This window comes from Stenotrophomonas terrae (assembly GCF_001431465.1).
GTDB classification, from domain to species: domain Bacteria; phylum Pseudomonadota; class Gammaproteobacteria; order Xanthomonadales; family Xanthomonadaceae; genus Stenotrophomonas; species Stenotrophomonas terrae.
This window is the reverse complement of sequence record NZ_LDJJ01000028.1, coordinates 56,746-113,403: the sequence shown is the minus strand read 5'-3', so window position 1 is coordinate 113,403 and position 56,658 is coordinate 56,746. Positions and strand designations below refer to the sequence as shown.

Sequence of the window (56,658 nt, the reverse complement as noted above, 5' to 3'; positions counted from 1 at the left end):
AAGCCGCCATATACCTTGAACTGGTAGAAGACATCCATCACCACGCCCAGCAACAACACCCGCGTGACCGCAGTGACGCCCTCGCGGAAGGATCGGATGCGCTCGTCATGCGAGGAGGACATCAGCCCTGCCATATACGGCGAGCGCCCGAGCTTGGCATCCTTGATGCCGTCATGCAGGGCAGCAATGAAGGCCATGGTTGGCTGCAGGAAAAAGCGGAACGTCATCGGCCCATCGGTTCTTCCGAACAGATCGCTGGCGAACCGATGCAGATACTCCAGGAAGCCATCCACGTGCCGCACTCCTTCGACTGAGTGCGCAGCATGGTCGCGACGACTGGCACGCACAATCACGATTACTACTGACGGCGGCCCAGTATTTTTACTGCAGGCTTGGCATCGGCCGATCACTAAGCTTGTTCTCCATGCCAGACGGTGGCGAGGAGCTCGCATACGATGACATCCGACGACTTGTCGCTGATGCGTGGCGGCCTGGTCTACCGGGCCATGCACTGGCTTGGCCTGCTACGCAGCCGTCTGGCCTTGCCGCCGCTGATAGCCGGAGTATTGGTCACGTTGGCATGCCTGCCCTTGCTACTGGCCTGTGCGTGGGAAGGCAGCCTGCTACCGGGCCGGGTGACCATGCCGTTGCTCGCCGACACCTCGTTCTACGCACGCTTTGCCTTGGCCCTGCCCTTGCTGGTGCTGGCTGCAGCGCCAGCCGACTGTCTACTGCGCAGCGCGGTCCGCCAGCTCAACCGTGCCGGTTTGGTCCCCGCCAATCAGCATGCTGCCTTCGACACGCTGGTGGCGCGCGCCCGCGCCCTTCGCGACTCGCATATCCCGGAGTGGCTGTGTCTGCTGGTGGCGCTGGCGCCGGCTTTGCTGAGCCCACCGGTGGTAACCGAGCTGACTCACATCAGCGGCTGGCACGCCCACGCCGATGGCAGCGCATCGGCTGCGGCGTGGTGGGCCTGGTGGGTATCACTGCCACTGTTTCGGCTGGTCGGCCTGATGTGGATATGGCGCTTCCTGATCTGGACCGTGCTGCTGTGGCGCTTGACCCGGCTTGACCTTGACCTGCGTCCGCCGCACCCGGACGGTGCAGGCGGGATCGGCTTTCTCGGCTTCGCACAACAACGTTTCTCGGCACTGTCGCTGGCCGGCGGCATCGTGCTCTCGGGCAGCTGCATCAATCACTTCGTCTATGCCGGCCAGACCCTGGGCAATGTGCACTATCTGCTGGCGGCCTATATTGTTGGCTCGGCGATACTGCTGCTTGCACCGCTAGCCCTGCTTTCGCCGGCATTGATACGTGCCAAGCGCCATGCCCTGCTCAAGTACAGCGCACTTGGCCACCGCGCCATCCGCAGCTTCGATCTGTACTGGAAACGCGGCCAACCGGACGAGGATGCGCCCAGCCTGCTGGACAGCCCGCAGCCATCGGCCCTGGCCGACTTCGCCAGCGTCTACGCCAGCCTGGCGCGGATGTCGCTGGTCCCCATCTGCCGCGGCAATGTGCTGTGGATGCTGTTCAGTGCAGCAGTACCGCTGCTGCCCCTGGTGTTCTTCGCCATGTCGGTGGACAGCCTTGTAAGCAAGCTGGCCTCGATACTTTTCTGAGTCTCGCTGAACAGCCAAGCAGCGCAGATCAAGCCTGGCCAATGCGCATGCGCTTGACGATTGATGCCGACATGAACGACCTTCCGGCGAGCACCTCGCGCACGCCCAGCAGCAGCTCCTCGCCGGCATCGGCCTTCAGTACATAGCCGCAGCGGCGATGGCACATCGCCCGCTGCACCAGTGCCGGATCGTCATGCATGGTGATGAACACGACATGCTTGATCACCCCTTCGACCAGCAGCAGCTCTGCCGCTGCCAGCCCGTCCAGGCCGGGCATGGTGATATCGGTCACAACGACATCCGGCTTCAGCTCGCGCGCCATCGACAGCAGCGAGTACCCGTCTTCGACCCAGCCAACCACCTCGAACTCCACGGCAAGCAACATCTGCAGCGGCCGGGCCACCGCCATGCTGTCTTCTGCCAGCAGTACCCGTATGGACTTCATTGTCATCACCGACGCAACCGTCGTCGGTACGATGTTGGGCTGCGCCCCGGCTTGTCGCCACAGGAAAAAAACCCGCGCTGCGCAAGTAAAATTACTTGCTTCGCTCAAGCCAGCTGCTGCAGATCGTCGCGGAACGCCTTTATCAAGCCGAGTTGATGCGCCCGGCGCACCAGCTCCAGGGTTCCGTGCACGCCCATCAGCTGCATGATTGCGTACTTGTGCGACTCAACCGTGCGTACTGACACCCCAAGCTCATAGGCAATCTGCTTGGAGCGCAGGCCCTGCGCTACCCAGTCGAGGATGCGCCGCTGTTTGTCGGTGAGCGTGTAACGTTCGCCGCGCCCACTGGAGGTCAAGGCCATCGCCGCCAGCCCCGAGGCCAGATACACCCGCCCCGCCAGCACCTCATCAATTGCATGCAGCAGTTCGTCTCCTGCTGCGGACTTGAGTACATAGCCACCGGCGCCGGCGCGCAGCGCCTCGCTTACGATGGCGCAGCTGTGATGCATGGACAGGAAAACGAAGGGCGTTGTGATGCCCTCGGCCCGCAGCATGCGCATGGCGTCGATCCCTGTCATGTCCTCCATGCTGATGTCGGTGACAATGATGTCGATGCCGCCGGCGCGCGCCGCCTGCAGCAATTGCTCGCCGGAAAGCACCAGTTGCACCTCATCAAATCGATCCCGCAACAGGCGCACGACCCCCTCGCCCACCATCGCGTGATCATCGGCAACCAGCACCCGCAAACACGAGCGGGCACCTTGCACTGCGCATGTTTCCATTCGTGCACCTCCACCAGGCAGCGGAAAGCGGGAAGCAAAGAACACCGCATAGAGCACCCAAGCCCCTCTATCTAGGCCGCCTGCTGTTAACGCAGCGTGTAGTCAATGCGACATTTTTGCTTTGTTGACGGAAATATGGGTGTCGCTCGGCCGCTCACCGAATAGTTGCCTGTACTCGCTGGCGAAACGGCCCAGGTGCGAGAATCCCGCGCGCAATGCAACCTCGGTTACACATGCGCGCGGCTCATCCAGCAGCAATTGCCGCGCCTGATTCAGCCGCGCTACCTGATGCCAGCGCTTTGGCGTCATCCCATACACATCGTGGAACACCCGCTCGAGCTGGCGCTCGCTCATCGACAGCGCGCAGCCCAGCGCACGGCTGCTGTACTGCAGGGCGTCCTGGCTGCACAGAAACGCTTCCGCCCGCTGCAAGAAGCGCTCGCGCTGCTCAAGCCTACCCAAATGGCGGCTGCTCTCGTGGCTGCCTGCCGCGCCTTCCAAGGCATCGACGAAGGCATCCAGCAGCAGCTCGCCGAGCATGCTTGCTTCGGCCATCGAGGTAGCTGGGCTCCAGCGCGCAGCCTGCTGCAGCACGAACTGCACGCACATCTTCAACTTCAGGTTGTCATCGGCGGTACGCGGACACAGCCGCCAACCATGCTGCGGCAACGGTAGTTCGCGCTGCAACCGGGCAAAAACCGCTGCCTGCAAGCTGCTGCGCGGAATGCGCAGTACCACCCATTGCCACAGCGGGGAAACCGATCTCACCGCGACCTCGCGGTCTTCGGAAAATACCATCAACTGCCCTTCCCTGACCCGCTGGCCGTTGAGCCACATGGGCTCACCGCAATGGCTGGCCAGCGCCAGGCCCATCATGTCCGGGGCAAACATGCCCTTGGCCAGCACCGGCTGTGTATAGGTGCCGCGGTCCAGGCTGAAACCCGGAAATACCAAGCGCTGCGCCCGAGCCCTGAAGTAGCCCGGCCCCAGCAAACGCTGCTCGAAGCGCGCGTCCTTGACCACCCCAAGCAGCGCCTCCGGATCGAATCCGTCTATGTCCAGGCAGCCGTAATGCATGCCATGGGCCGAAAGAAACGTGGTGTCCATCGCTCACCTGTCGGAAAGTGGATAGCGGTTTGGATCCATTGCGCCTTACAACAGCCGGTGAAACGGGGGCGGGATCCGTGCTCCCATCGCCGTTCGCGAGGTAACCGGCCTTCCAAACGGCGGGTTAGCTTGTGCGATGCAGCGGTGGCGCCGTGTGAAGATGGAGCTGCTTGCATGGGTGTGCGTAGCATTTTCGTGCAGTTGTCACAGATGGAGTCACACCGCGCCACCACTCGGTTCGCGGGAATGGCTGCCGTTGCCGCAGCCGCCCAGCTGGTATCCGTGGAGCCGTGGATTTCGCCACGTGGGGGCCACGCGCTGTGGCTACCCGGCGCCGCACTGATGTGCACCTTGCTATGGCGCCCCTATGTCGAATGGGCCGCCTGCTTCGGTGGCGCCTTGTTGGGTTGCGTCGGAATACTCGCGCTGCGGGGCGCTACCGCAACCGAGGCCACCGCGCTGATTCTCGGCCTGTTGCTGCTGGTGACGGCCGCGACCTTGTTGATCCGCCAATTCGGCCTGCTGGATACGGTGAACGTGGACTTTCCACAGGTCGCCACTTTCTGGGTGATTGCGGTGCTGGCACTGCCACTGAGCAGCACCGGCTGGACGCTGCTGGTGCTGCGCAGCACTCCGCTGCCGGACTTCGCGGGCGCGTGGCATAACCTGCTGCTGGCCAACGCCTTGCCGTACCTGCTGATCGTGCCGACCTTCATCGCCCTGGTGCGCATGCATCGACGCACTCGCAACCACCGCTCCCTGTCCAGGTTGCACGCTTTCCTGGCGCTGATGCTGCTGCTTCTGTTGTGGACCGCGTGGATGCTGCCCTGGGCCTCGCCGATGGCCGAGCCCCTGTTGATGCTGGCCTCCACCCTGTTGCTGGCCTGGCTGCTGCTGGTATTGGGACCGGCCGGGGCCTTCCTGGCGTTGTCGTGCTCCACCGTGTTGTGCATGGCCATCAGCATCCATGGTTGGGGACCCTTGGCATCCGGGGACGGCGAACGGACCACGCTCGCGGTGCAGCTATGGGCGTTTGGCGATGGCATCACGCTGCTACTGCTCAGCGTGCTGGTGGAGCAGCGTCAGAGCGCACGCAACTCCTTGCAGGCAGCAAGCACGCGGCTGGCGGACATGACCGCGCAGATGCTCAGGGTGCAGGAGGAGGAGCGCACCCGTATCGCGCGCGACCTGCATGACGACATCAACCAGTCGCTGGCGGCGATCTCCATCCAGCTCAGTTCGCTGAAGCGTGCCGCACCTGCGCTGGCACGTGAGCAGATGGAGCAGCTGCAGGAGCAGGTGCTGGAGGTATCCAGCGACGTGCGCCGTCTTTCGCATGACCTGCATCCAAGCCTGTTGCGCTACACCAGCCTGTCCAGTGCGCTGCGCAGCCTGTGCAGCGGCTCCTGCAGGCATGCCAGTAACCGCGTGCATTGCGACATCAATGACGAACAGATCCTCGATGAGCAGCAGAAGCTCAATCTCTTTCGCATCACCCAGGAGGCAATCCACAACGTCAACCAGCACGCGCATGCACGCAATGCCTGGGTGCGCCTGCAGTTTGCCGGTGGCCAGGGTCTGCTTGAGATCGAGGATGATGGCATCGGCATTGACCAGGCCCATGTGGATATGCACCGTGGCCTTGGCATGATCAGCATCGAGGAACGCGCGCGCCTGCTCGGCGGAAGCTCGCATCTGCAAGCTGCCGGCGACAGCGGCACCTTGTTGTCGATCGTGTTTCCGGTGCGGCGACCTGCACGCGCTGATTCCTCCACCAGCGAATCTACCTAGCACGGCCCAGTAGATTTACCGGAGCCTGCGTTGCCCCTGCCTCGCACAATGGCCACCTGGCCGTCATCCCGAGTCAACGGCGCGCGCGGGACCCACTCATGCTCCAACCCCTGCATACGCATCGCGCGCTTCGCCTGCCGGCTGACAAGCTCACGGTGATGATGCGCTGCTGGCAATCCGTGCTCGGCGTGCTGATTGTGTTGCTGCTATGCAACCCGGCAAGGGCGCAGCAAGCGGATGCTACCGATGTGGATGCCCCGGTACCGCAGCAGGCGCAAGCCACGCCTTGCGTTGGCCTGGTGCTGGGCGGTGGCGGCGCGCGCGGTGCGGCACATATCGGTGTGCTGCAGGTGATGGAACGCGAGCGCATTCCCGTCTGCCAGATAGCTGGCACCAGCATGGGTGCGATTGTTGGCGGGCTATACGCCAGCGGCTACACCACCGACGAACTGCAGCGCCTGATCGAGACCCTGGACTGGGCCGATCTGTTCGTGGACGACGCGCCTCGCATCGATCGGCCGATGCGCCGCAAGGATGCCGACTTTCGTTACCTGTTGAACCTTGAGCTTGGCCTGCGCGACGGCAAGGTGGTGATGCCCGGTGGCCTGGTGCAGGGGCAGAAGCTGCTGCTGTTGCTGCGACGACTGACGCTGTCCAGCTGGGATGTGGATGATTTCAGCAAACTGCCAATTCCGTTCCGCGCGGTGGCTGCCGATATCGGCAGCGGCCAGCGGGTGGTGCTGCAGCAGGGCGACCTGGCATTGGCAATCCGCTCCAGCATGTCGGTTCCGGGCGCCTTCGCCCCCTTGCGGGTGGATGGGCACCTGCTGGTCGATGGCGGCATGGTCGACAACGTGCCGATCGATGTAGTACGCGACATGGGCGCAGGTCAGCTGATCGTGGTCGACGTGGGCTCGCCACTGCATCCAGAGGCAGCACTGACCAACCCGGTGGCGATCATGGACCAGATGATCGGCGCGCTGATGATGGAGAAGACCCAGCGCCAGCTTGCAACGCTTGGCAGCAATGACGTACTGATCCGTCCAGAGCTTGGTGACCTGAGCGCGGCGCAGTTCGACCGCGGCAAGGAGGCGATCGCCGCAGGCGTGGCCGCAGCCGAAGCAGCCTTGCCACAGCTGCGCCAGCATGCCGTGGACGAAGCCCGCTACGCGGCCTTTCGCCAGCAACAACACAGGCCTGCGTTCGACCCCGGGCTGGTGAGCTTTCTGGATGTGCTGCCGGTCAACTCCAGCGCGGCCAGTGCACGTGTACAACGTACCCTGCAGGCCGAGGTAGGAAGGCCGTTGGAGGTGGATCGCCTGCAGCAGGAATTGGGCGTCGCCTACAGTGCCAATCGCTTCCAGCAGCTCGACTACCGGCTGGTGGAACGCGATGGCGAACGCGGGCTGCAGATCGTAGCTACCGAACGGCCTTGGTCGGTTTTCGGAAAGTTTGGATTCCAGCTCAACGACAACTTCGCCGGCCGCAACAGCTACATGATTTCCAGCGAGCTGACCGTCGCCGACATCAACCACTGGGGTGCTGAATGGCTGACCGTGCTGCATGCCGGTCATATCAGCGGTCTGTACACGGAGTTCCACCAGCCTGTGGGCGATGGCAGGTTCTACCTGCAGCCGAGCCTGCAGGCCGAGGCCGAAACCTTGCCGCTATGGGCCTCCGACCAGCAGATAGCCGAATACCGGATCAAACGACGCAGCCTCGGCATGAGCATGGGCTATAGCCCTAGGCCAACCTTCGCCATCAGCACCGGCATCGTGCGCGGACGCGACAGCAGCGACGAGCTGGTCGGCAGTCCGCTGGATTTCAACCGCGACAAGCAGGACTTCGCTGCCGTTGTCGTCAACGCCACCTGGGACTCGCTGGACAGCATCAACTTCCCGACCCGCGGGTGGCGCTTCAATGCCGACTACGAGATGTACCGGCAGCAACTGGGCGCGGATGTGGAGGGCGATGTGCTGCGCCTGAGCGGCGACTGGGCGCACGCCTGGGGCCGCTACCATCTATTGCTGGGTGCACAGCTGAGCAGCGCGCTGGACGATGACCACTTCTTCCGCGCACAGAGCTTTCTTGGCGGCTTCCTGAACCTGTCCGGCTACGACGAACACGCCTTGTTCGGCAACCAGGCCGCGCTGCTGAAGGCGGTGGTGTATCGCCGTACCGGAGATACGACGCGGCTGTTCTCATTGCCCTTGTACCTGGGCGCAAGCCTGGAAACAGGCAATGTGTGGCTGACCCGGGCCGCGGTGGATGCGGACAACCTGGTCTTGGCTGGCAGCCTGTTTGCCGGGGTGGATACGCCGTTGGGGCCGATGTTTCTTGCCTACGGTTACAACGACAACGGCCAGGCCTCGTGGTACCTCACCTTTGGCTCGCTGCTGCGGCCGATGGGCAGATGACGCTCTACGACCGTTATGCCCTGCGCGATTGCGACAGGTAGTTTTACTGCTGGTTACCCGGTTTTTTTTCCGATTCCCGCCGCCCGCCCGACTTGTAGGCTTGTATCGGATAACCCGGAGCCCTGCTATGGACGCGAAGAAACCGAACATTCTGTTCATCATGGCCGACGACATCGGCTGGTTCAATGCAAGCTGCTACAACGACGGAATCATGGGGTACCGCACCCCGAACATTGATCGCATCGCCAGGGAAGGCGCCAAGTTTACCGATTTCTACGGCCAGCAGAGCTGCACCGCCGGCCGTGCAGCTTTCATCACCGGCCAGTCGCCGATCCGCACCGGCCTGACCAAGGTCGGCATGCCCGGGGCCACGCTGGGGCTGGGCGGCGAAGACCCCACCGTTGCCAATGTGTTGAAAAGCTATGGCTATGCGACAGGCCAGTTCGGCAAGAACCATCTCGGCGACCGCAACGAACACCTGCCAACGGTGCATGGGTTTGACGAATTCTTTGGCAACCTCTACCACCTCAATGCCGAAGAAGAGCCCGAGTACGAGAACTACCCGAAGGATCCGGCGTTCCGCAAACGCTTCGGTCCGCGCGGCGTGCTCAAGTGCAAGGCAAGCGACAAGGACGACGCCACCGTCGATGCGCAGTTCGGCAAGGTCGGCAAACAGGTCATAGAGAATACCGGCCCGCTCACCCGCAAGCGCATGGAAACCGTGGACGAGGAATTCCTTGGCGCCGCGCTGGATTTCATCGACCGCAACAACAAGGACAAAAAGCCTTGGTTCTGTTACTTCAACCCGACCCGCATGCATGTGTTCACCCATCTCAAGCCCGCCTCCAAAGGCAGGACCGGATTGGGGCTATACCCGGACGGCATGGTTGAACTCGACGGCTATGTGGGTGAGTTGCTGAATAAGCTCGACGACCTGGGCATCACCGAGAACACCATGGTGGTGTTCACCACCGACAATGGTGCCGAGGTGCTGTCCTGGCCGGACGGTGGTGCGACGCCTTTCCGAGGCGAGAAAGATACCAACTGGGAGGGTGGCTGGCGCATTCCCTGCGTGTGGAAGTGGCCGGGCGTCATCGAACCGGGGCGCGTCATCAACGACATTGCCTCCCTGCAGGACTTCATTCCCACATTTGCCGCTGCCAACGGTGATGGCGATCTGGTCAAGAACCTGAGGAAGGGGCACAAGCTAGGCGCACAGACGTTCAAGGTGCATATGGACGGCGAGAACCTGTTGCCGTTCCTGCGCGGTAAAGACGCCGAATCGCCGCGCCAGGCATTCATCTACTGGAGCGACGATGGCGAATGCATGGCCGTTCGCATGGGCCGCTACAAGGTGGTGTTTCTGGAGCAGACCGAGACGGGAATTGAAGTCTGGCGCACCCATCTACGGCCCATGCGCATTCCGAAATTCTTCGATCTGCGTTCGGACCCGTTCGAACGCGGCGAGGAGAGCTTCAAATACAACGACTGGTTTGTCGAGCAGAATTTCCTGCTCTACTCCGCACCGCCCTTGCTGATGAAGTGGTTGGAGAGCTTCAAGGAATTTCCGCCCAGGGCGAAATCCGCAAGCTTCACCATAGACCGGGTTGTAGAGTCTTTGATGCCAAAGTCCTGACGGTAAAGCCTGCCCTGCGGACCTGGGCAGAACCAAGGGACAACAACCAAGCCCACAACGCTGCGCAGGCAACGCATCTTGCCTGCGCAGCGCAAGCTTGAAACTCGGCCAGTCAATCTGGTTGTGGACGCCTGCGCCGCGCTGATGATCTACGTTGAGCTGCCCGGCAATGACCACGGCTCGCCTCCCGCCTTCCCCATGCAAGAGAGCGCTCATGAAAGAACATCCGTGGTTCTGGGTCCTCAGCTTGCTCCTCGTTCCGCTGCTGGCGGCCTTGGTGGTCAGCGTGGTGGTGCGGCATCGCGGGCTATCTGCCAACGCGGTACTGACCTGGTTCGTACTGGTGTGCTGGTGCGCCGCAGTGGGGGTCATCCTGTCCCAGGTCAGCTGAGGCCGGCGGCCATACAGCCCTTGCTTGACTGCATCAGGTTTTTCCCAATACTCCGCTGATGCTGAGCCAACACTTCCTGTTCTTCTTCGCCATGCTCGGTGCCTTCAACGGCCTGATCGCCGCATCGGTGCTGTGGTGGCGCGCCAGGGGCGAGCCAAGCCAGCGCTGGTTGGCCCTGCTGATCCTGATGGTAGGGGTGCGCACCGGGAAATCGGTGGCCTTCCATTTCTGGCCGGACATCCCAAGGATCGTCCTGCAGCTTGGCCTGACCGCCTGCTTCCTGATCGGCCCCTGCCTGTTCTTCCTGCTGCGCTCCTGCCAAGCCAACAGCGGCGGGCTCAGCCACATCGACCGCTGGCACATCGCCGGCGTGCTGGCGATCACCCTGCTGGTGAATGTATTGCTGCCCTACTCCGGTCATGTCGACCTGTGGCGGTGGACCATCACCCCGGCCATCCAGTATGTCTGGCTTGGCTATCTGCTGCTTGCGAGCGCGCAGTTGCTGCGGCATCGCAGCACGCTCATGGGCACGCCTTCAGGCCGGTTGCTGCTGGGAGCAGTGATTGGTGTCTGGCTGATCTGGCTAGCCTATTTCACCTCCGGTTACACCTCCTATATCGTCGGGGCGCTGTCTTTCACCTTTGTGCTGACGGCAAGTGTGCTGGTGTATCTGCGCCTGCGTGCTGGCCAGGCACCGATCGAGCCCTACCAGGACCGACGCATCTCCGACGCCGAGGCAACCCCGCAGCTGCAGGCACTGGAAGACCTGATGGACCGTGAGCGGCTGCATCTGGATCCGGCATTGACCCTGCCCCGCCTCGCCCGCCGCCTCGGCATTCCGCAGACGCGCTTGTCACAGCTGCTCAACGACAACAAACAGACCTCCTTCAAAAGCTATTTGGCGCAGCTGCGGGTGGTGGAGGCCAAGGCATTGCTGCAGCAGCTGCCAGCCAAGCCTCTGGAACGGGTGGCCGAGGAGGCCGGCTTCCAATCAATGTCCACCTTCCACAGCGCGTTCAAAAAGCTCGAAGGGATTACCCCCGCGGCATTCCGCGCAGCCAGCAGCAACTCCGGGAATCGATTCCAACACTCCTGAATTACACCTCAAGACATTGATCTGAAAGGGATCACCTAGTCTGCTGGCTCCGCCTCACGAGCCAGCATCGATGTCCATCTCCCGTTTGATCCCCGCCCTGTTGATGGTGCTGCTGGCCTTGTCCAGCGGCGTCGGCAGCGCCCATGCCAGCCCGCTACCCAAGATCGAGCCAGGGCTGAGCAGCAGCACAGCCACAGCAACCAGCACCTCAAACCCGACCTACGCCAGCTCGACAACAGCGGCCGACGGCCAGCCCGGCCGCATCCTGTTCGTCGTGGCCAGCAGCAAGGTCCATGGCGAGTCCACCCTGCCAGCCAGTGTCAGCTTTGGCGAGGTGGTCAACGCCTGGGACACCTTCCAGGCAGCTGGCCACCCGGTGGACTTTGTCTCGCCCGATGGCGGCGCGGTGCCGATCCTGGATACCTATGTCAGCCAGGACATGGCGCCCCGCCTGCAGGACAGCCGCGTCATGAGCGGCCTGCGCAATACCATGAGCCCGGACCAGGTCGACCCCGGACGATATCGCGCCGTGTACTACGTCGGTGGCAGCAACGCCATGTATGGCGTAGCCGAGGATCGCCGACTGCAGGACATCGCCACGCACGTCTACGAACGCAACACAGGGGTGATATCGGCGGTCTGCCACGGCACGGCGGGGATCGTGAATCTGCGCCTTTCCAGCGGCCAGAGTCTGCTGGCGGGCAAGCGCATCACCGGCTTCCCCGAGGAGCACGAAGACCAGACCGCAAGCTACTTCAAGCAGTTCCCGTTCCTGATCGGCAAAACCGTGCAGGAGCGCGGCGGAACCTTCCGTGCGATCGACAGCGAAGCGCCCTACCTAGAGATCGACGGGCGCGTGATGACGGGCCAGAACTACGCGTCGGCGGCCCCCTTGGCCCAGGCGGTGGTCGATCTACTGCGTACCCAGCCCGGCGCGGCATCGGCCGGCAGCAGCGCATCAGACTGAACCACAGCAATGGCATCTACTGCCGTTTTACGTATCCAACCTCCTCATGAAACACCCAAAGGACAGCAATGAAGCCCACCATCCAATCGCTCGCTCTCACAGCAATGCTGTGCTTCCTCCCCACATTGGCAACCGCACAGAACAGCAATCGCGCTGCCGTCGAACAGACCATGCAGCAGTTGATGCGTGGCTTCGAGGCAGGCGACTCCGCCCTGATCTTCGAAGCTTTCAGGAAAGACGGCATCGTCGTTGGCCACTCGGCAACGACAGGCAAGCTGGTTACCTTGACCGCCGAAGAGTGGGCCGAAGGCTTTCCCGGCAAGCCCGCTGCCGATGAGGACCAGCGCCATCGCAGCTACGAGATCCTGGACGTCACCGATGAAGTGGCGATGGTCAAAGTGCGCCTGGACTACCCCGGCTGGGATGGGGTGGACTACCTGGCGTTGCTGAAGATCGACGGCAGGTGGCAGATAGTCAGCAAGTCGTGGGGCGGCAAACGCAAGCCGGCGGCTACGTAGACAGCTCGCTGGTCCACAAGCTGAAACAGCGCGTCCAGCGGACACTGGGCGCGCTGCCAATCCCAGCAAAACCTGTTTCGTGCATGCAGCCAGGTGAAGCTTCGCGCGGGCGGGGTGCCGACGGCGCTTATCGATGCCGGTGGTCAGCTGCCGCTGGGCAGACCCAGGGCCTGCACCAGGTCTGGCTTCTGCGAGGCAAACGTGCCGAAGAAAACCTGCCCGTCGACCAAGGTTATCGGTGCAATACGTAGCCCCGTGCGGGCCTTCGCTTCCGCGCTGATCGCCGGATCTGTAAGGTCGCGTTCCTCATATGCAATCCCCAGCCGGTTGAGCCAGTCCTTCAACATTCGGCAATCCGGACAGGTCGGCGTTGTATAGAGGGTTACCTGCGGATGAAATGTACTGCTCAAGGTCGTTTCCTCGCTGTCGTTGTCCGGGTTTGTCCAGCCGGGATTGCCGGATCCGGCGGCACCCTCGCCCGGCGGTGGTTGCCATGAGCATGCGGATTACCACCGTGACAAGGTCAAGCCGATGGCGGCATTGTCTTCAGCACCGGGCAAGCGAGCGCTTGCCGGGCGAACCGATCCCACGCGTGCGACAGATCCCGAAAACCCGATACCCCGCTGGCATCTCGGTTGACAGCAATGCTTGCTGCCACCCCAACGCTAGAGCGCAGCCTGCTCACCCTGCGTTTCGTGCTGCAGCCATGCAATGAACGACGCTATCGCCGGGTTTTCATCCGCACCTGGCAGGGTCACGGCATAGTAGGCAAACGCCGTTGGCCAGGGCCGATCCAGGGCGACCGACAGCCGCCCGCTGGCGATTTCCGCCTGCACATAGACATCGCGCAGCAACGCAATTCCCTGTCCCGCCTCTGCCGCGCGTATCAGCAACACATCGTCATCGAAAGCGGGCCCGCGCTCGAAGCGCGCATCATCCGCCATTCCCAATGCCTTGAACCAGAGCCGCCAATCGCTGCGGTCGGAGTCCTGCAGCAGCGGATACTTCAGACAATCTTTCGGGGTGCGGATGCGCGGTCCATCGGCCAGCAAGCGCGGGCATGCAACCGGCAGGAACACCGGGGAAGCCAGGTGACGCGAAACCAGCCCCGGGTAGTGGCCAAGACCATGGCGGATGGCAACGTCAACGCGGTCACGGCGCAGATCGACCAGGGCCGAGGAAGCCTCCACGCGTATCTCGATATCCGGATGCACTGCGGTAAAACCACCTAATCGCGGCACCAGCCACGACGCCGCGAAGCTTGGCACCGTACTGATCGTCAGGGTCTGCCGACCATTGATCGCCCCCAGCACTGCCATGCTGTCCTCAATGGTGTCGAAGGCACGAAGCAAGGCCGGGTACACCTGCGCACCGGCTGGGCTCAGCGAAACACCCTGACGCGTGCGGACGAACAGGCGTACGCCGGTGCGCTCCGTCAATAATTTCAACTGCTGGCTGATGGCACCCGGACTGACCCCCATCACCTCGGCGGCGGCCTTGAGACTTCCATGTCGGCCCGTCTCGACGAACGCGCGCAATGCCAGCAATGGAAGGACTGCTCCCATGAGTGATTTCCTGAGCTTTCGGTCTGAAAAAGTCGCGTTGGCAGCGCCATCGCAGGGCAAGCATGGCGCATTGCCACAAGTAAGAAAAGCTGATTAGCCAAAGCCAGCTCGAAGCCGCAGGAGCGAAGCGGAGAGCCACGCGGCCGGCACTATGCATACAGCGCAACGCCTTTTCCAGCATCAATGCCAAAACCGCAATAGTTTATCGGGCCAACCCCACTGCAATGGTTCGGGCAGAAGGCAAACCAGAACGTTAGGAATTCTAACCTTATGCCCCAGTAAAGATCGTTTTTCCACGCTCGCACTGCGGCCTAGACTGCGCGCATTCCCGGCTCCACGACGCCGCACGCAAAACGCCGCCGACGCAGTGCACCACCCAAGGACGAAAGAGAGCCGGGATCACGGACATACCTTCCCCGCATCCCGACAAGGAGCCCTCGTGCCCCAACCAACGCTACACCTCTATACCGACAGCTCGCCAAACGGGTTCAAGGTCTCCATCGCCCTGGAAGAACTTGGCCTGCCCTATCAGCTGCACCACGTCCGCATCGATGCAGGCGAGCACAAGCTGCCTGCGTTCCAAAAATTGCACCCACATGCGCGCATCCCGGTGCTGGTCGATGAAGCCAACGGCATCACCCTCTTCGAGTCGGCGGCAATCCTGCTCTACCTTGTCGAGCGCAGCGGTCGCTTGCTGCCGCAGGAACCAGTACCGCGCTGGGAAGCCATCACCTGGCTCATGTTCCATGCCGCAAGTGTCGGGCCGATCCTCGGCCAACGCGTGCACTTCGAGATGTTCGCCGATACGCCGCAACCGGCGGCAATCGAGCGCTATCGCCGCTTGAGCAACGAATTTTTCGCCACCCTCGACCGGCGCTTGGCGGACCGTTCCTGGCTGGCCGGAGAGACCTACAGCATCGCCGACATTGCCGGTTTCGGCTGGACCCACATCGCCCGCGTCATCGACCTGGACTTCAGTGCCTACCCGCATCTGACCGAATGGCATACGCGCGTTTCACAGCGGCCGGCCGTGCAGCGCGGCGTACTGATACCCGAACCCGCCACCGGCCCATGAACGAGACCCTGATGAACGCTTCAAATGAAACACCTGCAGCACACGCAGGAGCATCCGCGCCGGCTTTCGCGCACCACCGGGGTTACCAGCGCATGTTCCGCGAGGGCAGCCTGAGCCTGGGTATCTTTTTGCCCCTGCGCTTCTACCGCGGCGATATGACGGTGCTTGCAGGCCAGGCTGCTCGTGTCAGTCAACTTGATCGAGCCGGCCTTGCAGCAGTATGGGTGCGCGATGTTCCATTGTTCGACCCCTTGTTCGGCGACGCCGGCCAGACATTCGACCCTTTCACCTATCTGGCATTCCTTGCCGCACAAACCGAAAACATCGCACTGGCCACCGGCAGCGCGATCTTCTCGCTGCGGCATCCGATTGACCTGGCAAAGTCGGCAGCCACGATTGACCAGTTGTCCGGTGGACGGCTGGTGATGGGCATCGCCTCCGGCGACAGGCCGGTGGAATTTCCGGCATACGGCCTGGATCACGCACAGCGCGCCGAACGTTTCGCTGAATCAGTCCGCTATGTGCGCCAGCTGATGCAGCCCGGCGCACTGAACATCAACTCGTCGCTTGGCACGGCGCAAGGGGTGGAACTACTTCCCAAACCGGCTGCCGGCAGACTGCCGCTGCTGGTCACCGGCAGTTCCCGACAATCGCTGCAGTGGGTGGCAGAGCACGCCGATGGCTGGCTGACCTACCCGGACGCGACCCATCATCCCACCGGCCCGAAGCGCTTGGGCGAGAAGATCCGCGCTTGGCGCGCACTCATCCCTGACGCTGGCTTCCGGCCCCATGTCACCAATGAGTGGCTGGACCTGGTCGACGACCCCAATCATCCGCGAACATCGATAGACGGTGGCTACACCTTGCGGACAGGGCGCAACGGCCTGATCGACCTGCTGGGCGAGTGGCAGCAGGCTGGCGTCAACCATGCCGCGCTGGGAATCCAGTTCTCCGCGCGTCCTGCCGATGAAGTCCTGCAGGAGCTGGCCGAGTACGTGCTGCCACTGTTCCCCTCGCACGCAGCGCCCACATCAACAACACCGCGCTGGTAGCAGCTGCCGGAATCGCGTACCTGCTTGCAGGCACGCGATTCTGGGCCAGCCGATTCTCCTGCTCAGGCAGACAAGCTGGCGTTGTCGATCACGAAGCGATACTTCACGTCGCCCTTGAGCATCCGCTCGTAGGCGTCGTTGATCTCACTGGCGGTGATCAGTTCGATGTCCGCCACGAGATGGTGCTTTGCGCAGAAATCCAGCATCTCCTGGGTTTCCGGAATGCCGCCGATCATCGACCCGGCCAGGGTGCGGCGCTTGGTGATCATGTTGAACACATTCGGCGAGGGATGCGGGGTTGCCGGCGCACCAACCAGCACCATCGCGCCGTCGCGCTTGAGCAGCGCCAGGAAGGCATCCAGATCATGCGGTGCGGCCACGGTATTGACGATCAGGTCGAAGCGCTTGCCCTGCTCAGCCATGGCTGCTGCATCACGCGACACCACCACTTCGTCGGCACCTAGGGCGAGTGCTGCTTCGCGCTTGGATTCGGAGGTGGTGAATGCAACCACGTGTGCGCCCATCGCGTGGGCCAGCTTGATGCCCATATGGCCCAAACCACCGATACCGACCACGCCCACTGTCTTGCCCGGGCCGGCATTCCAATGCCGCAGCGGCGAATAGGTGGTGATACCGGCGCATAGCAGCGGTGCGACCGCGGCAAGCTGTTGCTCGGGATGGCCGATACGCAGCACATAGCGCTCGTGCACCACGATCTCCTGCGAATAGCCGCCCAGCGTCCAGCCCGGCGCATCTTCGGTTGCCCCGTTATAGGTACCGACCATGCCGTCGCAATAGTTCTCCAGCCCTTCGTCGCAATCCTCGCACTGCTTGCAGCTGTCAACGATGCAACCAATGCCGACCAGATCGCCAGGCTTGAAGCCGCTTACATGGGCGCCCACCGCCGCCACCTTGCCGACGATTTCATGACCGGGGACGCAGGGGTACTGGGTACCGGCCCACTCGGCACGCACCTGGTGCAGGTCCGAGTGGCAGACGCCGCAATAGGCGATATCGATCTGCACGTCGTGCGCGCCGGGCGTGCGGCGGGTGATATCCATCGACTCCAGCGGCTTGTCGGCGGCATGCGCGCCGTAGGCTTTGACAGACATGGGAACTCCAGCGGTGTTGGGGGAAAGCGCCATTGTCCATCGGAGGCACTGGATTGATAAGGTAATCAATACTTCTAGCCATTATTAGCTGTACTAATCAATCGAGCGTGCCACACTGCGCCCATGGCCCGCCGCAACCTCAACGACCTGCTCGCCTTTGTCAGCGTTGCCCGCGAGGGCAATTTCACCCGTGCAGGCGCGCTGCTGGGGGTCTCGCAGTCCGCGCTCAGCCAGGCCATCAAGGCGCTGGAGGAACGCCTGCAGATCCGTCTGCTGACCCGCACCACCCGCAGCGTGTCGCCGACCCCGGCTGGCGAGCGCCTGCTCAACGCCATCGGCACCCGCTTTGATGAGATAGAAGCCGAGCTCGATGCCCTCACCGAGATGCGTGACACCCCTGCCGGCACCCTGCGGCTGACCTGCGGCGACCATTCGCTGCAGACCATCCTGCTGCCGCTGATGCACCGCTACCCGGACATCCACATCGAGTTCGATGTCAGCTATGCACTGCGGGACATCGTCGCCGACCGCTTCGACGCCGGCGTACGCCTTGGCGAAAGCATCGACAAGGACATGATCGCCTTGCCGATCAGCCCGAAAGTCCGCATGGCCGCCGTCGCCTCCCCCGCCTATCTGGAGCAGCATCCGGCGCCCAAGGCCCCCGCCGACCTGACCCGTCACAAGTGCATCAATATCCGCCTCACCAGCTCGGCCGGCTTGTATGTCTGGGAATTCGAGCGCAATGGCAGGCAGGTCAACGTGCGGGTTGAAAGCCAGGCGGTATTCAACACCTCGCCGCCCATCGTGCAGGCTGCGCTGGATGGCTTGGGCATTGCCTTTCTGCCGGAGGGCGAGTTCGCGCCGCATATCGAGCAGGGCCGGTTGGTGCGCGTGCTGCAGAACTGGTGCCCGCCCTTTCCCGGCTACCACCTGTACTACCCCAGCCGCCGCCAACACTCGGCGGCGTTTGCGCTGGTGGTGGATGCGCTGCGGATCTGAGTGACGGCGCTCGCAACATCCAGGCTTCAACCGAGGCTGCCACCGCTGTACGAACGGTCGCTCAAAGCAACACTGTCGCTACACGCGCATGGCCGCCACAACAGTCTCAATGAATCAATCCAGCCGGATCGGCGCCCGCAACCGCGCGTTCAAACGGTCCACCAGCCACAGCAGGCCACCACGCCAGAAGCCATGAATTCTGGCCTGATGACTGCGGTACAACATGATGTGACTGAACTGGGCGAGCCGGCCGCGTATGGTGCCGCCCTTGAATATGCCGAACTTCCCCAGCGAGCCAAAGGCGTCATAGTCAGCCAGTGAGACCAGCGCGCCGAAGTCGCGATAGGCGAAATCAGGGATTTTTTCGCCGCTCAAATGCCTGCGCAGGTTGCGCACCAGATACTGCGCCTGTTGATGTGCCACCTGTGCGGTAGGCGGCAATGGCCGCTCGCCACCTGGCAAGGTCAGCGCCGCGCAATCCCCTACCGCGTAGATGGCCGGGTCCAAGGTGGTTTGCAGCGTCGGCAGCACCAGCAACTGGTTGTTGTGGTTGGTTTCCAGCCCATCCATCTCAGCCAGGAAGCTGGGTGCCTTCACCCCCGCCGCCCACACGCGCAACGCGGCCGGCAGGACGCCACTATCCAGCACAAGACCCTCGGCGTTGGCCGCTTTTACCTGTGTCCCGAGCATCACCCTGACTCCCAGGCTCTGCAATCGAACGCTGGTTGCAACAGAAATGTCCCGTGGAAATGCAGGCAGCAGCCGCGGGCCCGCCTCGATCAGATGAATTTGAATATTGGCAGCCAAGCCTCTCGCGCCATAGCCTTCAGCCACATCCACCAGCTGCACCAGCTCGGCAGCCAGCTCAACGCCGGTGGCGCCGCCGCCGACTATGGCAATGGATAGTGGCTCGCCATGCGCAAAAGACTGCAGCACGCGGATCCGTAGCTCGTGGTTGAAGGCATCGGCCTGTACCCGCGAGTCGATCTTGAAGCAATGGCTGGCAACACCAGGGGTACGGAAGTCATTGGCCTGGCTGCCTACGGCAACGACGAGTGCGTCGTAGCTCGCGCGCCGTGCAGGCACCAGCACGCGCCCATCGGCACTGCGTATCTCGGCCAGCACCACCTCGCGTCGGCCGCGGTCCACCCCGCACAGCTCCCCGGGTTGGTAGCTGAACCCGGCTTGCCGCGCCTGTGCCAGATAGGTGGTCTGCTGCTGCGATATATCCCGCGTGCCCGCTGCGATGGTATGCAACATGGGCTTCCAGACATGGGCGACGTCACTGTCGATCAGCGTCACCGATGCTGCGCCTGGCCAGTCACGCCTACGCCGCGCGAGCGAGGTTGCAATCTCGATCCCGGCAACGCCGCCGCCTACCACCACAATCCGTTGTTGCGTCTGCATCACTTCACTCACAGAAATTTCGTCTCCCTGCCAACAGGGCAAATGTGCGAGATGAACCTGGAACCTCAGTGTTCGAAGTCGGTGATAACGACGCGGGCAATCGAACCATCCTTCAACGCCTCGAAACCTTCGTCTATCTGCGACAAGGCGATCCGCCTGGACACCAGGTACTGCAGCGGGAAGCGTCCGGCCAGCGCCATCTGCGCGTATAACGGAATGTCGCGTTTGAGGTTCGAATTGCCCATGTAAACCGTCTCGATGCGGTTCTGGTTCAGCTGCAACCCCAGGGTGTGGAGTTCGACACTGGTCGTCCCCGCACCGATGCCTATCAGATACAGGCCACCGCCCTTGGACAGCATCTGCAGGCCTTGTTCGATCACTGCACGAACGCCCACAAGGTCGAACACATAGTCCGCGCCCTCCGGCAGCAAGGCCCTCACCGCATGCACCGGCTCAAGCTGGCGGGAGTTGATCACATCGGTCGCACCGAAGATCCTGGCGAACTCAAGCTTGCCATCCGACACATCGATGGCGAGGATTCTCGATGCGCCTGCAAGTACGGCGCCGGCGATGGTGCTGAGCCCAACGCCGCCCGCACCGATCACCACGACGGTCTGGCCATATTGGACGTTGGCGGTATTGAGCACCGCGCCGGCACCGGTGAGCACCCCGCAGCCCAGCAAAGCAGCTTGTTCGAACGGCAGGGCCTTGGGAACAACCGCAACCTGGTTCTCATGCGTCAGCACCTGCGCGGCAAACCCACCCAACCCGTAACCCTGGTTGACCACACGGCCATCGCCCGCATGCAGACGTGCAGGCTCGCTTTCAGCACGCAATGTCGCTTCTGGATGCAGGCAGCTGTGGGTATGCCCGGACAGGCACTGTGTGCATTTGCCACAGAACTGGATCAGGCTCGCGACGACATGGTCGCCCAGCTCGATTCCGGTTACGTCCTCACCCATGGCAATCACCACCCCGGCCACCTCATGCCCCAACACCACCGGCGGTGGCTGACCAATCCCGGCGGTGGCCAAGGTCAGGTCGCTATGGCACAGCCCGGATGCTTTGACATCGATAAGCACTTCCCGCTCGAGTGGTTGCGCCAGAGCAAGCTCCTCAACGGCAAAGCCACCTCCAAATGCGTTGACAACGGATGCTTTCATGAAAGAGAAACTCCATAGGGAAACACTGGCGCACCCAACGCGGGCCGCAGCGCATCTGTGTGTTCGGCAATAGAGGAACAGCTTGCCTATTCAATGCAGGCACCTGCGCTGCCGGAACACCGCAACATTCACCGACTGCGGCAGCCGAACAACGCCGGGTACAGCACCAATGGATATGCAGCGCAGCAGCCGCAGTCTCCCCACCTCGCCTAGAGACTAGGTCCGTTTGTGTCGGTGCGGGTAGACGGATATCGGCAGATTCTTGCCCGATTGTGTCAGCGCGAGAGAGGTGCGGTGGCGCACGCCGACTCAGTCCGATGCTGCAACAGGGCCTGGCTGCAATACGCTTTCGCGCGACGCCACGGCATCGCGCGACGGCGGCGCGCCAAACATCCGCCTGTACTCACGGCTGAACTGGGAAGGGCTTTCATAGCCCACAGCAAAAGCGACGCTCGCGGCACTGTGCTGCTGTGCGGTCAATCGCCGACGTGCTTCCTGTAGACGCAGGCGCTTTTGATACTGCAACGGACTCATGCCGGTGACTGCTTTGAAGTGCCTATGCAGCGAAGACAAGCTCATGCCGACATCCCGTGCCAGCACCTCAATGCGTATCGGTAACACATAGTCCCGACGGATATGGCTGATGGCGCGGCTGATCCTGGACAAGCGGCTGTCCGACAACGCCAGCTGGCGCAACATTGCGCCGTGCTCGCCCGCCAACAGCCGGTACAGAATCTCGCGTTCGAACAACGGTGCCAGCATGGCGATATCACCCCGCTGGCCCAGCAGCCGCACCAGTCGCGTCAGCGCGTCCAGCAGGTCTGGACCCAACACCCCCACGGCCATGCCGGCCGAAGGCGCAAGATCGAACACCTGCTCGCCCATGTCCAACAGCACCGACGCCAGCATCACTGGCTCCAGACTCAGCGCAACCGCGAGGAATGGACGCGCCAAGCTGGCCTCCCGGACCTCACCGGTCAAGGGCAGATCCACCGACGTCAGTGCATAGCGTGCAGCTGGCAGCTCGAACGGCTCGTCACCCAGCTTCATTTGCACACGGCCTTGTGCCACCACCAGCAGCCATGCCGCGTAGACGGACTCCGACGCCGCACTGACATTGTTCGAGCGCATCAAGGCCATGCGCGGAATATCTGTATGGGTAAAACCGGCCTCGCTGTACCGTTCGATTGCGTCCTGCAGGTCAATCAGCGAGCTCATTCGGAAAGCTTAAACAGCATCAGCGAAAATGAAATGACCCAAACGCACATTCGCCGTTGACTACAGTTTTCTTGTTGACTATTCCTTGCCACGGAAGCCGCTATTGCAGCACCTCGCGCTGCCACCGATGACAAACACCAGCAACCGACAGAAAGCCAATCGCTCCGTATCGCCAACGGCCACCCTCAGGGCGGGCCAGGGCTGCAGCACCATGGTGCACAGCCACGCAGCCGTCGCTTGGGAGCGCGCAGACAGGCACTCAATGGAACTGTCCTGCGCCGTATCAGCACTTGCCACCCGCTCAAGCTGGCGAGCGCTGATTCCGGCACGCGGAAACCCACGCGTGCCCGCAGCGCCAGCCCGCGCGCCGCCTGCTTGAATTACTTCAACGCCGACTTTCCTTTGCTGTGATGCCGGCGGACCAGCTCTTCCAGATAGATATCCAGCGCTGCCCTGGCGTCTTCCGACGTCTCTTTATGTTTCAGGGCCCAGCTCAAGCGGTCCATCAATACCGGGTCACGGCAGTCGTCCAGGCTACTCTCATCCCATTGCCTTGCCTTCCGGTAGCGCTTGGCCCTTTCCGCCTGAGACAAAGGCGTCGCGTAAAGACGCGGCCTTCCCCGACGCTTTGGTTCCGCGGGTTCCAGTTCTGCGCTGCCGCCATCATCAGCCATCGTCATTTCCTTGCCAGACAACGGCCAATAATAAAGTGATACATCACTTTATGCTCGCTCAAACTGCATTTACTCGGCAGCCATCACGATCGTCCGCGATAAGCGGCTCATAACGCCTGCAAATCCGGCTCGGGGATAGCCACTTCCTGATCCAAGCCGGGCACGGCCAACCACCGCCGGATCTGCATCGGTCCGCCGTTCCGGATTCGCCTGCGGTGCGGCGCAAACCCGTTGGCCGCGGCATGGCGCATACAAACCGGTCGTCCTTCATTACGCCACACACAGCGCGCAAATCCGGCCAGCTATCGCACCAGCGTCGGACTTGTCCTACGAAAGCGACGCACTGATTAAGACGCCAAGTGCTTACTTTGCTGGCACTACACAAATAAAGTAAGGGAAAGCGCCCAACAAGCTTTCGTTTCCTCTCTCCAACCCTGCACGCTGCAGCGCTACAGCCTCCTCTCTACAGGCCTCTCCCGTTCAACCATCGAAGCCGATCCGTCATGAAGCCACTCACTCTCCGCATCATTCTCGCGGACGATCATTCCGCCGTGCGTGCCGGCCTTCAGTACGTTCTGACCTCGGCCAGCACGGTTTCGGTAACCGGATCCGTGCGTAACTCGACCGAGCTGATGGATGTACTGGGGCACAGCCCCTGCGACGTCCTTATTTCCGACTACTCCATGCCGGGTGGGCGCTACGGCGATGGCATCGCACTGTTCAAACTAATCAAGAAGCGTTACCCGTCAATCAAGATCGTTGTACTCACGATGTTGGAGAATCCGGGCATCGTGCATTCGTTGCTGACCTTGGGTATTTCCTGCATCTTGAGCAAATCAGATTCGTTGAATCATCTCTTGCCCGCCATACACGGCGCATATGCCAACGGCCGCTATCTATCACCGACGATCACCGATATAGCCGGTGCGGTGGCCTCGGGCAGTTCCGGCGTGCAGACACTCACCACCCGTGAGCTGGAAGTCATCCGCTTCTTTGTCTCCGGCCTGACCGTCAACGAGATTGCCGAGCGATTGAGCCGCAGCAAGAAGACGATCAGCACACAAAAAGGCGCGGCAATGTTGAAACTTGGGCTCAAGCGCGATGTGGACTTGCTGCGCTACGGTATAGAGTCTGGCCTGGCTGACGCCGAAGCAGGCCCCTCCTTCGCCAGAGCGTTATAGCCTACGACCCGCTGCCGCAGCAGTCCAAGCTGCAAGCGGCAAGGTCGTGTTGCAGCGTTTCAGCCGCTGGATAACGGCCAGCCGGTACAGAACAAGCTTCGTTTCTGAAATCCGCAACACCGGCCGAGGCAGATCCATGCCTGCCAAATTGGGACCGGTCCTATGGCCGCTCCTGAGCGCTTGACACAACATGAGCAGAATTTCTTGTGCGGCGCCATCCTGGCGCTCGCACGCGTGCTTTGCTTATGAGCTGCGGCCGAGAACACACATGATGGACAAAAAAACCGCGGACGTCAGGCGACTGCTAATAGATTTCGCTCGTCTCTCGACCCTTCAGAAGAACCAGTTTCTGGAGACACTCAATCTCTTCATGTACGCATCGCCGCAACGGCGGCGGAAAATCATGATGCAGTGGGAATCAGGAAAGACGGGCCTGGACATCAATTAGCACGATTGCCCGCAACCGGCAGCTGCAACGGCTGCGGTTGCGTGCTCACGCGCGGAATCAGCGCAAACCACTCAGGTTCCGCTTGGTTCGGGTGCAGCCGGCACACCACCCGATGAGGTAACCAGTCCATTTTCCATGGCGTAACGCAGCAGATCAACGTCCTTCTCGATGGACAGTTTTTCCATCGCATTGGCTTTCTGTGTGCTGATCGTCTTCTTGCTTCGGTGCAGCCGCTCGGCAATCTCGTTGACGGTCAGACCCGATGCGTACAGACGTACGACCTCTGACTCACGGATGCTGAGCACCCCCGCGGGGTTGCGGCTGCGCCGGTTCAACTCGATGCCCTGCACGACCTTCTCGATCGTGGGCGAATAGTACTTGCCGCCACTGTGCGCGGCGTGCACTGCGGGTACCAGGTGCGTCAACGCGTCGGACTTGCTGACGATACACATGACACCCTGGGTCAACAGCGTGTGCAGTACCGCTGGGTTGTCCAACATCGTAAGCACGACCAGTTTCACCTGCGGGTAGCGCCTGGCAATCATCCCGAAAAGCGCGATGCCATCACCAAAGTCCCCCGCCGGCATGGCGTAGTCTGAGACAACCACGTCGCAGGCGACACTGTTGAGCAATGCCATCAATTCCGTCGAGTCGGCAGCGGTGCCGACAAGTTCAATCGTGTCTATGGATGACAGCTCGTACTTGACCCCTGCAATCATGCCCGGGTGATCGTCAGCCAAAATCACCTTGATCTTGAACCCATTCATGATGACGCTTCTCCCAGAAGTACGACGGCAGCTGGTCAATCCCAGCCGAGGAAGCCCCCTCCTTTCCGCAGATTACTTCAGGACAGAATCCATGTCACATAGGTTTTCAAGGTAGGCGCATGTAGGCCAAGACGACTGCCCCGCAGCTGCCCCGACAGCCTTCACTCACCATCTGGACGCCCTGCTCCTGCACGTGCCCGGCACCTGCTCTCGGGATGACTGCGCGCTACCGCGCGCCGTGTCACAAAAGATGCCGATGGGCACCGTAATCATCGCGGCAGGCAGCCCACAGGAGCATCATTGGCTCCCATCGTCCGGATCGCACTCAAGCTCCCCTGCTCCTCCAACCCAGGGTCCGCGTTCATTGCGCAGGAAGCGCAAAACCCGCGACCAGGTGGCCGCGGGTGGCTGAAACGTAGTCAGGATCACATCAGAAGGCCGATGCCGAATCGCTTTGAGATGCTGCACATCCGTGCGCATCTCAAACCACCAGAGCTGCTTGTCGATCAGAGCTGCTGGGCCACGTAGTTCACATAGTCTGCCTTGGGCATCGCACGCCCATGCAGATAGCCCTGCGTGGTGTGGCAGCCCAGGCTGCGCACCATGTCCAGGTCCCGATAGGTCTCAACACCTTCCACCACCACTGTTGCCACCATCTGCCGCGCCATCGCAATGGTGCTGGCCAGCAGGCAGCGGGCATGCGCGTGCTCGCGCGCCTCCACCAGCATGCTGCGGTTGATCTTCAATTCATTGAACGGCACCTGCAGCAGCCGGTCCAGCGAGGAGTCGCCGCTGCCGAAGTCATCGATGGCGCAGTTGAAACCGCGCAGACGCAGCTGCGTGACCGCACCGGCCAGCGCCGGGTTGCACAACTCGCCGCCGTCCTCGGTGATTTCTATCACCACCCTGCCCGGATCGACACCGGCATGATAGGCATGGTCAGCAACGCTCTGCGCCCAATGCACGCCAGTAGCCACGCGTGCCGGCACATTGACCGCGGTCAGCAGCGAAGAGCCCGCGCCTTCGGCGGCGATGCTGTCGAACGCGCAAGACAGCATGTAATCGGTGAAAGCGACCAGCAAGTCGGCGCGCTCGAACGCAGGCAGAAACTGTGCGGGCGCCAACACCGCGCCATCCGGCCGATGCCAGCGCGCCAGCACCTCGGCCCCGCGCAGCAGCCCGGTGATCGCGCAATGCTGGGGCTGGAAGTACGCCTGGATCTGCTGCTCCAGCAGCGCCCCGCGCAGCTCTTCAGTTGAGAACTCCTGCGCTGCCGGCGCTGCCGAAGCTGCGGGGGCATCCACCACCATCCCCGCCGACGCAGCGACGATGGCCTTGATCTGATCGGGCTTCAAAGGCTTGCGCAGCGCCGCGACCACGTTCAGCCCGCGATGGGCTGCGTAAGCCGAGGCAGCGTTCAAGATGCGGCTGGGCTGGCTGCTTACCAACGCCAGACGCGCTGACCGGCAGCGCTCCGCCAACAGATCGATCACCTGCAGGCCGGTGAGGTCGACGATATCCAGATCAAGGATGACCAGGTCCCAGCTACGGTCCCTCAGCGCGCCCACGGCGCGGTCGCCATCCAGCGCGGAAACAACTTCAGACACACCTGATTGACGCAGCACTTTGGCCGTCGGAAGATGCTGCAACTCGTTGCTGTCGACGACCAGCGCGTTCTGGATCATCCGGGTTTCCGATCGTGGCGATACAAATTTCGCAAGAGCGTTCATGGGCGATGTCTCCACGCCGGGAGCGGCGGTATCAGGGAAGGTTGTGTTTCCAATGGAGTCATTGTTCCAGCGCGGCCGCCGCCGCTACATCAGCCAAGTCCGAATAATCACTTCACATGCTTCGGACACGACCGTGACACAAGGCTTTTCACCACATCAACCGGTAGTACCGACTAGTGAGTGGAATCTCAAATGGTCTCCGATACGGGTACCGCAACAGGCGATGCAGCACACCACGGCGCTGGCCGCACGAATGCACTGAAGCTGCTGAGCCGGCACCAGCGCGGCCTGCTTTACGGCGGCGGCGTCATCACCACGCTCATCCTGGCTGCGGTCACGGCGGTGGTCATCCATTCGCAGATCAGGGATTTCATCGCCGAACGGTACGCCGACCAGACCAGCCGTCGTATCGCATTGCAGACCACGCTTGCCGTGCGCGAGGGCGCTTTGCGGATCACCACCGCCCAGGAGGAATACGCCTGGGAGTCGCGACAGAAGCCTGACCCGGATCTGCTGCGCAGGTTCACCGACAGCAACGGCCGGATGACGCTCCAGCGCTCGGCGAATTCGCCACATGTACTTGTGCTTGCTGATCTGGACGCCAATCCCCCCGCCGCGTATGCCCCCTATCTCAAACTTGCCGACGAGGTGAGCCATCAGGCCGGCAGCTTCGCCCGTGCGTTGACGGCATCCATCTACTTCTACAGCCCGGACCGCAGGTTTCTGGGCGCCGGTCCGTTGCCTGACGGCAACCTGCCCCCGCTGCGGGAACAGGAAAGCAATCTCGCGCTGATCCAGCAGCTGGTTCCCGATACAACCGTCATGTTCCGCGCGGGCGCCACTGCCACCACCATGCCGGCGGCACCGGCATGGCTCCCGGTTTCCACCGATCCCCTCAGCGGCAAGCCCTCATTGCATCTACGCCAGGTCGCCAGCACCGAGGCGGGCCCATTCGCAGTATTCGTTGCTTCCTACCCATTGGAATTGATCACACCGCTGCTGCAAACCAGCCAGGCAGACGAATTCTGGGTAATCGCCAATGCCAATGGCGAGCTGTTCCTTGGCGCCAGCCAACCCGCTGCCACGGAGGCCGCTCGCCTCCCGCTGAATCAGTGGGCCACGGCAGCGTCAGCCAATCAGAAAGAAAGGTTTGAGCAAAAAGATGGGCGTTTCGTCGCCACCGAACTGGTCTCGACCGCCAATTCCGGCTGGCAGCTGATCCACAGCTTCTCCTGGCGGACCATCCTCTCGGCGTTGTGGCCCAGCCTGCTGGCCTATATCGGCGCCATGCTACTTGCTGTCGGCTTTGTATGGGCAGCGCTTCTGATACTCGACAGGAGAGTATTCCGCCCCGGCTATGTACGTTCCGAACGCATCGTTGAAAGCGAGAACCTGAACCGGACGATGGTGGAGACCGCGCCCTTCGGGCAGGCACTGCTCTCGTTGGCGACCGGTGAAGTACTGCTCAAGAACGCGGTCATGACGGCCTATGCGCAGAGCCAGTCGCCGACAGCAGTGCCGTTGCATCACCGTTTCCTCGATGCCTTTCATGGCGCCGGTGCCGACAACATTGCCTCGCACGGCGTTGAACTGGCGTTCCAGACCCGTGATGGTGCCGACTGTGCGCTGCTGGTCAGCATCGTTCCCACCAAGTATCGAGGTGAAGACGTTCTGCTATGCAACTTCACCGACATAACCCTGCGCAAGAAAGTCGAGCAGGAGCTGGAGAATGCACGTGCGGCATCGGAAGCCGCCAACCAGGCAAAATCGACCTTCCTGGCAATCATGAGTCATGAAATACGCACGCCCATGAACGCCATCCTCGGCAACCTGGAGCTGCTGGAACACACGGATCTGGACGAAACGCAGCATACCCGGCTGCATGCCGTCACCTCCTCCTCCTCGGCTCTGCTGAACATCATCAACGACATCCTGGACTTCTCGAAAGTCGAGTCCGGGCAGATGACGGTCGAATCCATGCCCGTCGACATCCGCGAAATCGCCGAGCAGTCGGTCGCGATGTTTTCACCGATGGCCCATGCCAAAGGCTTGGCAATCGACCTCATCGTTGATGATGAGCTGCATGCACACTACATGGGCGATCCCACTCGCCTGCGCCAGATCGTCTTCAACCTGATCAGCAACGCGATCAAGTTCACCGAGGCCGGCGATGTGCTTGTCGAGTTGTATCTGCAGGATGACAGCAATCCCGATTCCGCCATCGTGCTGGGGGTGAGCGACACCGGCATCGGCATGACTGTGGAACAGCGGCAATCGTTGTTCACTACGTTCACCCAGGCAGATTCGTCGATTGCCCGGCGCTATGGCGGCACCGGGCTGGGACTTGCCCTGTGCAAGCGCCTGGCCGAGCTGATGGGCGGAACCATTGCGGTCAGGAGCGAGCCCGGCAAGGGCAGCACCTTCCTGGTAACCTTGCCGCTGCACGCCGCCAGCAGGGCCGAGCCGGTGATGCCGGCACCGCCGAGCGAGATTTCGGCAAGCACCGTTGCCGCCTTGCACGTACTGGTGGTCGACGACCATCCCGCCAATCGCAAGCTCCTGCAGATGCAGCTGGAAACGCTGGGCTGCAGCGCCGATACGTTCGAGGACTGCGGCGCCGCCATCGCCGCGTTCACCAGTCGCCACTACGACCTGATCCTGACCGATCTCAACATGCCGGGCATGGACGGCTTTGCCTTCGCCAGCTGCCTGCGCAACCGCAAGGTAGCCACTCCGATCATCGCGGTTACCGCACATGCATCGGACCGTGACCGGATGCGCAGCCAGGAAGCCGGCATCAACCGCATCCTGATCAAGCCGGTGCTGCTGCAGACCCTGCAGAACGCCTTGTCGCAATTTGCAGACAACGCCCCATCAGCGAAAAGCGTGCGCGGACGGGTCGACATCGGCACCGGCCTGCTTCCAGCGGAAGTACACGTGCCGCTGCTCGCATCACTGGACGACTCGCTTTTGGTCATCAGGCAGGCACTACAGCCTGCGCTGATGGGCGCATCGTCAACGATGACGATCGAGCACCGCGCCGATACCATCGGCAAGCACCTGCACTCATTGCGCGGCGCCTTCGCTTTCATCCACGAAGCAGGCATCGCTGGCAAATGTGCGGCAATGGAGAGCTTGCTCGAGCAACAGCGCATGAGCGAACTGGAAGATGCGCTGACCGAGCTGGACGCGCTTGCCCATGCCGCACTGGAGCGCAGGCAACACTGAGCTTCGCCTTGTCCGCACACAGTCACCCACTCTCCATCAGCGCACAGACACCGCTACTCCGCCCCCTCAATGGCCTGACAGGCGGGCTGGGACAGCGCAATGCAATCAAGCGCATGAGTTGGCAGGGCGAACCCGCAAGGAAATCGCGCAGGCGCGCCCCGCAACAAGGCTCGCCATCCAAACAGATGCGAGGACCACAGCGAGCACGCATCGTTTGCGACGACCATCAGGCAAGCACCGCCGGGCCGAACTCCCTTGGTGACCATCCGCCCGGCCCAGCCATGGCCACAGCCAGGCCATGAAGCGCTTGCGCCCCGCCTACCGGCAGGCCTGCTGAACTTTGTTGTCCCAGACGCTGGACATGGCGAAGTCACGTTTAAGCCCTGCTTTTGCGTAGGCCTTGTCACGCCCCTTGCGCGCACGCTCACAGGGATCCTGGGCGCGCGGCGCGGCTGGTTGCCGGCGCACGCTGCGGGCAGCAGTTGCGGGGCTACCGGCCTGACGCTTGCTCAACTGCTCACGCACTGCCTGCAAACGGAGCTCCGCCGCCGCATCCACGGATTCCGGCGTGGCCGCCCAGCGTTTCAACTCCCTGCCGGCGCAGGGCGCGGACTGATAGCTCACGCCCCCGCCCTCGCGGCACTTGTAGACCGCTGGCCCCTGGGCAGCGGCAGCGCCGATGCCAGCGGCCGCCACGAGCAACAGCAGAAAGGAAAGCACTTGCACAGCGGCAACCTTGTTCAGCCCACACCCAGCCCAACTTGGCAGGGTCGCGCCGGCAACACAGCCCGCAATCAGGAGGTCACTTTGTCAGGCTTCGCCTCTGCATCAGCAACCCACGTATCCACACCGCATCAGCCCAGTCTCATTGCATGAAGAAATTTCTTCACAAACTGCTTGCGAGAAAAAAGAAGGCCCGTTATGATTTCGTTCTCGGCAGCAACGCAACAACGCAGCCCGGGGCCATAGCTCAGCTGGGAGAGCGCCTGCATGGCATGCAGGAGGTCAGCGGTTCGATCCCGCTTGGCTCCACCAAATTCAGGCATTAGGCCGTCTGAATTGTTGACAATTTGATGAGTATAACGCGTCCCCATCGTCTAGAGGCCTAGGACATCACCCTTTCACGGTGGCGACCGGGGTTCGAATCCCCGTGGGGACGCCATTCATCAGGTACAAACGGACCCAGCCGTATCGGGTCTTTTTTTATCGAAGCAATCTTCCCAAGAGATTGCACGGAAGAAGAAAAAGCTTCCAATTTGATAAAAAGCCGCTATAATGGCGGGCTAGCAACAACGTGGGGCCATAGCTCAGCTGGGAGAGCGCCTGCATGGCATGCAGGAGGTCAGCGGTTCGATCCCGCTTGGCTCCACCAATTCAGGCATTAGGCCGTCTGAATATACAACTTGAGATTCAAAGAATACGCGTCCCCATCGTCTAGAGGCCTAGGACATCACCCTTTCACGGTGGCGACCGGGGTTCGAATCCCCGTGGGGACGCCATTTTTAGAAAGCTCCGAGAAATCGGAGCTTTTTTTTGTCCGTTGTTTGGAGCAGCAATGCCCTGCCCGCTCACCCCATACCGGGCGACCCGTTATTCGACATGGTCCTTCAGCGGCGCTGCATCCAATCAAGTCGTTTCGAGTTACTGACGGTCATTGCCAGCGTGCGGAAAGATGGCCGGCATACACGAGTTCTCCATGGCACTGCCAACTACGTCGGCTGCCCGGCATTGGTCAATGTTTTACGCTGGATTTCGACTGGACCAATTGTCTTGTGGGCGCACCCAGCCATCTCCTTGCCGGCCGCAGCCAACGTCAGCAAAACTGGGCGAACGGATAAGTCCGGCAGGCAGCAGCACACATGACCGCACAACCATCATCGACAGCACGCATGCCGCGCCAACATACTTCCGCCCAGCTGGCATCCAGCAAGCTCAGGGGGAATTCGATGAACAAGAAAGCACTCGCCATCTTGCTGGCTGGAGCACTGTTGTCTTTTGGTGGCACGACAATGCACGCCCGTCATCTGTTCGCCGAACGCCCGCATGCGCCCGACCCGTCCAGCGGCGAGGTAATCGAGTTCAAGGTCAAAGGATCCGACCGGATTGTCTACATCACCGGGCGCGACAGGATTCAGCACTGGTCGATTCTGGGCCTGGGCATTGGCTTGTTCCTGCTGGGCGCCAAAGGCGGTGCGCTGCGGCGAAGCCAGGATGCATAGCTGGGAACGAGGCCCATCGGCCATCACCTAGTGCGCGCCGCACGTCCTGCGAGAACAAGGGTGAGGTCAAAGGCCAGCAGGCGGGCGAATGGTCGGCGGCAATTGCGCGACTGAAGAAGCCCCTTACCGCTGCCGCATCTGGATGCATTGCCGGGAAAGCTTCTGCCGAGCATGGCTCGGCACTACACCTACACGCTGCACGATTGGGTTCCAGGATCTGCGTGCGTAGGCCGCACGGACAAGATTGCGGAAAGGCACGCCAAATTCCAGGCAAAGAAAAAGGCACCTAAGTGCCTGTTTTCTCTGGTGCCGAAGGGGGGACTCGAACCCCCACGCTTTTAAGGGCGGCGGATTTTGAATCCGCTGCGTCTACCGATTCCGCCACTTCGGCTAGCAGGAGCGGAATTATAGCGGAGCTTTCATCACTTGGGCATACCTTGGCTGAAAATATTTGTGTAATGCCTGTTTCGGCGAGTGGCTATACTTCATCCGGGTTTGGTACGGGGGCAAACGATGGGCTCACTCGAAGGTACGAGGGTGCTGGTCGTGGAGAACGACGAGTTGAACGCCATGCTGCTGCAGATGCAGCTGGAGATCGAAGGCATGCAGGTGGACGGCGTCGCCGCCTCGGTCAGTGCTGCGCTGAAGATGATCGATGAGCTGCAGCCGCAGGTGGTGTTTCTGGACTATTGGCTGGCCAGCAATGAGAACAGCAGCGCGGTTGCCGAATGCTTGAGGCAACGCGGCACGCCTTTCCTTGTTGCGACCGGGATGGATATCGACCAACTGCCCGATGTATTCGATGCCGGGGTAAAACTGTCCAAGCCCTATACCAGCAGCGACCTCAGCCAGGCACTGCAGCGCGCCCTCGCCCCGGCCTGAGCGAGCCACCCGTATTCTGAATTTGTGGGAGCGGCGTCAGCCGCGAAGCAGACAATGCTGAAACATCGGGCACCATGTGGCCCGATCACGTATCTGCTTCGCGGCTGACGCCGCTCCCACACCTACACCCACACTGCTCTGACTCAGCTGCCGCGTTTGGCCCGTGCGAACGCATCGGCCAAGGCACTATTGGCCGGTGCCGCAGACGCTGCCGGTCGGCCACCAGCATTGCCCGCATTGCGCTGGCCTCGCTGATCGCGGTCGCGCCCGGCGCCAGCACCACGCCCCTGCCCTGCAGCCCGCTCGTCACGTTCGGCTTTTTTTGCCGGAGCCGGCGCATCTTCCAGGCGCCGGGTCAGGGCAATGCGCTTGCGCGGCACGTCCACTTCAAGCACTTTGACCTTGACGATATCGCCGGCCTTGACCACATCCCGCGGGTCTTTGACGAAGGTATCGGACAACGCGGAAATATGGATCAGGCCATCCTGGTGCACGCCGATATCAACGAAAGCGCCGAACGCAGCGACGTTGCTGACCACGCCTTCCAGGATCATGCCTTCGCGTAGATCCTTGATGTCCTCGACGCCCTCGGCAAAACGTGCCGCCTTGAACTCGGGGCGCGGATCGCGGCCGGGCTTTTCCATTTCCTTGAGAATGTCGCGCACGGTCGGCACACCGAACTTGTCATCGGTGAACTGCTCGGCCTTCAAACCGCGCAGGTAGCTGCCGTCGCCCAGCAATGCCTTGATCGGCCGCGCCGCGGCAGCGACGATGCGCTCCACCACCGGATAGGCTTCCGGGTGCACGGCGGACGCGTCCAGCGGTTCATCACCATCGGCGATGCGCAGGAAGCCGGCGCATTGCTCGAAGGTCTTCTCTCCCAGTCGCGACACCTTGAGCAGATCCTTGCGGTGTTTGAACGGGCCGTTCTCGTCGCGGTGGCGGACGATGTTCTCCGCCACCGTGGACGACAAACCGGACACGCGCGTCAACAAGGCGGCCGATGCGGTGTTCACGAATACGCCTACCGCATTTACGCAGTCCTCCACGCGTGCGTCCAGCGCCTTGGCCAGGCGGAACTGGTCGACATCGTGCTGGTACTGGCCAACGCCAATCGCCTTGGGCTCGATCTTGACCAGCTCAGCCAGGGGATCCTGCAGCCGGCGCGCGATGGAGACCGCGCCGCGCAGCGATACGTCCAGGCCGGGGAACTCCTTGGCGGCGAACTCCGAGGCCGAGTACACCGAGGCACCTGCCTCGCTGACCACAACCTTCTGCAGCTTGGGATTGGCACAGGCGGCGATGGCCTCGCCCGCGAGCTTGTCGGTTTCGCGGCTGGCGGTGCCGTTGCCGATCGCGATCAGTTCCACGTTGTGCTTGATGCACAGCTGCTTGATCGTCTGCAGCGACTGTTCCCACTGCCGTCGCGGCTCATGCGGATACACCGTATCGGTGGCCAGCAGCTTGCCGGTGGCATCGACCACCGCGATCTTGCAGCCAGTGCGGATGCCTGGATCCAGGCCCAGCACCGCCTTCGGGCCAGCGGGTGCGGCCAGCATCAGGTCCTTGAGATTATCGCCGAACACCGCAATCGCCTCGGCCTCGGCTTTCTCGCGGGCCTGGTTGAACAGGTCCAGCAATAGATGCATATGCAGCTTGGCGCGCCAGGTCAGCCGGCACGCATCCAGCAACCAGCGATCGGCCGGTCGTTCCTTGTTGGCGATGCCGGCGCTGCGCGCCACCCGGCCTTCCGCGTACTGATGGCCGGCCTCGGCATCGCTGCCCGGGTCCAGCTCAAGAAACAGGAACTCCTCGCGGCGCGCGCGGAACAAGGCCAGCAGGCGGTGCGAGGGAATCTTTGCCAGCGACTCGGCATGGTCGAAGTAATCGCGGTACTTGGCACCTTCTGCTTCCTTGCCCTCGGCAACGCGGGCACGGATGATGCCGTTGTCGGCCAACCAGCTGCGCAGTTCGCCAACCAGGGCAGCATCCTCGCCCCAGCGCTCCATCAGGATTGCGCGCGCGCCTTCCAAGGCAGACTTGATGTCAGCAACGCCCTTGTCGGCGTCCACGAAACCGGCAGCGAAAACCTGCGGGTCCAGCATCGGATCGTTGAGCAGGCCATCGGCCAAAGGCTCCAACCCGGCCTCGCGCGCAATCTGCGCACGCGTGCGGCGCTTGGGCTTGTAAGGCAGGTAAAGATCTTCCAGCCGCGACTTGGTATCGGCAGCCATGATCTCGGCCCGCAGCACGTCACTGAGCTTGCCCTGCTCTTCAATGCTTGCCAGCACCGTGCTGCGGCGGTCTTCCAGCTCGCGCAGGTAACTGAGCCGGGCTTCAAGATTACGCAGTTGGGTATCGTCCAGGCCGCCGGTTACTTCCTTGCGGTAGCGGGCAATGAAGGGGACGCTGGCGCCTTCATCCAATAGTGCGATGGCGGCCTTGGCCTGGGCGGACTGTGCGCCGATCTCGTCGGCGATTGTCTGCGCGATCTGCTGCGCGAGCTTGATGTCTTGCATTGCCGGTGCGGTAGCCACGGTGACGGGAGCTGCCATTCTGGCAATGCGCGGGGCTGGGGGAAAGCCGTTGACAGCACGCGCCGGACCTGTCGCCCGACGCGTGGGCCTGAATACTCAGGCCAGGTGCTGATTCAGCCGCTGGCTGGCGATGTCCTCACGCAGGTCTTGCAGCACCATGACGCGCATCGGCATTCTGCCACTCACGCTCATCATCCGTTCGACGTAAATTTCCGGGCCATGCTCGGTATCTGCGCGGGTTTTGCTGAAGCCGTAGGGCAACACACCCTTATCGCCATCCTTGCTGCCACCGATATAAAGAACAATTGCCATGGTGGGTCGTACTCCTGTTGGATCTGTTTGGATCTGTAACAGGGGTAACGATACGCGGGGACACGTTACAGAGTTGTACACAAAAGGTTGGCGTTTGATGTCAGCGTTCAGCGCATCCACATCAGGGGGCCAGATATCTCAGTAACCGCCAGGCCACCAACCACGCCCCTGCATCGCGTAGCGGTCCGCCGCGCGCTCGAACGGATTACGCACGCTCACGCCACCACACAACAGGTACACCGGCAGGAACAAAGGCCCAAGTACCAGGTACTGGAAGACATGCGCACGTTCGTGGTCACCCAGGCGTACGCGCGGATGTTGGCAGCGGCCAGCGCGGTGTTCGTAGGTCATGCACAGGCCGTCCAGATCATCGCCGGTATGCAGGATCACCATGCCGAAGGTGATCGCCCCACCCGGTCCCCACGGCCAGCGCCGGAACACCCATGCGCACTCGCTGCTGCTCCAATGCGCGCGCGCACCGGCAACGCATCCCAGCCCGCCGGCGATCAAACCGATCAAGGTATTGGGCGAGGTCCATAGGCCACCCAGAATGCGCAGCCATAGCGGCGGCATTGAAAGCAGCATCCGCTTCAGGCCAGCGACACTGCGTTAGCGGGCGCAGCCTGCATCAGCCGGCCGGTGCGCGCAGGCGCCGCAGCTGCTGCAGGAACCAGGCCGAGGCATCCTGCTCGGGCACGCCTGCACAGGAAACCCGATAGGCCTTGCCGCTCATGCTGCTGCGACTGGCGGCACGGTCGATGAACTGCTCGCTGCTGTCGACCATGTCGCGTTTGAGCAGATAGTCGTACTTGCGTTGCAGGTGCCCACGCGCGGCTGCGCCTTCATACCAGGTGCCGTTGCGCTGGAAGCGGCAGCCCGAGCTTTCCAGGGCCTGCATCAAGCCATTGATCTCGCGCTGGGTAGCTGCACTGGGTGCGGCGCTGGCCGGTACTGCAATGGCAGCCAGTGCAGCTGCGAGCAACAGATTGCAGAGTTTTCTCATGCGCGTTCGCTCAACCAGTCATTGATGGCGCCCGGCACTTCGCGCTGGGCGCGCCCGGACACATAGATGCCGATATGGCCGCCACGGAAACCCAGCTCGGTGTAGTCCGCGCTGCCTACCTGCGCCTGCATCGCCCGCGACGCAGCCGGCGGCACCAGGTGATCCTGTTCGGCATAGATGTTCAGGATGGGCATCTGCAGTTGCGCCAGATCCACCGGCTCCTCGCCAATGCGGATGCTGCCGCGCATCAGTCCGTTGTCCTGATAGAACTGTTTTACGAACTGGCGGAACGCCTCGCCGGCAAGGTCCGGCGAATCGAAGATCCACTTCTCCATGCGCAGGAAGTCTTCCAGCGCATGCTTGTCGTCGAGGATATCCATCAAGCCAACGTACTTCTGCACGTTCAAGCGGAACGGCTTGAGCATCAGGTAGCTGGCATTCATCAGGTCGGCCGGGATATTGCCCAACGTATCGACGAACAGGTCCACATCCACATGCCGCGTCCAATGCGACAGCATGTTGTCGGCGGTGTGGAAGTCCACCGGCGTCACCATCGTGATCAGGTTCTGCACTTTGTGCGGGCGCAACGCGCTGTAGCACAGCGCAAACACACCGCCCTGGCAGATGCCGAGCATGTTCACCGGCGCACCGTCGCGCTGCGCGCGCAGGTGATCGACGGCGCCGTCGATATAGCGCAGCAAATAGTCTTCCAGGGTCAGGAAGCGCTCTGAACGGTCCGGGTAACCCCAATCCAGCACATACACATCCTGGCCCAGGGCCAGCAGTTTCTGTACCAGCGAGCGGCCATCCTGCAGATCGACCATGTAGGGCCGATTGACCAGCGCATAGACAATCAGCAACGGCGGCTGCCCGACCTTGGCCTTGTCGCTGACGAAGCGATACAGCTTGACCTTGCCGTCGCTCCACACTTCCTGCCGCTCGGTGACGCCGTAATCCACGTCTTCCACACCCGGCAACAGCTTCAGGCCATCAACCAGCTTGCGCTGCCACTGCAGGGTTTCCTGCAGCAGATCATCGTTGCCAAACCCGAGCGGGCCTTTCATTTCGTTCTCCCGCGCCGCGCCGGCGCCGGCTTAACTGCCGCCGCCGTCTTCCTGGCAACCGGCTTTTTGACTGTGGCCTTGGTTGCGCTGGCCTTGCTTGCTGCGGTTTTGCGCGGCGGTGCCTTGGCGACCTTCTTTACAGCAGCTTTTGCAGCTTTCGCGGCAGTGCCTGCAGGAGCACGCTTGGCAGCTTTTGTCGATGCTTTCGTGACGGTGGGCTTGGCCGCACTCACCGGCGCAGCCGCGTTCGTCTTCTGGCTTGCGGCAAGCAGGCGCCGCACCTGCCGTTCCAACTCGGCAATCCGCTTGTGGGCGGCATCCATTTCTGTTCGGGTGGGCACACCCATGGCATCGCAGGCACGCTCCAGCTCGCTCTGCGAGGCCGCGCGCAAACGCATCTGGGCGTTGGCCAACTCGCCATAGATACGCTGGAAATCCTCGGACAGCGCCACCTTGGCATAGGCCTCTTCGGCCGCATCGATCCACAGATCGAACATCGCGCGCGCACTGGTCAGCTGGCTGCCCGGTACTTCGTGCTCGCCCAGCTTGGCCTCGAAACGCTTGAATGCGTCCTCCAGCACCTCGCGGATCGTATCCACATAGGCTTCGGCACGGGCCTGGTACTCCTGCTGGGTTTTCAGCAGCGCCTGCCAACGTGCCTGATGCTCGCGGGCCGGCCCGAATGCCGGCGCGTTCAACCAATCGCCGCCGCCAAAGCCGCTCTGCGCGGCCTTGGCGAACTCGCGCAGCCAGGGCTGGTCGTTCAGCGCATTGCCGCCACGGGCAGCGCCCAGCATCCACTGCAACAGCGCGTCACCCTGCCCGGCCTGCACGGCCTCGCGCCACGCCGCGGCCACTTCCGCCGCCGAGGTGTCACGGCCGGCGAAGCGTGCGGCGACCTGCTGCATCATGCCCAGCCAATCGCCAGCCTGGTGCTGGAAACGCGCACCGAGTGCCTGCACTTCCGGCGGGGTGTCGGTGCTTACCAGGCGGGTCCACTGGGCAATGCTCTCGCGCCAAGGGAAGTCCGCGCCTGCTGCCGCAGCCGGGCCTTGCATGGACTGTGACCACGCGTCCCAATAGCCGCGCATGCTGGCTTCAAAATCCGCGTTGTCGTTGTTGCCTGCCGCCGCCATCGTCTACTCCCCGAATACCCGGCGATGATAGCAATGCGGCCGCCCTGCCGGCGTCAGGGCTTGGGAATACGCAGCGTCTTGCTGATCATCAGCGAGCCGGACAGCGCAAACAGCAGGACCAGCGGATGCAGCTGCCACGGGCCCAGCTGCCAGCTGCCGCCCCATAGCGCCGGACCGATCGCGTTGAAATGGGCAGCCAGGGCCAGCACGATCACCAGCGCCAGGCTGGTGGGAATCGGCGTGCCTTCGAAATACGGCACCTTGTCCGATTCGCCGGCGATCTCTTCGGCGGTGACGTTGTAGCGCGCCAGGCGGCTGACGCCGCAGCAGACGAAATAACTCAGGATCAGCCAGTCCCAGCCGCCCTGCATGCCACAGGCATAGGCCAGCGCCGCCGGCGCAACGCCAAAGGAGATGATGTCGGCCAGCGAATCCAGCTCGCGGCCCAGCGTGGAGGACGATTGCCGCCATCGTGCGACCCGCCCGTCCAGCGCATCGAAAATGAAGGCCAATGGAATCAGCGCCATGCCGAACATCAGAAAGCCGCGCTGGCCGTCCTGCAGGAAGCGCATCGCCGCGAACACCGCGCCGGTGCCGCAGAACGCGTTGCCGAGGGTGAACCAATCCGCAAGCTGGAACTCACGGAGCATCGAGAAATGGCGTTTCATGGGAACTCACGGTGCATTGACCCCCACAGGGTACCGCGAGCAGCTGAATGCTGGACAGTACAGGCGTCCAGGGCGCCAAGGGCTGCCTTCTCCCCAGGGGCCATCGCCCGGCTTACCGGGTACACCCCGGATTCATAGCGGGCCGCTCACAGCCGCCAGCTGCGGGAATACCGCAGCGCGGCAGGCTCGACCAGCCTCCGCGCCCAGGCATTACAGCCGCGTATAGCTCCACGACTGCATGCGCCCGTCGCGGTAAGGCATCACTCCATGGAACGGCCGCGGATCCTGGTCGAACACCAGCGGCAGGAAATGCCGGTCGCCTTCCCACAGCGGCAGGGATTCGAGCTGATCCACGGCCACCCATTCCAGCGTGCCTTCCGGGTTCACTTCCATCGGCGTGCCGGTGTAGTCATCGATGACGAAGATGAAGGCGAACCAGTCCTCGCCGTTCTTGCCGAAGCCCGGCCAGCTGATGCTGCCGCGCAGGCGGGTGGTGCCGCACTCGATGCCGGCCTCTTCGCGGATCTCGCGATGCATGCAGGCAAGGATGTCCTCGTCGGTTTCCATCTTGCCGCCCAGCCCGTTGTACTTGCCCAGGTGCATGTCGCCGGGGCGGGTGTTGCGGTGGATCATCAAGGCCTTGCTGCCGTCGGCGGACAAGACATAGCCGAGCGTGGCCATAATCGGGGTGTACGGCATAGCGACAACCGGAACCAGAGGGGCGTGCAGTATGACCGATGCGCGGCGCGCGCCTCAGCCTGGCAACACGTCCATGCGCCGCATCGGCACCACGGTGTCGTCCACTCGCCGCAGCGTGGCTACGCTGTGGCCGCGTTCGGCCAGGTAGTCCAGCCACTTGCCGAGGAAGGTATTCATGCGCATGCGATGGCTGATCAAGGCCTCCGGTGGCGGATACATGCCCATCACGTCCTGCCAGCGCCTGCCCACATAGCAATGCGTGGTTTCGGCCTGGCGTGCGTCGCGGTACAGGCGCACGAACGCTGAAGGGTCGGGCTCACCGGTGACCGGGTCGCACAGGTCATAGGTCAAGCGCAGCTCCACCGTGTAACGGTGGCACTCGATCACGTCCAGGCGCAGATCCAGGCCATCGCCGATGCTGGACAGGTGGCTACCCACATGCAGCCGGTCCGGTGCGAACAGGCGCATCAGGTGATCGTGGTTTTCCGCATACAAGCCCATCAGCCAGCTCAGCCGGCTGAGCCTGGGGATGCGATCAATGCGGGAAAGTGCGCCTGCCATTGGCTGATCGTACACGCCGGGACGTGTCGGGCGCAGCAACGACGATCAACAGCGGTCCATGTAGTGCCGAGCCATGCTCGGCAGAGGCTCTACCAATGACCCAAAAACATTGCAGGAGCGTCATAAGCTGCGAAGCCTGCGTCAATGAAATCGCAGGACCAGCTGCAATTCCAGAAGACCATCAGCTTCGCGGCTTATGCCGCTCCCACAAGGCAAATTGGGGTCAATCTGGGTTTTCCGGTAGAGCCTCTGCCGAGCATGGCTCGGCACTACCGGTGACCCAAAAGCAGTGTGGGAGCGGCGTAAGCCGCGAAGCCTGCGTCAATGAAATCGCAGGACTGGCTGCAATTTCTGAGAACCATCAGCTTCGCGGCTTATGCCGCTCCCACGAGGCAAATCCACGGCCAACCTGGGTTTGCCGGTAGGGCCTCTGCCGAGCATGGCTCGGCACTACCGGGACCTTGGCTCAGAACATCTCGCGCTGCAGGCTCAAGGTGCTCAGCACCTTGCTGGAGATCTCCTCGATCGAGGTGTGGGTGGTGCTCAGCGTTGGAATGCGCTCCATGCGGAACATGGTTTCAGCCGCGGTGACTTCGCGCTTGCAGGTCTCGAAACTGGCATAACGCGAATTGGGGCGGCGCTCCTGGCGGATCTGCTGCAGCCGTTCCGGGTCGATGGTCAAGCCAAACAACTTGCTGCGATACGGGCGCAGGCGCGGCGGCAGGCGGTCCTGCTCCAGGTCCTCCTCGGTCAACGGGTAGTTGGCCGCGCGGATGCCGTAATGCAGCGCCAGATAAATGCAGGTCGGAGTCTTGCCGGCGCGCGACACCGCCACCAGCACCACATCGGCCTCGTCGTAGTTAACCGCGATGCCATCATCGTGGCTCAGCGCGAAATTCATCGCATTGATGCGCCGGTGGTAGGTATCGAAGTCGACCATGCCGTGCGCCTGGCCCACCTTGGAGTGCCGGGCAGAGCTCAATTCCTGCTCCAATGGCCCGATGAATGGGGCGAAGACATCCAGTACCAGCGCCCCGCTCTCCTCCAGAATCATCCCCAAACTGGAATCCACGCAGGAACTGACCACGATCGGGCGCACCTGGTAGCGCTCGCCAGCGGCGCGGATACGGGCAGCCGCCTCGTGGGCTTTTTCCTTATCGTCGACGAACGACATGCGATCGGTAACGAAACTGAAGCCATTGAACTGGGTCAACAGGCTGTGACCTACGGTCTCGGCGGTGATGCCGGTGCCATCAGAAACATAGAAAACCGGCCGAATTGCCGTCATGAGAGCTCCCTTCGGAATGTGATCCTGACCACAGGTCAAGCGTGATGGCCTAGCCTGTCCCGGAAAAGACAAGCACAAGACAAAGTATTGTCACAAGCTTGTGCGGCTTCGGTGTGCACTGCATCATATTGGCTTCTTCCTACGGACGTGGCCATCCCAAGCCCGCCACGGGCGATGGCCTCAACGGAGCATCGCGCTTGAACGAGAATATCCTGTGGTTGCATGAGCTGCGCTTGGCCGATCTGGCCCGCGTGGGTGGCAAAAACTCCTCGCTCGGGGAGATGATCGGCAATCTTGCCGGTCTGGGGGTGTCCGTCCCCGGTGGTTATGCAACCACCTCCGAGGCGTTCAAGGACTTTATTGCCCATAACGACCTGTCCAAGCGCATTTTCGACAAGCTGGCCACGCTGGACGTGGAAGATGTCGCCGCCCTGACCGTTGCCGGCAAGGAGATCCGCAACTGGGTCATCGACGCCCCGTTGCAGCCGCAGCTGGACCAGGACATCCGCGCCGCTTACGAAAAGCTGAGCGCAGAGAACGGTGGCGGCGATATCGCCGTGGCCGTGCGCTCCTCGGCCACCGCCGAAGATCTGCCGGATGCCTCGTTCGCCGGCCAGCAGGAAACCTTCCTCAATGTCACCGGTGCCGACGACGTCGTGCACAAGGTCAAGGAAGTGTTCGCCTCGTTGTACAACGACCGCGCCATCGCCTACCGCGTGCACCACGGCTTCAAGCATGAAGACGTGTTCCTGTCCGCTGGCGTGCAGCTGATGGTGCGTTCGGGCGTCGGTTCCTCCGGCGTGCTGTTCACCCTGGACACCGAGTCCGGCTTCCGCGACGTGGTGTTTGTCACCTCCTCGGTCGGTCTGGGCGAAATGGTGGTACAGGGCGCGGTCAATCCTGACGAGTTCTACGTCTACAAGCCGAGCCTGCATGCCGGCAAGCCGGCCATCCTGCGCCGTTCGCTGGGCTCCAAGGCCATCCGCATGGTCTATTCGGACGTCCCGGGCGAGCGCGTCAAGATCGAAGACACCCCGGTCGAAGTGCGTAACACCTTCTCGATCAGCGATGAGGACGTGCAGGAACTGTCCAAGCAGGCACTGGTCATCGAAAAGCATTACGGCCGCCCGATGGATATCGAGTGGGCCAAGGACGGCGTCAGCGGCAAGCTGTTCATCGTCCAGGCGCGCCCGGAAACCGTGAAGTCGCGCGCCAAGGCCACCCAGATCGAGCGCTATGCGCTGCAGGAAAAGGGTGAAGTCATCGCCGAAGGGCGCGCCGTTGGCGCCAAGATCGGCGCCGGCGTGGCCCGCGTGGTCAAGTCGCTGGACGACATGGCCCGCGTGCAGCCGGGCGACGTGCTGATCGCCGACATGACCGACCCCGATTGGGAGCCGGTGATGAAGCGCGCCTCGGCCATCGTCACCAACCGTGGTGGCCGCACCTGCCATGCCGCGATCATCGCGCGTGAGCTGGGCGTTCCTGCCGTGGTCGGCTCGGGCAACGCGACCCAGCTGATCCAGGACGGCCAGGAAGTGACCGTCAGCTGCGCCGAAGGCGACACCGGCTTCATCTATGCCGGCAAGCTGGCCTTCGACCGCACCACCACCGATCTGGGCAACATGCCGCCGGCACCGCTGAAGATCATGATGAACGTGGCCAACCCGGAACGTGCCTTCGACTTCGGCCAGTTGCCGAACGCCGGCATCGGCCTGGCCCGTCTGGAAATGATCATCGCCAGCCACATCGGCATCCACCCGAACGCGCTGCTCGAATACGACCGCCAGGACGCTGCCACCAAGAAGAAGATCGACGAGAAGATCGCCGGCTACAAGGATCCGGTGAGCTTCTATGTGGACCGTCTTGCCGAAGGCATCGCCACCCTGACCGCCTCGGTTGCACCGAACCCGGTGATCGTGCGCCTGTCGGACTTCAAGTCCAACGAGTACGCCAACCTGATCGGCGGTAACAACTACGAGCCGCACGAAGAGAACCCGATGATCGGCTTCCGCGGCGCCAGCCGTTACGTCGACCCGAGCTTCTCCAAGGCCTTCGCACTGGAATGCCAGGCCGTGTTGCGCGTGCGCAACGAAATGGGCCTTGAGAACCTGTGGGTGATGATCCCGTTCGTGCGCACCCTGGAAGAAGGCCGCAAGGTCGTCGAGGTGCTGGCTGCCAACGGCCTGAAGCAGGGCGAGAACGGCCTGAAGATCATCATGATGTGCGAAGTGCCGTCCAACGCGCTGCTGGCCGATGAGTTCCTGGAAATCTTCGACGGTTTCTCGATCGGCTCCAACGATCTGACCCAGCTGACCCTGGGCCTGGACCGCGATTCCTCGATCGTCGCGCACCTGTTCGATGAGCGGAACCCGGCGGTCAAGAAGCTGCTGTCGATGGCGATCAAGAGCGCACGCGCCAAGGGCAAGTACGTGGGCATCTGCGGTCAGGGCCCGTCCGATCACCCGGATCTGGCCGAATGGCTGATGCAGGAAGGCATCGAGTCGGTGTCGCTGAACCCGGACACCGTGGTCGATACCTGGTTGCGCCTGGCAAAGCTGAAAGCCAATAGCTGATCCAGCTGTTGATGCATGAAAACAAAACCCCGCCTTGGCGGGGTTTTGTTTGTCTGCAACCCTAAAGCGATCTTGCCTGCCTTTGTGGGAGCGGCGTAAGCCGCGAAGCTGGTAGTGCCGGAAAGCCCCAAAAACCAACCCCTCCCCAACCCTCCCCTTGGCTATGCCAAAGGGAGGGAGCTGAGTTGTGGGAGCGGCATAAGCCGCGAAGCCACAGCTCAGTCAGGTCGCGGGCATAGCGGTGATTTCAGCGATATCTGCTTCGCGGCTGACGCCGCTCCTACAAACAAGCGGCGCTCCTACAAACAAGCGCCGCTCCCGCAAACAGCAGCCGGCCGCTCACGCCAGCTCCGCTGCCGCAGCCACCACATCGGCATCACCCGGCAGTACCAGCAGCGCTGCACCGGCCAGCGGCGTATAGGTATCCACGCCGGTTACCCGGCGCAGCGGCACCTGCGCCAAACCGGCCTCCACCAGCGCGGTGATCACACCCTCGCCCACCCCGGCGCTATGGCGGCCTTCGTCGAGCACGATGATGCGCTTGGCGCCCTTGGCCTGTGCGGCGATATAGCTGGCATTGAGCGGCACCAGCCAGCGCAGGTCCACCACCCGCACCTTCCAGCCATGCTGCTGCTCGATGGTCTTGGCCGCACGCAGCGCCATCGGCACGCCATTGCCGTAACTGATGATCAGCAGGTCATCGTTGCCCTCGCCATAGACCCGGCCTTCGCCCAGCACCAACGCCTGATCCGGCGCCGGATACGGGAACAACCACTGGCCATCACCGGGCGCGTAAAGATCCTTGGTCATATACAACGCGATCGGCTCAAGGAACACGCTGACCCGTCCATCCACCTTGGCCAAAGCGGCAAGCGTACGCAGCATCGCCGCAGCGTCATCGCCGCGCGACGGGCAGCCAACCACCAGCCCGGGAATATCGCGGATGGCGGTGATCGAGTTGTCATTGTGGAAGTGCCCGCCAAAGCCCTTCTGGTACCCCAACCCGGCGATGCGGATCAGCATCGGGTTGCGGTACTGGTCATTGGAGAAGAACTGCAGCGAGCAGGCTTCGCCGCGCACCTGATCGATGGCGTTGTGCAGGTAAGCCAGGTACTGGATTTCCGGCAACGGCAACATGCCCATATTGGCGAAGCCCTGGGCCATGCCCAGGATCATGGTTTCATCGAGCAGGGTATTGAACACCCGGCGCGGACCGAAGGCCTTCTGCAGGCCCTTGGTCACGGTGTACACGCCGCCCTTCTGCGCCACGTCCTCGCCGAACAACAAGGTCTCCGGGTACTTGGCGAACAGATCATGCAATGCCTGGTTGATCTGCACCGCCAGATGCCTGGCTGGCTGGTTCTCCGGCAGCCCGGCCTCGCTGCCGAATACCTGCAGACGGCGCTCGGCGTGGTCCGCCCGGGTCGCCTCGGCCTGCACCTTGTCCGGCGTGTATGGCGCCAGCGGTGCGATGACATCCTGCAATTCAGTCAAACGCGGGCGCTGATCTGCATCTTCGGCAGCCGCGAAGCAGCGCTGGCGGGTCTGTTCGTACAAGACCAGCACTTCGGCCTTGTCCATCAGACCTGACTCGATCGCGATCTGCGCCGAGCGCAGCAACGGATCACCCGCTTCCACCGCGCACAGCTCCTCCAGGGCCCGCCATTCAATCTCGAAATCGGTGCCGGCATGGCCCATCAAGCGCGTGGTGCGCAGATGCAGGAAGGTCGGCCGCCGCGTGCGCCGGCAATGTTCCACCGCCCGTTGCACGTCGGCATAACCCGTGGCCAGATCCAGACCGTCGGCCTGGAAGTAGTCCAGCCCCGGCCGCTGCCGGAAGCTTTCACCTATCCAACCCGCAGGCGTCTTGACCGAAATGCCGATGCCATTGTCCTCGCAAACAAACAGCACCGGCGCCGGCAGCTTCTGGAAGCTGCTCCAGGCCGCGGCATTGAACGCAGTCTGCGCGGTGGCGTGGTTGGCCGAGGCATCGCCGAAGGAACAGATGGTGATGCTGTCATCGGGAATCGGCAGGCCCTGCCCCAGCCGCTTGCCGGCTTCGATGGCCATTGCCGTGCCCAGCGCCTTGGGCAGGTGCGAGGCGATGGTCGAGGTCTGCGGCAGCACCCACAAGGGCTTGCTGCCCCATACCTTGTGGCGGCCACCGCTGGCCGGGTCATCCTTGCTGGCCGCGAACGACAGCGCCGAATCCATCACCGGGTCCATGCCCGGCAACTTGCGGAAACGCTCGGCCATGAAACCGCCCGAACGGTAGTGCAGGAAGGCCGGATCGGTATGCCGCGCCGCCCGCGCCACCATCGCATTGCCTTCGTGGCCGGATGAGCCAATCGTGTAGAAAACCTTGTTCTGCACCCGCAGCACGCGCGCCATCAAATCCAGATGACGGCTGACCAGCTGCGACTCGAACAATTCGCGGAAGCCCTGCGCATCCAATGCGCTACCGGGCAGGATGGGCGCCGCCGGCTGCGGGCCCTGAACCGGGCCTGGCGCCAGCGCGCTGACGAATTCGATGAAATTGGTGTCGCAGATCTCGGCGCGGTTCAGGCCCTTCATACGGGCCGGGATGGGATTCGGTACACGAGCAAACATGCAGACAGGCTCCACAGCAAACAAGTGATGGGACGGAATCAGGCATCAAGCAAGGGTGGTCACGCGGCGAGTATCGGCAGGAAGCCGGGCTGGGCCTGCACCGCCTGCAGCCAGCGCTGGATAGCCGGATACGGCGCCAGGCCGATGCCGCCGTCTTCGGCGACCGCGGTATAGGCAAACAAGGCGATATCGGCCACGCCGTAATCAGGCCCGGTGAACCACGGCGCGCTTTGCAGGTGGCGTTCCATCACCGCCAGGGCGGCATGGCCGCGTTCGCGCAGACCTGGCAGTTCATCGCGGCGCCGCGAATCGGCAGGCGTCCAGATGCTGATGAAACGGGCGACGGCGATATAGGGTTCGTGGCTGTATTGTTCGAAGAACATCCATGACAGCGCCTGCGCCCGCTGCCAGCCATCGGCCGGCAGGAACGGCGTGCCTTCCGCCAGCCAGAACAGGATGGCATTGGATTCGGCCAGCACCCGCCCGTCTGAGCGCTGCACCAATGGCACTTTGCCGTTGGGATTGAGTGCGAGGAATTCCGGGGTGCGGGTCTGGCCTTGCGCGCTATTGACCTCGACCCAGTCATAGCGCGTGCCCAACTGCTCCAACAGCAACCTGACTTTATGGCAGTTGCCCGACGTGGACATGCCGTACACCCGCAACCCAGCACCTGTAACGCTCACCGATACACTCCCCGCAGCCGACTGGCAGACGACAGCGTCCATCTGAACGGATCACGGGTGCTCCGGTAAAGCTGCGACCGCAGCAAAAACAGCGCTCAGCGACGCGCCATCCACGCCTGCCGGGATTGCCCCCACACATCCACGGCGATATCGGCCGGCGCCGGCAGCCGCGCCTGGCGCAGCAGGCTCGCACCCAGCTTGCGTGCCACCGCCACCGAGTTGGTATTGGCCGGAACGATGGTGTGGATCACCTCCTGCCAACCCAGCGCATCGAACGCCCAATCCATGCTCGCCCGCGCCGCCTCGGGCGCATAACCGCGGCCCCAGAACGGCGAAGCGATGCCCCAGCCCACCTCGGTTCCCGGCCAACCATGCGGCTGCCAGGGCCCGACCCGGCCAACCCAGCGGCCACTGCTTTTTTCGATCACCGAGAACATCGAATAGCCGAGCAGCTGCCAACTACCGGTCAGCGCCGCCAGGCTGCGCCACGCTACCGATGGCACCTGCACGCCGCCCAGATGCTGCATGGTCACCGGATCGGCACAGAACGCGGCGAAGGCGTCGAAATCTTCGGCAGCCGGTGGCCGCAACAACAGCCGCTCGGTTTCCAGTTGAAGATCAAAAATGCTCATCGGCACTCCAATGGAACAGGATCACGAAGACGTTGAGCTTGCGCTGAGCCGCCGAAAGGGTCAAACCCGGGGCCGACCGTAACCCGGGGGAGCGCTGCGCCTTTCTGGGCCAACCTGCTGACGCCTGTTTGTGCGAGCGGCGTAAGCCGCGAAGCTGACATTGCCCACTCACTCGGCAGCTGATGGCACGCGTGCTTCGCGGCTTACGCCGCTCCTACAAACAACAAAACCGCCGCCAGCCCTGTAGCCCGGGTAAGCGCAGCGCACCCCGGAGTTTGGCGAATCCAAGCAACTACGAATTCCGGAACGAGAGCGTCCGCACGCGGCGTCTTTGATACGCAGTTCCAAGCACCAACCCCGGGTGCGCTGCGCTTACCCGGGCTACCCTTCAACCACACAACGCAGAAGGCCGGCTTGCGCCGGCCTTCGTTGCGATCAATCCGCAGCGGGGCTTACTGGCGGTTGTCCGCCGGTGCCATTGCCGCGGTCTGCGTCACCAGCTGACCATTGATCACCGGCAGGCGATCGCTGGCCGGCTTGTCCTGCATGCGCACGGTCTTTTCGGCGCCTTCATAGCGATAGGTCACGTCGTAACCGATGGTCTGGTTGGCATTGCCCAGCGACACGCGCTCACCCGGGCGACTGTCCATGCGCATCGTGCCGGTGCTGCCATCGGGCTTGCGGTAGCTGACGTTGTAGCCAGTGATGCGGCTGGACTCGGCGGTACGCTGCTCGGTGTGGCACTGGCGCTCGGTGCGATTGACGACGCGGCCACCGACGTGGCGCTTGTCGACCTGGTTGCCGATCACGCCACCGGCCACGGCACCGGCTGCGGTTGCTGCCTTCTTGCCGTTGCCGCCACCGACCTGGTTGCCGAGCAGGCCACCGATCAGCGCACCGGCGACGGTGCCACCGACATTGCCGTCGCGCTCGGGCAGACGTTCCTGCACCACCACGTCCTCGCAGACTTCATGCGGCGTGCTGGTGGTGGAGCTTTCGCGGATCGGGTCACTGCCGGTAACCGTGCCGTAGACACGCTCCTTCTGCGTCACCGGTGCAACCTTGAGCACATCGGCGTACTGCAGCTGCGGCTCGGCTGGGGTTTCCACCTTGCCGGTAAGCGCGGCGTCGTCCACCTGCGGGGAGGTGTCCAGCATCGGCCGGGCGCTCTCGGCCAATGGCGCAGTGCTGCTCTTGTCGCGGCCCTGCATGAAGGCGGCGGTGGCGATGCCACCTACCAGCAACGCGCCGGCGGCAACCAAAACGGTCGTGGTTGTGCTCTTCATGATCTGTCTCCGTGCGGCTGGCCGCGTTTGTCTTGGGTGAATTCCAGCACGAGTTAGCTGAACAGAGGCCAGTATTTCTGTCAGCTCCCTATCGAAATCATTCAACTCGTCGCAATATTCGCCCTGCTGGCCCCGATCCTGCAGGGCTGGCTGGTTCCCTCTCCATCTGGATATGCCATGTCGAGCATGATGTTGTCGCCATTTCTGGTATGGGCCCGCAAGCTGCGCTACCCCACGCTGTTCAAGCTGACCGGTGCGCTGTTCGTCATCAGCATGCTGCTGCCTGACCCGATTCCGTTTGTCGATGAGATCCTGTTTGGCCTCAGCACCTTGCTGCTAGCCAACTGGAAGCGGCGCAAAGACCCGGCCGAACCACCTATCCTGCCGGGCAAGCGTTGAGCCGTGTTGCTGGTCGACAGCCATTGCCACCTGGATGCCGCTGAGTTCGACAGTGATCGCGAGGCGGTGATCCACCGCGCCGGCGCTGCCGGCGTCGGCGTGCAGATCGTACCGGCGGTGACCGCGGCCAGCTGGCCCAAGTTGCGCGAGGTCTGCATGGTGCAGCCGGGCCTGCATCCGGCCTACGGCCTACACCCGATGTTCCTGCCCGAGCACCGCCCTGAACACCTGCAACAGCTGCGCGATTGGGTGCAGCGCGAGGCGCCCTGCGCCATTGGCGAATGCGGGCTGGATTTCTTCGTCGACAACCTCGACCCGGCCGAACAGCGCCTGTACTTCCAGGCCCAGCTTGAACTCGCCCGCGACATGCAGCTGCCGCTGATCGTGCACGCCCGCCGTGCGCTGGACGAGGTGATCCAACGGATCCGCCGGGTTGGCAAGCTCAGTGGCGTGGTGCACAGCTTCTCCGGCAGCCCCGAGCAGGCCCGGCAACTGTGGGACCTGGGCTTCATGATCGGCCTGGGTGGTCCCATCACCTATCCGCGTGCCAACCGCTTGCGTGGCCTGGTGAGCAAGATGCCGCTGGAGTTCCTGCTGCTGGAAACCGACGCCCCGGACCAGCCCGATGCCGGCATCCGCGGCCAGCGCAACGAGCCGGCACGGCTGCGGCAGATTCTCGAAACCGTTGCCGAACTTCGCCAACAAGCTGCAGCGGATATCGCCGCGCAGACCACAGCCAATGCCAAGCAGCTGTTCAAGCTCAGTTAGTGCCGTTGTGGGAGCGGCGTAAGCCGCGAAGCTCGTAGTGGCCGAGCCACCTACACCTCGATAGCAGCCGCATGCCGGGATTGCATGCGCATACCTGCCCCGGCAGATAACCAGCTTCGCGGCTTGCGCCGCTCCCACAAGCTGGCATGCATTCATGCGCGCTTCTTGAGCAGCATCTCCTCCAGCGCTTTGCTACCGCCACAATGCAAGGCAGCTGTTCAAGCTGCTGTAGTGCCGTTGTGGGAGCGGCATAAGCCGCGAAGCTCGCACTGGCCGAGCCACCTACACCTCGATAGCAGCCGCATGCCGGGATTGCATGCGCATACCTGCCCCGGCAGATAACCAGCTTCGCGGCTTATGCCGCTCCCACAAGCTGGCAGACGTTTATGCGCGCTTCTTGAGCAGCATCTCCAACGCCTTGCCCACCGCCACGAAGGCAAACGCACCGGTGATGTGCGTGGCTGCGCCCAGGCCGCCACCGCAATCCAGCTTCAAGGCCTCATCCGGGCCCAGGTTTGGCCGCAGGCCGCAGACGCTGCCATCGGCCTGCGGGTACTTCACGTTCTCCAACGAATAAATCGCCGGTACGCCGAAGTAGCGCTGCGCGTTCTTCGGGAAATTGAAATCACTGCGCAGCTTCTTGCGGATCAACGCCATCATCGCGTCGTGCTCGGTGCGCGATACATCACGCACCCGCACCAGGGTCGGATCAGTACGCCCGCCAGCCGCGCCCACGGTGATCAACGGCAGCTTGCGGCGCCGGCACCAGGCGATGGTTTCAACCTTCACCCGGAAGCTGTCGCAGGCATCGATCACCAGATCGAAACCACGGTCCAGCAGCTCGGCCATGTTGCCGGTGGTCAGAAAGGCCTCGACCGCCTCGACCTGCACATCCGGGTTGATCGCGCGGCAGCGCTCGGCCATGGCCAGCGCCTTGTTGCGCCCGTACTGCCCGGCCATCGCCGGCAACTGCCGGTTGGTATTGGAAACACAGATGTCATCGGCGTCGATCAGGCAGAGCTGGCCGACGGCCGAGCGCACCAAGGCCTCCACCACCCACGAGCCTACCCCGCCCATACCGACCACGGCGACCTTGCAACCGCTCAGATGGGCAATGCTACCTGCACCGTAAAGCCGGTCGATGCCGGCAAAGCGCTCACGCAATTCTTCTTTCATCGGCGCATTTTACGGCCTGCCCCGCTCCGCCGCGAGCCAGCGGCAACCGGCTCGGCGACGTTGCCGCCACCATGACGCGGTTATCGCCTGCGTCCCTGCATAATGGGGACCAGTCGCAGTCCTTTGCCATGTAGCCCGGAGCCAACGCAATGTCCGACCCCGCACCCGTCCGTAAACCCTCCACCGCCTCGCGCTACCTGTTCGTCCTCATCGCCGGCCTGTTGATCGGCGTGATCGCCACGGTGATGGGCATGCGCGCCCTGCAGGCCCGCCAGGATCATTTCCCGGACAGCCTGATGACGGTGATGGCCAAGCAGGCTCAGCTGCTCGGCGAGAGCCAGAAGCAGAACCGCTGCAGCGTCGCCGATACCACGCCGCGCCTGCAGACCCTGCGCGCCCTGGCCAACGATCTGGAAACCGCCTTCCCCGGCCTGCGTGACGACGAGCGCTTCCAGCAACACGCCAGCCGCTTCCGTGCCACCTTGAATGACGCGCTTGCCAAACCACCGGCAGATTGCGCCACCCTCGCTGCTGCAGTGCAAAAAATCGGCAGCGACTGCAAGTCGTGCCATCAGGATTTCAAGTAAGTAAGCACTGCTTCAACCAGGTAAGCACGGTTTTCACACCTGATTGGCCCTCCATTCACATGTAAAACCGCACGATCTTCGCCGCAGGTCACGCACGTGTACCCAATTCCCCATCTGGCAAGGAGAGACACCATGAAGATCCAACTGATCGCTGCAGGCGCAATTGCCAGTCTGGCGCTGGCCGGTTGCGCCACGTCGCCCGGTTACGGCGGCAGCTACAACAATGGTGGCAACTACGGCAGCAACAACGGCAACTACAACCAGAACCGCTGCACCGACTGCGGCATCGTTACCCGCATCGACACCGTTGCTTCGGGCCGCACCGCACCCAGCGCCACCGGCGCGATTCTGGGTGGCATCGTCGGCGCTGTAGCTGGCCATGAAATCTCCGACAAGACCGGCGGCAGCAAGGGCAACCAGAACATCGCCTCCGTGGCAGGTGCCGTTGGTGGCGCCCTGGCCGGCAACAAGATCCAGCAGAACGTCACCGGCAATTCGTATGACATCCAGGTGCGCATGGACGATGGCCGCGTGATCGTGGTCAACCAGAAGGACCTGGGCGGCATCCGCGAGAACACCTATGTGCGCGTGGTCAATGGCCGCGTGGTGATCCGCTGAGCCGTCAGCGCCATGTTTGAAAAAAGGCCCGCTTGCGCGGGCCTTTTTTTGGCTGGACGGCCGGCCGGGTCAGACCGGTTGTACGGCGTCAGCCTGCAGGCCCTTCTGGCCCTGCACGACGGTGAAGGTGACCTGCTGGCCTTCCTTCAGACTTTTGAAGCCCTGGGTCTGGATGGCGCGGAAGTGCACGAACACGTCCTCACCATTTTCACGGCTGATGAAGCCGAAGCCCTTGGCGTCGTTGAACCACTTGACGGTACCGGTTTCGCGATCAGACATCTCGACAACTCCCTGTAACTCTCTCGTTTGATGGTTACGCCCGGTAAGGCGGCTGGTTGCAAGGAGGAAGCGAGGTGCAACGATGTAGCAAATCCTTCGATCTACCCATCAGGCCACGATTCACGGTGACCTTGCCAAGCTCAGCGGCTGCAACTTAACTCGGGCCAAATCAAATTGCAACACCGCGCGACAAGCTAAAGTCAACCCCTATTGGACCCCCTTCAGAATTCACATGGACTATTCATTCATCTTCTATCTGGTCGGCGCCCTGCTGGTCCTGGTCGGCATAGCCGGCATCATCCTGCCCGCACTGCCGGGGGTTCCGCTGGTTTTCGTCGGCCTGCTGCTGGCGGCCTGGGGCGACGGGTTCAACCGGGTTGGCTGGCTGCCGCTGGTGGTATTGGGCGTGCTCACGGTCATATCCATCATCGTCGACGTGATTTCCACGATTGCCGGGGCCAAGAAGGTCGGCGCCAGCAAGCTGGCCCTGATCGGATCGGCCATCGGCACCGTGGCCGGCCTGTTCTTCATGCCCATCGGCCTGTTCGTGGGCCCATTCATCGGCGCGCTGGCCGGCGAGTACATGCACGGCCGCCAGCTGGGCCAGGCCACCAAGGTCGGCTTCGGCACCTGGCTGGGCATCGTCCTGGGCGTTGCGCTCAAACTCGGCCTGGCGATCACCATGGTCGGCGTGTTTGCCTTGGCCTGGTTCTTCTGAATGCTGCCTTGACTCCCTCTGGACAGACGAATCACCGACAATCCCCAGCTTGCCACTGACGCCGATGGGCCACACCCCGTGATTGCCCTGGCCCGGCCACCCCACCGCGACCGGATGGAACCTATGCAAACCCGAGCCCTTCCTGCTGCCTTGCTGCTGATACTGAGCGGTGCCAGCGCCTCCACCTACGCCCAGGAGTCGTTGACGACCCCGGCCTCGCCACAAGCCTGCTTCGCGCTGGAGACCGATGCCGCCCGCCTGGCCTGCTATGACAACGCGCTCGGCCGCACCGCGCCGGACACCCGCGCTGCCGATGCCGCCGCCGCCGCCGCGCTGCAGGCCCGCAAGGAGGCCAAGGCCGCAGCCAAGGAACTGGACGAGCCCATCCCGCGCCGCAACGAACTGTTCGCCCATGATGAGCTGGCCTCGGCCGCGGCCAATGCCGGCCGTGGCTCGCTGCTGGACAGCCGTTGGGAGCTGGCCAAGGACTCCAAGCTGGGCCTGTACCAGCTGCGTGCCTACAAGCCGGTATACCTGCTGCCCGCGTTCTGGAGCAGCAAGCCCAATGAAATGCCGCATTCGCCCAACCCCAACAACACGGTGACCGAGTCCGAGCAACTGGACAGCACCGAGCTGAAGTTCCAGCTCAGCTTCAAGACCAAGGTGGCCGAGAACCTGTTCGGCGACAACGGCGACATCTGGGTGGGCTATACCCAGAGCTCGCGCTGGCAGGCGTACAACAGCGAGCTGTCGCGCCCCTTCCGCGAGACCAACTACGAGCCGGAAGTGATGCTGACCTTCCGCAACGGCTATTCGCTGTTCGGCTGGAACGGCCGCATGACCGGCGTCAGCCTCAACCATCAGTCCAATGGCCGCAGCGACCCGCTGTCGCGCAGCTGGAACCGGGTGGTGATGAATGTCGGCCTGGACCGCGAAAACTGGGCCATCATGCTGCGCCCCTGGTACCGCATCCCGGAAGGACGCCGCGACGACAATAATCCCGACATCGAGGATTACATGGGCCGCGGCGACGCCACCCTGGTCTACAACCGCAATGGCCACGAACTGGCCGTCACCGGCCGCCACTCACTGCGCAGCGGCGACCGCGCACATGGTTCGGTGCAGGTGGACTACGGTTTCCCGATCAACAACCTGTTGCGTGGCCATGTGCAGGTGTTTGATGGCTACGGCGAGAGCATGATCGACTACAACCACCGCGCCACCTATATCGGCGTGGGCGTGTCGCTGTTGGAGTGGTTCTAAGCCATGCAAGCAACCATCTGGCACAACAACCGCTGCTCCAATTCGCGCGGCGCCCTGGCCTTGTTGCAGGAGGCGGGCGTCGAGGTCGAGGTGATCAACTACCTGGACACACCACCCTCGCCGGCCCAGCTGCGCGAGCTGCTCGATGCCATGGGCATGCCTGCGCGTGAGCTGCTGCGCAGCAAGGAGACTGCTTACTCGGAACTGGGCCTGGCCAGCAAGCTCGATGACGAGGCCGCGCTGATTGAGGCGATGAGCCAGCACCCTGCACTGATCAACCGTCCCATCGTGCGGACCGCCAAGGGC

General features: G+C 62.6%; 53 protein-coding genes and 5 tRNA genes (2 of these 58 cut by a window edge). 27 read left to right on the top strand and 31 right to left on the bottom strand.

All coding sequences use genetic code 11. The features are described from left to right. Window positions 1-293, bottom strand: partial view of a hypothetical protein gene (locus tag ABB27_RS09095; protein WP_083491222.1) — the 5' portion only. The gene continues 130 nt to the left of window position 1, outside the view; 293 of the gene's 423 nt are visible here — the first part of the coding sequence; the start codon lies at window positions 291-293; the stop codon falls past the left edge of the window. Between the two features lie 162 nt (window positions 294-455). Between ABB27_RS09095 and ABB27_RS09090 the strand changes: the two genes are divergently transcribed. Then, entirely contained in the window at window positions 456-1,622 is a 1,167-nt protein-coding gene (locus ABB27_RS09090; protein WP_057628379.1) for a hypothetical protein, read from the top strand. A 28-nt stretch (window positions 1,623-1,650) separates the two neighbouring features. Here the strand turns inward: ABB27_RS09090 and ABB27_RS09085 are convergent, their stop codons facing one another. From ABB27_RS09085 to ABB27_RS20430, 3 genes are all read right to left on the bottom strand, one after another. Beyond that, window positions 1,651-2,073 carry a response regulator gene (locus tag ABB27_RS09085; RefSeq protein ID WP_083491221.1) on the bottom strand — a complete coding sequence of 141 codons (423 nt, stop codon included), beginning with the start codon at window positions 2,071-2,073 and terminating at the stop codon, window positions 1,651-1,653. Between the two features lie 98 nt (window positions 2,074-2,171). Beyond that, window positions 2,172-2,906, bottom strand: coding sequence for a response regulator transcription factor (locus ABB27_RS09080; protein WP_244479187.1), 735 nt, complete (start codon window positions 2,904-2,906; stop codon window positions 2,172-2,174). Between the two features lie 45 nt (window positions 2,907-2,951). After that, a complete protein-coding gene (locus tag ABB27_RS20430; RefSeq protein ID WP_057628376.1) occupies window positions 2,952-3,956 on the bottom strand; it encodes a helix-turn-helix domain-containing protein in 1,005 nt (334 codons plus the stop codon). A 174-nt stretch (window positions 3,957-4,130) separates the two neighbouring features. Between ABB27_RS20430 and ABB27_RS09070 the strand changes: the two genes are divergently transcribed. The 7 genes from ABB27_RS09070 (at window position 4,131) to ABB27_RS09045 (ending at window position 12,772) form a co-directional block, all read left to right on the top strand. Then, complete coding sequence (locus tag ABB27_RS09070) at window positions 4,131-5,747, top strand: sensor histidine kinase (RefSeq protein ID WP_161809634.1); 1,617 nt, start codon at window positions 4,131-4,133, stop codon at window positions 5,745-5,747. 98 nt (window positions 5,748-5,845) lie between these two features. After that, complete coding sequence (locus ABB27_RS09065) at window positions 5,846-8,164, top strand: patatin-like phospholipase family protein (protein ID WP_057628374.1); 2,319 nt, start codon at window positions 5,846-5,848, stop codon at window positions 8,162-8,164. Between the two features lie 127 nt (window positions 8,165-8,291). Continuing rightward, window positions 8,292-9,800 carry an arylsulfatase gene (locus ABB27_RS09060; protein WP_057628373.1) on the top strand — a complete coding sequence of 503 codons (1,509 nt, stop codon included), beginning with the start codon at window positions 8,292-8,294 and terminating at the stop codon, window positions 9,798-9,800. Between the two features lie 214 nt (window positions 9,801-10,014). After that, window positions 10,015-10,191, top strand: coding sequence for a hypothetical protein (locus ABB27_RS19930; protein WP_161809633.1), 177 nt, complete (start codon window positions 10,015-10,017; stop codon window positions 10,189-10,191). 58 nt (window positions 10,192-10,249) lie between these two features. Continuing rightward, entirely contained in the window at window positions 10,250-11,287 is a 1,038-nt protein-coding gene (locus ABB27_RS09055) for an AraC family transcriptional regulator (RefSeq protein WP_057628372.1), read from the top strand. 70 nt (window positions 11,288-11,357) lie between these two features. Further along, on the top strand, window positions 11,358-12,254 hold the full coding sequence (locus ABB27_RS09050; protein WP_057628371.1) for a type 1 glutamine amidotransferase domain-containing protein: 897 nt from the start codon (window positions 11,358-11,360) through the stop codon (window positions 12,252-12,254). Window positions 12,255-12,322: 68 nt separating this feature from the next. Continuing rightward, window positions 12,323-12,772 (top strand): nuclear transport factor 2 family protein, encoded by a 450-nt coding sequence (locus ABB27_RS09045; protein ID WP_083491219.1) that lies wholly within the window; start codon window positions 12,323-12,325, stop codon window positions 12,770-12,772. 143 nt (window positions 12,773-12,915) lie between these two features. Here the strand turns inward: ABB27_RS09045 and ABB27_RS09040 are convergent, their stop codons facing one another. Beyond that, complete coding sequence (locus tag ABB27_RS09040; protein WP_057628369.1) at window positions 12,916-13,182, bottom strand: glutaredoxin family protein; 267 nt, start codon at window positions 13,180-13,182, stop codon at window positions 12,916-12,918. A 255-nt stretch (window positions 13,183-13,437) separates the two neighbouring features. Continuing rightward, window positions 13,438-14,337, bottom strand: coding sequence for a LysR substrate-binding domain-containing protein (locus ABB27_RS09035; RefSeq protein ID WP_057628368.1), 900 nt, complete (start codon window positions 14,335-14,337; stop codon window positions 13,438-13,440). Window positions 14,338-14,776: 439 nt separating this feature from the next. On the opposite strand from ABB27_RS09035, the gene ABB27_RS09030 reads away from it, so the two are divergent. Together ABB27_RS09030 and ABB27_RS09025 are read left to right on the top strand one after the other, a co-directional pair. Then, a complete protein-coding gene (locus ABB27_RS09030) occupies window positions 14,777-15,412 on the top strand; it encodes a glutathione S-transferase family protein (protein ID WP_057628367.1) in 636 nt (211 codons plus the stop codon). A gap of 11 nt (window positions 15,413-15,423) precedes the next feature. Further along, entirely contained in the window at window positions 15,424-16,464 is a 1,041-nt protein-coding gene (locus ABB27_RS09025) for an LLM class oxidoreductase (RefSeq protein ID WP_057628407.1), read from the top strand. 62 nt (window positions 16,465-16,526) lie between these two features. Here ABB27_RS09025 and ABB27_RS09020 read toward each other — a convergent pair whose 3' ends face one another. Further along, window positions 16,527-17,576 carry an NAD(P)-dependent alcohol dehydrogenase gene (locus ABB27_RS09020; protein ID WP_057628366.1) on the bottom strand — a complete coding sequence of 350 codons (1,050 nt, stop codon included), beginning with the start codon at window positions 17,574-17,576 and terminating at the stop codon, window positions 16,527-16,529. Window positions 17,577-17,699: 123 nt separating this feature from the next. Between ABB27_RS09020 and ABB27_RS09015 the strand changes: the two genes are divergently transcribed. After that, the gene (locus ABB27_RS09015; RefSeq protein WP_057628365.1) at window positions 17,700-18,575 is read left to right on the top strand and encodes a LysR family transcriptional regulator; all 876 of its coding nucleotides are present in this window, start codon (window positions 17,700-17,702) and stop codon (window positions 18,573-18,575) included. A gap of 114 nt (window positions 18,576-18,689) precedes the next feature. Here ABB27_RS09015 and ABB27_RS09010 read toward each other — a convergent pair whose 3' ends face one another. The 4 genes from ABB27_RS09010 to ABB27_RS08995 all read right to left on the bottom strand — a co-directional run bounded on the left by ABB27_RS09010 (window position 18,690) and on the right by ABB27_RS08995 (window position 23,037). Next, on the bottom strand, window positions 18,690-19,982 hold the full coding sequence (locus ABB27_RS09010) for an NAD(P)/FAD-dependent oxidoreductase (RefSeq protein ID WP_057628364.1): 1,293 nt from the start codon (window positions 19,980-19,982) through the stop codon (window positions 18,690-18,692). A 65-nt stretch (window positions 19,983-20,047) separates the two neighbouring features. Further along, complete coding sequence (locus ABB27_RS09005) at window positions 20,048-21,145, bottom strand: alcohol dehydrogenase catalytic domain-containing protein (protein WP_057628363.1); 1,098 nt, start codon at window positions 21,143-21,145, stop codon at window positions 20,048-20,050. Between the two features lie 309 nt (window positions 21,146-21,454). Then, window positions 21,455-22,363 carry an AraC family transcriptional regulator gene (locus tag ABB27_RS09000; RefSeq protein WP_057628362.1) on the bottom strand — a complete coding sequence of 303 codons (909 nt, stop codon included), beginning with the start codon at window positions 22,361-22,363 and terminating at the stop codon, window positions 21,455-21,457. A 380-nt stretch (window positions 22,364-22,743) separates the two neighbouring features. Continuing rightward, window positions 22,744-23,037, bottom strand: coding sequence for a hypothetical protein (locus ABB27_RS08995; protein ID WP_152984505.1), 294 nt, complete (start codon window positions 23,035-23,037; stop codon window positions 22,744-22,746). A gap of 503 nt (window positions 23,038-23,540) precedes the next feature. On the opposite strand from ABB27_RS08995, the gene ABB27_RS08990 reads away from it, so the two are divergent. After that, a complete protein-coding gene (locus ABB27_RS08990) occupies window positions 23,541-24,218 on the top strand; it encodes a response regulator (protein ID WP_057628360.1) in 678 nt (225 codons plus the stop codon). 519 nt (window positions 24,219-24,737) lie between these two features. On the opposite strand, the gene ABB27_RS08980 is transcribed toward ABB27_RS08990, so the two are convergent. Together ABB27_RS08980 and ABB27_RS08975 are read right to left on the bottom strand one after the other, a co-directional pair. Beyond that, on the bottom strand, window positions 24,738-25,433 hold the full coding sequence (locus ABB27_RS08980) for a response regulator (protein WP_057628358.1): 696 nt from the start codon (window positions 25,431-25,433) through the stop codon (window positions 24,738-24,740). Window positions 25,434-25,939: 506 nt separating this feature from the next. Further along, entirely contained in the window at window positions 25,940-27,118 is a 1,179-nt protein-coding gene (locus ABB27_RS08975) for an EAL domain-containing response regulator (protein WP_057628357.1), read from the bottom strand. Between the two features lie 237 nt (window positions 27,119-27,355). Here ABB27_RS08975 and ABB27_RS08970 point away from each other — a divergent pair, with 237 nt between their 5' ends. Beyond that, on the top strand, window positions 27,356-30,391 hold the full coding sequence (locus ABB27_RS08970) for an ATP-binding protein (protein WP_057628356.1): 3,036 nt from the start codon (window positions 27,356-27,358) through the stop codon (window positions 30,389-30,391). Window positions 30,392-30,709: 318 nt separating this feature from the next. On the opposite strand, the gene ABB27_RS08965 is transcribed toward ABB27_RS08970, so the two are convergent. Continuing rightward, window positions 30,710-31,111: a hypothetical protein gene (locus ABB27_RS08965; protein WP_057628355.1), complete on the bottom strand. Its 402-nt coding sequence runs from the start codon at window positions 31,109-31,111 to the stop codon at window positions 30,710-30,712. A 239-nt stretch (window positions 31,112-31,350) separates the two neighbouring features. Between ABB27_RS08965 and ABB27_RS08960 the strand changes: the two genes are divergently transcribed. From ABB27_RS08960 to ABB27_RS08940, 5 genes are all read left to right on the top strand, one after another. Further along, window positions 31,351-31,426 (top strand) — tRNA-Ala (locus tag ABB27_RS08960). Window positions 31,427-31,477: 51 nt separating this feature from the next. Then, a tRNA-Glu gene (locus ABB27_RS08955) sits at window positions 31,478-31,553 on the top strand. A 134-nt stretch (window positions 31,554-31,687) separates the two neighbouring features. Next, window positions 31,688-31,763 (top strand) — tRNA-Ala (locus ABB27_RS08950). A gap of 51 nt (window positions 31,764-31,814) precedes the next feature. Then, window positions 31,815-31,890 (top strand) — tRNA-Glu (locus ABB27_RS08945). Between the two features lie 447 nt (window positions 31,891-32,337). Beyond that, a complete protein-coding gene (locus ABB27_RS08940) occupies window positions 32,338-32,610 on the top strand; it encodes a hypothetical protein (RefSeq protein WP_057628354.1) in 273 nt (90 codons plus the stop codon). 304 nt (window positions 32,611-32,914) lie between these two features. On the opposite strand, the gene ABB27_RS08935 is transcribed toward ABB27_RS08940, so the two are convergent. After that, window positions 32,915-33,001 (bottom strand) — tRNA-Leu (locus tag ABB27_RS08935). 122 nt (window positions 33,002-33,123) lie between these two features. On the opposite strand from ABB27_RS08935, the gene ABB27_RS08930 reads away from it, so the two are divergent. After that, a complete protein-coding gene (locus tag ABB27_RS08930; protein ID WP_057628353.1) occupies window positions 33,124-33,492 on the top strand; it encodes a response regulator in 369 nt (122 codons plus the stop codon). 143 nt (window positions 33,493-33,635) lie between these two features. Here ABB27_RS08930 and ABB27_RS08925 read toward each other — a convergent pair whose 3' ends face one another. The 10 genes from ABB27_RS08925 to ppsR form a co-directional block, all read right to left on the bottom strand. Then, window positions 33,636-36,011: a Tex family protein gene (locus ABB27_RS08925; protein WP_057628352.1), complete on the bottom strand. Its 2,376-nt coding sequence runs from the start codon at window positions 36,009-36,011 to the stop codon at window positions 33,636-33,638. Window positions 36,012-36,125: 114 nt separating this feature from the next. Beyond that, a complete protein-coding gene (locus ABB27_RS08920; protein ID WP_057628351.1) occupies window positions 36,126-36,341 on the bottom strand; it encodes a hypothetical protein in 216 nt (71 codons plus the stop codon). Window positions 36,342-36,479: 138 nt separating this feature from the next. Beyond that, on the bottom strand, window positions 36,480-36,926 hold the full coding sequence (locus ABB27_RS08915; RefSeq protein WP_057628350.1) for a hypothetical protein: 447 nt from the start codon (window positions 36,924-36,926) through the stop codon (window positions 36,480-36,482). A gap of 43 nt (window positions 36,927-36,969) precedes the next feature. Beyond that, window positions 36,970-37,344 carry a YfeK family protein gene (locus ABB27_RS08910; protein WP_057628349.1) on the bottom strand — a complete coding sequence of 125 codons (375 nt, stop codon included), beginning with the start codon at window positions 37,342-37,344 and terminating at the stop codon, window positions 36,970-36,972. Continuing rightward, window positions 37,341-38,408 carry a class III poly(R)-hydroxyalkanoic acid synthase subunit PhaC gene (phaC, locus tag ABB27_RS08905; protein ID WP_057628348.1) on the bottom strand — a complete coding sequence of 356 codons (1,068 nt, stop codon included), beginning with the start codon at window positions 38,406-38,408 and terminating at the stop codon, window positions 37,341-37,343. The genes ABB27_RS08910 and phaC overlap by 4 nt, the downstream gene beginning before the upstream one ends. Then, complete coding sequence (gene phaE / locus ABB27_RS08900; RefSeq protein ID WP_057628347.1) at window positions 38,405-39,544, bottom strand: class III poly(R)-hydroxyalkanoic acid synthase subunit PhaE; 1,140 nt, start codon at window positions 39,542-39,544, stop codon at window positions 38,405-38,407. The genes phaC and phaE overlap by 4 nt, the downstream gene beginning before the upstream one ends. A gap of 53 nt (window positions 39,545-39,597) precedes the next feature. Further along, entirely contained in the window at window positions 39,598-40,212 is a 615-nt protein-coding gene (locus ABB27_RS08895) for a CDP-alcohol phosphatidyltransferase family protein (RefSeq protein ID WP_057628346.1), read from the bottom strand. A gap of 210 nt (window positions 40,213-40,422) precedes the next feature. Then, window positions 40,423-40,911 (bottom strand): NUDIX hydrolase, encoded by a 489-nt coding sequence (locus ABB27_RS08890; RefSeq protein ID WP_057628345.1) that lies wholly within the window; start codon window positions 40,909-40,911, stop codon window positions 40,423-40,425. 54 nt (window positions 40,912-40,965) lie between these two features. After that, window positions 40,966-41,472 carry a DUF1249 domain-containing protein gene (locus tag ABB27_RS08885; protein WP_057628344.1) on the bottom strand — a complete coding sequence of 169 codons (507 nt, stop codon included), beginning with the start codon at window positions 41,470-41,472 and terminating at the stop codon, window positions 40,966-40,968. A gap of 466 nt (window positions 41,473-41,938) precedes the next feature. Continuing rightward, window positions 41,939-42,760: a posphoenolpyruvate synthetase regulatory kinase/phosphorylase PpsR gene (ppsR, locus tag ABB27_RS08880; RefSeq protein ID WP_057628343.1), complete on the bottom strand. Its 822-nt coding sequence runs from the start codon at window positions 42,758-42,760 to the stop codon at window positions 41,939-41,941. A 197-nt stretch (window positions 42,761-42,957) separates the two neighbouring features. Between ppsR and ppsA the strand changes: the two genes are divergently transcribed. After that, on the top strand, window positions 42,958-45,333 hold the full coding sequence (gene ppsA / locus ABB27_RS08875; protein WP_057628342.1) for a phosphoenolpyruvate synthase: 2,376 nt from the start codon (window positions 42,958-42,960) through the stop codon (window positions 45,331-45,333). Between the two features lie 339 nt (window positions 45,334-45,672). Here the strand turns inward: ppsA and ABB27_RS08870 are convergent, their stop codons facing one another. The 4 genes from ABB27_RS08870 to ABB27_RS08855 form a co-directional block, all read right to left on the bottom strand. Beyond that, window positions 45,673-47,943: a thiamine pyrophosphate-dependent enzyme gene (locus tag ABB27_RS08870; RefSeq protein ID WP_057628341.1), complete on the bottom strand. Its 2,271-nt coding sequence runs from the start codon at window positions 47,941-47,943 to the stop codon at window positions 45,673-45,675. Between the two features lie 59 nt (window positions 47,944-48,002). Then, window positions 48,003-48,626 (bottom strand): glutathione S-transferase family protein, encoded by a 624-nt coding sequence (locus tag ABB27_RS08865; RefSeq protein WP_425477516.1) that lies wholly within the window; start codon window positions 48,624-48,626, stop codon window positions 48,003-48,005. 95 nt (window positions 48,627-48,721) lie between these two features. Next, window positions 48,722-49,258 carry a GNAT family N-acetyltransferase gene (locus ABB27_RS08860; protein ID WP_057628339.1) on the bottom strand — a complete coding sequence of 179 codons (537 nt, stop codon included), beginning with the start codon at window positions 49,256-49,258 and terminating at the stop codon, window positions 48,722-48,724. A 452-nt stretch (window positions 49,259-49,710) separates the two neighbouring features. Continuing rightward, the gene (locus ABB27_RS08855) at window positions 49,711-50,544 is read right to left on the bottom strand and encodes a glycine zipper 2TM domain-containing protein (protein WP_057628338.1); all 834 of its coding nucleotides are present in this window, start codon (window positions 50,542-50,544) and stop codon (window positions 49,711-49,713) included. Window positions 50,545-50,721: 177 nt separating this feature from the next. On the opposite strand from ABB27_RS08855, the gene ABB27_RS08850 reads away from it, so the two are divergent. Together ABB27_RS08850 and ABB27_RS08845 are read left to right on the top strand one after the other, a co-directional pair. Then, window positions 50,722-50,943, top strand: coding sequence for a DUF6116 family protein (locus ABB27_RS08850; protein ID WP_057628337.1), 222 nt, complete (start codon window positions 50,722-50,724; stop codon window positions 50,941-50,943). A 3-nt stretch (window positions 50,944-50,946) separates the two neighbouring features. After that, window positions 50,947-51,711 (top strand): TatD family hydrolase, encoded by a 765-nt coding sequence (locus ABB27_RS08845; RefSeq protein WP_057628336.1) that lies wholly within the window; start codon window positions 50,947-50,949, stop codon window positions 51,709-51,711. A gap of 384 nt (window positions 51,712-52,095) precedes the next feature. Here ABB27_RS08845 and ABB27_RS08840 read toward each other — a convergent pair whose 3' ends face one another. Beyond that, a complete protein-coding gene (locus tag ABB27_RS08840) occupies window positions 52,096-52,887 on the bottom strand; it encodes a tRNA threonylcarbamoyladenosine dehydratase (protein ID WP_057628335.1) in 792 nt (263 codons plus the stop codon). Window positions 52,888-53,036: 149 nt separating this feature from the next. Here ABB27_RS08840 and ABB27_RS08835 point away from each other — a divergent pair, with 149 nt between their 5' ends. Together ABB27_RS08835 and ABB27_RS08830 are read left to right on the top strand one after the other, a co-directional pair. After that, window positions 53,037-53,474, top strand: a complete 438-nt coding sequence (locus ABB27_RS08835) for a cytochrome c (RefSeq protein WP_057628334.1) — start codon at window positions 53,037-53,039, stop codon at window positions 53,472-53,474. 132 nt (window positions 53,475-53,606) lie between these two features. Then, on the top strand, window positions 53,607-54,092 hold the full coding sequence (locus tag ABB27_RS08830) for a glycine zipper 2TM domain-containing protein (RefSeq protein WP_057628333.1): 486 nt from the start codon (window positions 53,607-53,609) through the stop codon (window positions 54,090-54,092). Window positions 54,093-54,161: 69 nt separating this feature from the next. Here the strand turns inward: ABB27_RS08830 and ABB27_RS08825 are convergent, their stop codons facing one another. Next, window positions 54,162-54,371 (bottom strand): cold-shock protein, encoded by a 210-nt coding sequence (locus ABB27_RS08825; protein WP_054658958.1) that lies wholly within the window; start codon window positions 54,369-54,371, stop codon window positions 54,162-54,164. A 232-nt stretch (window positions 54,372-54,603) separates the two neighbouring features. Here ABB27_RS08825 and ABB27_RS08820 point away from each other — a divergent pair, with 232 nt between their 5' ends. The 3 genes from ABB27_RS08820 to arsC all read left to right on the top strand — a co-directional run. Further along, complete coding sequence (locus ABB27_RS08820) at window positions 54,604-55,089, top strand: DUF456 domain-containing protein (RefSeq protein ID WP_057628332.1); 486 nt, start codon at window positions 54,604-54,606, stop codon at window positions 55,087-55,089. A gap of 123 nt (window positions 55,090-55,212) precedes the next feature. Further along, on the top strand, window positions 55,213-56,352 hold the full coding sequence (locus ABB27_RS08815; RefSeq protein ID WP_057628331.1) for a phospholipase A: 1,140 nt from the start codon (window positions 55,213-55,215) through the stop codon (window positions 56,350-56,352). A gap of 3 nt (window positions 56,353-56,355) precedes the next feature. After that, window positions 56,356-56,658, top strand: the 5' portion of a protein-coding gene (gene arsC, locus ABB27_RS08810; protein WP_057628330.1) for an arsenate reductase (glutaredoxin). The gene runs 48 nt beyond the window's last position; the window shows 303 of its 351 coding nt (coding positions 1-303); it begins with the start codon at window positions 56,356-56,358; its stop codon lies off the right edge, out of view.

Bases quoted from the DNA above. Each gene is read 5' to 3' on its own strand.
- ppsR (WP_057628343.1), bottom strand. From the start codon at position 42,760: ATGACGGCAATTCGGCCGGTTTTCTATGTTTCTGATGGCACCGGCATC.
- ABB27_RS09000 (WP_057628362.1), bottom strand. From the start codon at position 22,363: ATGAGCTCGCTGATTGACCTGCAGGACGCAATCGAACGGTACAGCGAG.
- ABB27_RS08825 (WP_054658958.1), bottom strand. From the start codon at position 54,371: ATGTCTGATCGCGAAACCGGTACCGTCAAGTGGTTCAACGACGCCAAG.
- ABB27_RS09045 (WP_083491219.1), top strand. From the start codon at position 12,323: ATGAAGCCCACCATCCAATCGCTCGCTCTCACAGCAATGCTGTGCTTC.
- ABB27_RS09090 (WP_057628379.1), top strand. From the start codon at position 456: ATGACATCCGACGACTTGTCGCTGATGCGTGGCGGCCTGGTCTACCGG.
- ABB27_RS08910 (WP_057628349.1), bottom strand. From the start codon at position 37,344: ATGAGAAAACTCTGCAATCTGTTGCTCGCAGCTGCACTGGCTGCCATT.
- ABB27_RS08920 (WP_057628351.1), bottom strand. From the start codon at position 36,341: ATGGCAATTGTTCTTTATATCGGTGGCAGCAAGGATGGCGATAAGGGT.
- ABB27_RS09055 (WP_057628372.1), top strand. From the start codon at position 10,250: ATGCTGAGCCAACACTTCCTGTTCTTCTTCGCCATGCTCGGTGCCTTC.
- ABB27_RS09035 (WP_057628368.1), bottom strand. From the start codon at position 14,337: ATGGGAGCAGTCCTTCCATTGCTGGCATTGCGCGCGTTCGTCGAGACG.
- ABB27_RS09050 (WP_057628371.1), top strand. From the start codon at position 11,358: ATGTCCATCTCCCGTTTGATCCCCGCCCTGTTGATGGTGCTGCTGGCC.
- ABB27_RS09015 (WP_057628365.1), top strand. From the start codon at position 17,700: ATGGCCCGCCGCAACCTCAACGACCTGCTCGCCTTTGTCAGCGTTGCC.
- ABB27_RS08980 (WP_057628358.1), bottom strand. From the start codon at position 25,433: ATGAATGGGTTCAAGATCAAGGTGATTTTGGCTGACGATCACCCGGGC.
- ABB27_RS08850 (WP_057628337.1), top strand. From the start codon at position 50,722: ATGTCGAGCATGATGTTGTCGCCATTTCTGGTATGGGCCCGCAAGCTG.
- ABB27_RS09060 (WP_057628373.1), top strand. From the start codon at position 8,292: ATGGACGCGAAGAAACCGAACATTCTGTTCATCATGGCCGACGACATC.
- ABB27_RS09085 (WP_083491221.1), bottom strand. From the start codon at position 2,073: ATGACAATGAAGTCCATACGGGTACTGCTGGCAGAAGACAGCATGGCG.
- ABB27_RS08840 (WP_057628335.1), bottom strand. From the start codon at position 52,887: ATGAAAGAAGAATTGCGTGAGCGCTTTGCCGGCATCGACCGGCTTTAC.
- ABB27_RS08835 (WP_057628334.1), top strand. From the start codon at position 53,037: ATGTCCGACCCCGCACCCGTCCGTAAACCCTCCACCGCCTCGCGCTAC.
- phaC (WP_057628348.1), bottom strand. From the start codon at position 38,408: ATGAAAGGCCCGCTCGGGTTTGGCAACGATGATCTGCTGCAGGAAACC.
- ABB27_RS08925 (WP_057628352.1), bottom strand. From the start codon at position 36,011: ATGCAAGACATCAAGCTCGCGCAGCAGATCGCGCAGACAATCGCCGAC.
- ABB27_RS09020 (WP_057628366.1), bottom strand. From the start codon at position 17,576: ATGTCTGTCAAAGCCTACGGCGCGCATGCCGCCGACAAGCCGCTGGAG.
- ABB27_RS08975 (WP_057628357.1), bottom strand. From the start codon at position 27,118: ATGATCCAGAACGCGCTGGTCGTCGACAGCAACGAGTTGCAGCATCTT.
- ABB27_RS20430 (WP_057628376.1), bottom strand. From the start codon at position 3,956: ATGGACACCACGTTTCTTTCGGCCCATGGCATGCATTACGGCTGCCTG.
- ABB27_RS08820 (WP_057628332.1), top strand. From the start codon at position 54,604: ATGGACTATTCATTCATCTTCTATCTGGTCGGCGCCCTGCTGGTCCTG.
- ABB27_RS09065 (WP_057628374.1), top strand. From the start codon at position 5,846: ATGCTCCAACCCCTGCATACGCATCGCGCGCTTCGCCTGCCGGCTGAC.
- ABB27_RS08890 (WP_057628345.1), bottom strand. From the start codon at position 40,911: ATGCCGTACACCCCGATTATGGCCACGCTCGGCTATGTCTTGTCCGCC.
- ABB27_RS08885 (WP_057628344.1), bottom strand. From the start codon at position 41,472: ATGGCAGGCGCACTTTCCCGCATTGATCGCATCCCCAGGCTCAGCCGG.
- ABB27_RS08990 (WP_057628360.1), top strand. From the start codon at position 23,541: ATGAAGCCACTCACTCTCCGCATCATTCTCGCGGACGATCATTCCGCC.
- ABB27_RS09010 (WP_057628364.1), bottom strand. From the start codon at position 19,982: ATGCAGACGCAACAACGGATTGTGGTGGTAGGCGGCGGCGTTGCCGGG.
- ABB27_RS08970 (WP_057628356.1), top strand. From the start codon at position 27,356: ATGGTCTCCGATACGGGTACCGCAACAGGCGATGCAGCACACCACGGC.
- phaE (WP_057628347.1), bottom strand. From the start codon at position 39,544: ATGGCGGCGGCAGGCAACAACGACAACGCGGATTTTGAAGCCAGCATG.
- ABB27_RS08870 (WP_057628341.1), bottom strand. From the start codon at position 47,943: ATGTTTGCTCGTGTACCGAATCCCATCCCGGCCCGTATGAAGGGCCTG.
- ABB27_RS08915 (WP_057628350.1), bottom strand. From the start codon at position 36,926: ATGCTGCTTTCAATGCCGCCGCTATGGCTGCGCATTCTGGGTGGCCTA.
- ABB27_RS09005 (WP_057628363.1), bottom strand. From the start codon at position 21,145: ATGAAAGCATCCGTTGTCAACGCATTTGGAGGTGGCTTTGCCGTTGAG.
- ABB27_RS08815 (WP_057628331.1), top strand. From the start codon at position 55,213: ATGCAAACCCGAGCCCTTCCTGCTGCCTTGCTGCTGATACTGAGCGGT.
- ABB27_RS09070 (WP_161809634.1), top strand. From the start codon at position 4,131: ATGGGTGTGCGTAGCATTTTCGTGCAGTTGTCACAGATGGAGTCACAC.
- ABB27_RS08860 (WP_057628339.1), bottom strand. From the start codon at position 49,258: ATGAGCATTTTTGATCTTCAACTGGAAACCGAGCGGCTGTTGTTGCGG.
- ABB27_RS08930 (WP_057628353.1), top strand. From the start codon at position 33,124: ATGGGCTCACTCGAAGGTACGAGGGTGCTGGTCGTGGAGAACGACGAG.
- ABB27_RS09025 (WP_057628407.1), top strand. From the start codon at position 15,424: ATGAACGCTTCAAATGAAACACCTGCAGCACACGCAGGAGCATCCGCG.
- ABB27_RS08830 (WP_057628333.1), top strand. From the start codon at position 53,607: ATGAAGATCCAACTGATCGCTGCAGGCGCAATTGCCAGTCTGGCGCTG.
- ABB27_RS19930 (WP_161809633.1), top strand. From the start codon at position 10,015: ATGAAAGAACATCCGTGGTTCTGGGTCCTCAGCTTGCTCCTCGTTCCG.
- ABB27_RS08995 (WP_152984505.1), bottom strand. From the start codon at position 23,037: ATGGCTGATGATGGCGGCAGCGCAGAACTGGAACCCGCGGAACCAAAG.
- ABB27_RS08895 (WP_057628346.1), bottom strand. From the start codon at position 40,212: ATGAAACGCCATTTCTCGATGCTCCGTGAGTTCCAGCTTGCGGATTGG.
- ABB27_RS08855 (WP_057628338.1), bottom strand. From the start codon at position 50,544: ATGAAGAGCACAACCACGACCGTTTTGGTTGCCGCCGGCGCGTTGCTG.
- ABB27_RS08940 (WP_057628354.1), top strand. From the start codon at position 32,338: ATGAACAAGAAAGCACTCGCCATCTTGCTGGCTGGAGCACTGTTGTCT.